Below are 54887 nucleotides of genomic sequence, written 5' to 3'. Positions count from 1 at the left end.
TATTGAATAAAAAGATATTAAAATTTTCGAAAATCATTTTCTTTTCTATCCACACAGTCCATGACAGTTTTATAACAGCACTTTACTAGATAAAAATGAAATAATTGTGAATTTTTTCTATTTTATTTTTCAATTAATTAGATAACAAAAACAAAGTTTTTTATCTATTCAAAACGAGAATAGTCTCTCATTTTATAGAATAAATAGGATGGCTTCATCCTATTTATTGCTGATATTTACTTTTTTAGAATTTAAATTCTAAACCGCTGCCTACAACAGGTTGCTTATCTTTCGCACTCGCCTGCTCAAAGGTTGAATAACCTGCATAACCATAGAGTTTCACTTGCTTATTAAATGAATAATCGGTACCCACCAGTAATTGCTTCGCATCAAAATCTGACTCACCATTTTTAAAGCTGGTTGAATTTTGGCTATACTGAGCTTTCACTGCCCATTTGGATTGATTCGGCAATTTATATTCAGCACCAATCAGCCAGCCTTGTGAATCATCAATATTCATCGCGGCCTGATCATTGCCTTTTTTATCCGCAACTTTAGAGGTCTGGTAAAGCGTTTTCAGAGCTAGTCCTTCAATTGGTGTCAAACGACCAATGACACGGACTGTATTCGCAGCTGCGAAGACCTCCTCCACTTGGGTTTCAGTCTCTGCCGCATTCAACAAACCATGTCCTAAAAAGTCACTTGGAATAGCCTTATCATAGCCTAAACCCACTAAAAATAATGGATGGCTATAACTGAGCGATGCAGACCAAGCATCTCCTAAACCGCGTCCCGCAACATTTACACCGCCACGTTTGTCATCTTCAATCCCTCGACTCTCGCCTGTTGCAAGTAAAACACTGGCTTCGATATTACCGCCATTCAATGCAATTTCAGGTGAGTCATAGACCACGACATTATTGACCCGGTTTTCACCCGTCATAATACCCGTAATATCGGCTTTATTACTGATATAGTTATTAAAACTATCTACAGGGCTGGATAAATCCTTTAATGGTGTATTATGTTTACCAACTTTAATTGCACCAAAACGGTCATCTTTTAATCCAACAAAACGATTTCGTTGCGACCAGTCTGTTTTATCACCATCTGCGTAAAATGCCCATTCTGCTAAATAAATCGCACTTAAATGTTCGGTTAATTTTTCCTCACCCTTGATCCCGAGAAATGAACTATTACTGTTCACTTTCCATACGTCACGATTAGATGAATTTGCATTTATTTCAGGCAAATAATCCAAACTTACATCAATTTCTCCATAGATTTTTGGAGCTGCAAAAGTAGAACTTGCGGCAATACTCATTAGCATTGCAAATACAATTTTCATCTTCATTGTTATTAACCTAACCATCTAAAAAATTAAAAAAACACACCTATTTGGCTATATTTCAAGCAAAAAATTAAAATAAAATAGACTCAAGATAATCTGCTTTCATATTTTCCAGAATATAAAAGCATATGAATAATCCAGCTCAAATATTATAAAATGGAAAAACACCAAATATCAAAGCACTACCCATTAATATACAACAGGTAATAAATGCCCATTTCAGGGTAAACTTTTGATGATCCCCCATTTCAACAGCAGCCAAACCACATAATAAATAAGTTGAAGGAACCAGTGGAGATAATAAGTGAATGGGTTGACCGACAATAGAAGCACGTGCAATTTCAACGGGTGCAATTCCATAATGTGAAGCAGCTTCAGCCAAAATCGGTAATACACCAAAATAAAAGGCATCGTTTGACATAAAGAATGTCAATGGCATACTCAACACCCCTGTAATTGGTGCCAGATACGGTCCTAGACTAGGTGGAATCACAGCTACGAAGCCTTTAGACATCGCTTCAACCATACCTGTACCAGACAGAATTCCAGTAAAAACACCTGCCGCAAAAATAACTCCAACCACGGCCAATACACTGTCTGCATGCATTGCAATACGCTTTTTCTGCATATTGACGCAAGGATAGTTCACCACCAAGGCAATACAGAAGCCCAGCATAAACAAGATCGACATTGGTAAAATCCCTTTTACCAAAGAAGCCATTAAAACGAGCGTTAGAATACCGTTAAACCAACGTAAATGTGGGCGCTGAGCTTCTGGATCTTTGGAAATGGAAATCTCATCCGCATGACTAATATCAACCAGCTCAATTACACCTAAACGTTTGCGCTCATACATGCCATAAAGATAGGCCAAGAAGAATAACCAAGCAGCTGCCACAATCATGGATGGAATCATTGGAATAAAGACTTCACTGGCATCGACCTGTAAAGCACTTGCTGCACGTGCGGTTGGACCGCCCCATGGTGTCAAATTCATGACCCCGCTACAGAGCAACATCAGGCAGGTCATAATCAGAGGGTTCATGCCGACGCGTTTGTATAGAGGCATCATGGCTGCCACACAAATCATATAAGTGGTTGAACCATCCCCATCTAAAGAAACCAATAAAGTTAAAAATACGGTTCCTAAAGTAATTTTTAATGGATCACCTTTTACTTTCTTTAAAATCCATCTAACTGATGGGTCAAATAACCCTGAATCAATCATTAATGCAAAATATAAGATTGCAAAAAGTAGCATTACTCCTGTTGGTGCAAGTTTTTTAATTCCCTCGAGCATCGTATTGCCGAGTTCAGTTAATTGAATATGACTTAGACTGTCAAAATAAAACCCTAAGCCCCAAGCGATAATTGCAAAGATAAATGGAATTAAAATTAATGCAACTAATGCACTGAGACGTTTTGACATGATCAAATACATGAAACACATGATCATGCTGATACCTAAAAAAGTCAGCATTGAAAGCAATCCTTAGCATATTAAGTTTTTTTATTGGGTAAACCGCTACCCTAGTCCAGCACAAATTCTATGCGATTTAAGTTTAGGCAATTCATTTAATTTAATTATATGCTTAATACACTCATTCACATGAAAAATACTTTAAAATAATACAACCATATATTAAATATAAAATTATGATTATTAATGTTTTTTAATTATAAATTATATACTAAACAGTAAAACCAACCAAATAATAAACAATCAAAACAAGATATCTCTAGAATAAAAACGCCACATTATAGTGCATTTTTAGGTTAAAAAATAACTACCCGCGTTAAAACATAATCAAAGCAAATATCATTTATTTATAAAACTTCTATTCAAGTTAACATGAATTGAAGTCGACATAATTTTTAAAGCCTCAAAAACTGACAAACATTATTATAATTGCAAGATATTAAAATAAAATTAAAAAAATCATATTTTGATAAAAACAACCATTATTTAAATTCAAACCCTATTGTTTTATGCACCCTATATTCATTTGGTGAAACCCCCTGCCCAGCGTCGATAAGCTTTTCTAAATTTGAGATATCAGTAAAGCCCAATCTTTCATCAATACTCAAGCTTGAGGCCAAGTAATCCTCAGCACCCCCTCTTCTGGTGCTATCTAAAATTTACTCTTCGGTCTCCGTCAAGTACCGCTACACAGTTCGTTTAGACACATCTAGTTGCTCTGCAATTTCTTGAGCTGTTAGAAAATATCCGATTGCATGACATCTCCATCACACGCTACGAGACAGTGAAATACTTTTTGATATTTTTCAGCATAATTAGATACGGGGAAGGCTGTAATCGTTTTTTCCCTGAAATGAGGGCTTCTAACTCATTCAATCAAACTTTGCATTGAGCCAAACCAAAACTCACCGATCAATCACAGTTGCGCTTGTCTATCAGCGCTTCATATGCAATGCCTGTCCCCTCCTGCTGCAACACCTCAGCTATGGAATCGCCATGTTGCTGTATTTCATTGAATAAGCGGGTTATACCAAACAAAGTTACATTCAGATGCAATCCTGCCTGATTATATTGAGCTTTAATCACCGTATGCTTATCAGCATGTTTACGCATTTTTTCACCTCATCCCCTGAGTGATGATGCATAATGGCACGAAATTACTTTTTGTTGTCTCAATTGAATATCGACTACAAAACGCATTAATCATAAAGTCTCTTCTACTAATAAGCATGAAAGGAACAACAATGACACTTTCAACATCTCAACCATTCGGCGATTCAGCAACTGAACATATGCTTTCGGTTTTTAAACAACAACGCATCGCTTTTGATGCTCACCCCTATCCAGATCTCGATGACCGCCGCAGTAAGCTATTGCACATTAAAAAACAGATCATCCGTTATCAAGATGTCATTGCAAACGCCATTCATACTGACTTTAGTTCCCGCTCAGTTGATGAATCAAAATTACTCGATTTGCTCGGTTCAGTGCTCGCAGCAGAACATGCGATTCGCCATTTGAGACGTTGGATGCGTCCAAGCAAACGTCAGACTGAACTGCTCTTTTTATCCAACCGTTTACGTGTGCAATACCAACCCAAAGGTGTGGTTGGAGTGATTGTGCCTTGGAACTTCCCTGTTTACTTGGCCTTAGGACCCTTAATTGCTGCCATTGCTGCGGGCAATCGTGTCATGATTAAACTGCCTGAAGTGACACCTGCCACCAATGCAGTGGTGAGACGTATGCTAGCTGAGATTTTCAGTGAAGATGAAGTCGCAGTTTTTGGTGAGGAAATTCTCGACCCTGCTCAATTTACCTCCTTGCCATTCAACCATATTGTATTCACAGGTTCACCTGCGATTGGCCGTGTGGTAATGCGCGCAGCGGCTGAAAACCTTACACCTGTAACACTAGAATTAGGCGGCAAATCTCCAGCTTTCGTCAGCCGAAATTATCCTTTGGCCGATGCCGCGAAACGTATATTACATGGTAAAGCAACCAACTGTGGTCAGATCTGTGTTGCACCTGACTATGCACTGGTACCTAAAGAAAAAGTGGATGAGTTCGTCGCAGAATGCCAATCCAATTTCACCCAGATGTATGGCAACAATATTCATCATAATAACAATTACACCTCGATTATCAGTGATCGTCATCTGAAGCGTTTACTTGAGATACTGGATGATGCACAGGCCAAAGGTGCTCAAATCATTGTTTGTGGTGAGTATGATCGAGCGGAAGATGCACGTCGTATGCCTGTACATATCGTGCTGAATTGCACAGCAGACATGCGTATTCTTAAAGAAGAGCTCTTTGGCCCCGTTTTACCTGTACTTGCTTATGACACACTGGATGATGCAATTGACTATATTCAGGCAGGTGAGCGTCCTTTGGCGTTGTACTGTTTCAGCCTTGATGCGCAGGAACGTGAGTACATCTTAAAACAAACCCATTCTGGTGGTGTGACCATCAATGACTGGGGCTGGCATGTGGTCAACCATGATGCGCCCTTTGGTGGGATCGGGAACTCAGGAATGGGGACTTATCATGGTGAAGAAGGCTTCCGTGAGCTTTCACATGCGAAAACCGTATTTGCGCGCCATCGTTTCTTCCCAACGCAACTATTCTATCCGCCTTATGGAACTTGGGTACAAAAGCTTACTTTACGTTTCTTCCTGAAACAGGGTGACCCAACGCTAAAATAAGCCATAAAAATAGAAAAGCCTCATTCAGAGGCTTTTCTATTTGATATCGATGATTAAAAAATCACTTTAGCATACCGTCCTGTTGGTATTTCGGTGAACGTGGTCCATAAAGCAAACCCAAACCAGGATTATGCTGTGTCGGTGTAAATAATTGGGTATTGACGATGCTTGCCAAAGGATAAGCACGATCATTTAGGCTCCTGGCAATTTGTTCCACCAATGCACCGACCAATGAACTGAGTAAATCATTGTTGCCATTATTGCTGGATTGAACCGCTTTCTTTTCACCAGTCCAAAGGACTTCGCTACTCTTCAAATCAACCAGTTTTGCTTCCACGCTCACGGTTGCAACACTTTGAATGACTTGATATTTAGAACCATATTCTTTAATTCGAATATAGAGCGCAGCATCCGCACCAAAAATTTCCTGTAATTTCTGTGGCGAAATGCTTTGCGCATCATGACCATTGGTCACACCGTTCTCTTTAAACATCGAATCAACCACAGAAATTGGAAAAACGTAATAACCTGCTTCAGCAACAGGTGTAACAACAGTTGGCCAATAACTATAAGTTGCTTTTACCTCAGGTGAATCATTGACTGGTGGTAACACCAGAATCGATTTCGGCATATGCTGCTTATATACCGTCATGTCTTTATTCACCGCAGGAGATGATGCGCAGCCTGTAAGTACTAAACCTGCAAGCAGAAGATTAGAAACTAAAAATGCCTTGATCATGGTTTTGCAATTCCTCCATTGGCATTCATTTTCTGCAACAAGCGATTCATCAATACAGTCGATTCAGGATACACTTGTCGTTCCAATTGGAAATACTCAACTGCTTTTTGCGCATTATTCTCTTGCAAAGATAACAAGCCCAGATGTGCATATAGCCCAGGTGGAACAGCGAGATTTTTCCCTTTGGCTTTTTCGATTTCCGCTTCTAGCTTGATGATTTGTGCATTGGGTGTGGCTTTTTCTGGTGCGTTATACATCAAATACGTCTGTTGTGTATAAGAGCCCCAACTATACAGAGGTTGAGGCCCAGTAGCACAACCAACCAGCCCGATGCTGATCAAACTGGCGCAAACAATTTTTTTCATTTTACAGCGGCCTAGTTTATTGTGCAGTCCAACGGTTATTCTGAATATCAGTGACCAAATTGTTGACGGCTTCACGTACCGCTAAGTCCAGTACCTTACCATTTAAGGTCGAGTCATAAGAGGCTGTAGAGCCAAAACCAAGTACTTCACGAGCACTGAGTGCGTATTCACCCGCACCTTGTACTGAATGAACAATTTCCGACGTTTTCACATCGACAATATTCAAATTCACTTTGGCTTAAGCAATCTGTTGCTTACCACGGCCTAAAATACCGAATAATTGCTGATCACCCACTTCTTTACGGCCAAACTCAGATACATCACCTGTAATCACATAACGTGCACCTTTAATCGTTTGAGCCGTATTGCTATACCCCACTTCTTGCTTCAGTTCAGATAGGTTGTCACGATTTAAAACCGAGAAATAGCCCGTTTGCTGTAGATGGGTTTCTAAAATGGTTTTCGCCTGTCCGCCAAGACGATCGACATTGTCAGAGAAGATACCTCGCATATAGCTAGAACGATTATCAAACTTACCAATCGAAACAGGTACTTTAACCCCGTTATATTTAATCTGTTGTACCGCTGCCGTTACTTGTGGACTCTGAATTGATTTTGATGTTTCTGTGGTTGAGCAGGCCATTAAACCTAAAGAACTGAATGCGGTAATCGCTAATAATTTTTTCATTTTGACTCGAATAAGACATTAAAAAGCTTAACCAGTATATACTAAAAAACAGAAAACTGCGCACAACAACCAACAAGCTAAACTCTTATTAATTATAATAAAAATTTATTTTACAGCCTCAAAAATATTGCACATTATCAGCATCTGATTATCACTTAATCCACTGCAACGAGCTTGAATATGCAGCCATTTTTCTTGGTTTAATCCGATAAAATGATCATTAGCGTTTCCAACATATCCTTTTTTTAATTTTTTCTAAAATTTATGCATTCAAATTACCATAACCGTCTTTATGGCGTTGAAGCGAGTCAACAAGCTGAAACGTGTTGAATTATTCAGCCTTTGCATGATTAATATGAATAAAATTCGCTTTCATATTGACCACTATTTTTCTCAATGCTACTTTCATTTTGCTACGCATCAAGTTCTCACTGTACTCGAGGTGTGGTACATCTCTAGAGATATCACTCCTCATGAACTTGTCTTTTAAATATCATTTTATTTCAGTCATTCACCATAAATATTAAGACAGTGAACTTCAGGTTCACAGCAGCATTGACCGCACCAAGTAGTGAAAAGGATAAAAAATGTTTGGAAAAATGATACATCAGGATTTATTGATTAGTAACTTAATAGAGCATGCAGCAAAATATCACGCAGATACGGCCATTTTTTCACGTGAAATCGATGGCCAACTCAGCACTACGAATTGGAAACACATCCAGCAGAATAGTAAACGCTTAGCAAATGCTTTCAAGGCGTTTAATTTAAGCGAGGGTGATCGTATTGCCACAATCGCATGGAATAACCGCCGTCACCTAGAATCATGGTATGCCATTTCTGGATGCGGTTATGTTTGCCATACGATTAACCCTCGATTATTTCCAGAGCAGTTGACCTTTATTATTCATGATGCTCAAGATAAAGTTATTTTCTTCGACAGTACATTTTTACCATTAATCAGTGCGCTTGAGGATAAAATTCCTTCGGTTGAAAAATTGATCTGTTTAAGCGCCTATGATGAAAGCGTCGCTAACGCACTTCCAAACGTTATTTTTTATGATGAGTTAATTCAAGATCAATCCGTAGAATTTGATTGGCCGCAATTCAAGGAAGAAACACCGAGCTCCTTATGTTATACCTCGGGCACCACGGGGAATCCCAAAGGAGTCTTATATAGCCATCGTTCGACCTTACTGCATACAATGGCCATTGCACTCCCCGACTCTTTAAATATTTCTGCTCGAGATATTGTCATGCCTGTGGTTCCCATGTTCCATGTCAATGCATGGGGTATTCCCTATGCAGCAGCAATGGTCGGGAGTTCGCTCATTCTGCCTGGTCCAAATTTAGATGGGGATAGCCTCGTTCGTTTAATTGATGATTATAAAGTAACAGTGGCCTTGGGGGTTCCTACCATTTGGCAAGGCCTATTGCTTGCTGCCCAAAAAACAGGCAGCCGCTTGCAAAGTCTGCAGCGCAATGTTGTTGGTGGCGCAACCTGCCCACCGTCTATCATCCGTGAATTTAGAGACACTTATCATTGTGACACGATTCATGCATGGGGGATGTCAGAAATAAGTCCACTGGGCACAGCCAATCAACCCAAGGCAAAACATGAGACATTAAATACGGAGCAACTTGAGAAATTACGCCAAAGCCAAGGTCGTCCACCTTTTGGTATAGAATTACGTATTGTTGATGAAAAAACTATGACACCGCTCGCAAATGATGGGCAGACACAAGGAAATTTACAGGTTCGTGGCCCATGGGTGGTTGACCACTATTTCAATCAAGCAAAAAGCTCTCTGACTTCAGATGGTTGGTTTGATACAGGGGATATCGCAACCATTGATTCTGATGGTTACATGACCATCCGCGATCGCGCTAAAGATTTAATCAAATCAGGCGGTGAATGGATTTCATCTGTTGAAATAGAGAATATTGCCGTAGGCCATCCTGAAATTCGTATGGCTGCCGCAATTGCTGCACGCCACCCCAAATGGGATGAACGTCCAATTTTAATTGCGGTAAAACAAGAACATTCATCATTAACCGAACAAGACCTGCTGACCTATTTTGCCGATAAAATTGCCTCTTGGCAGATTCCAGATGCCGTCATTTTTGTTGATGCGCTCCCGATCAACGGTACCGGGAAAATTGTTAAGACAGAGCTACGCGCAGCATATGCTGATTTTTTACTAAACTCATAATGGCTCATTACAACGACAACATAGACTCATTATTCACCAAAGCGTAATCCAACTCCCGCAATGGTGAAAATATACTTGGGCGTCACTGCGGAATCCCCTATTTTAGTTCTGAGTTTTTTGACCAAGATTCTAAGATAGTGGGTATCCTCTTCATGGCTAATGCCCCATAACTCGGTCATGATTTGTTTTTGCGTCACAATCTTGCCTTGATGACGAATCAACAGGGCCAACAACTGAAATTCTTTTTTGGTTAAGGTAATGTCTTCACCAGCCAGTTTGGCCGCATGTTCAGCCACATCCACCCAAAGTTGTCCATCATTAAACACCAGATTGTGCTCAGACGGTTGTGGCTTATTGCGAAACATGACCCGAATTCGGGCACAGAGCTCCTGAATACTAAAAGGCTTGGTTACATAATCATTGGCACCCGCATCCAAGAGCTGAATTTTCTGATTCTCATCTGGACGTGCTGAAAGCACAATCACAGGAATATCACTCCATTGCCGCAATTCAATCAGCACCTCCTGCCCATCCATATCAGGCAGCCCTAAATCCAGAATCAATAAATCAGCACCGCGTGATGCCAGAATTTCCAAGCCCTTCATTCCATTTTCAGCCACCTGTACCTGATAGCCTTGCGCACGTAGGGCAATGTCCAGAAATTTCCGAATTTGCGGCTCATCATCAATAATAAGAATCGATGCATGTGGATTCATTGTCTGTGGCATGAATATACTTTTAATCCTGATGAAGTGGTAATCGTATTCGAATTAAAGAGCCTTGACCATATGGCCCCACCAAAGCTTCAATACTGCCCATATGCGCCCCAATAATCGCTTTTACAATTGCAAGACCTAATCCCGTTCCCGTTTTACCTCGATCTCCACGCTGCATGGTATAAAACATGTCAAAGATCTGTTCACGTTCTTGTTCTGGAATACCCACACCCTGATCCACAATGTCGATTTGTAAGACATTTTCTACCTGCTGAATGTCGACCTCAATAGGCTTATCATCAGGTGAAAACTTTGCGGCATTTTCCAAGACATTGAAAATCGCTTGTTCAATCAAGGCAGGATGTACATACAACTGCGGGATGTTCTCTTGAATAGAGACATCAATGTTCAACTGAGGCTGATAGCGCTTTAACCGCTGTGTTGCCGATCCAATTAATTCATCCACACCAATCCAAGCACGACTCAAGGTTAAGCCCTGGTGTCCCAAACGGGTCATATCCAATAAATTTTGAATATAACGATCCAGACGCTCGCCCTCAACATGAATGGTATCCAGTAATTCATTCCGATCCGTTTCAGACATCTGTTCACCATAGTATTTCAGACTATCTGCTGAACCAATCATTGCTGCCAGTGGTGAACGCAGATCGTGGGATACAGAAGAGAGTAAGGCTGAACGCAATTTTTCTGTTTCAGCAACCACTCTGGAATTCTCCAGCTGTAAAGATAACTGCACCCGTGAGACCGTTTGTGCAATATCTTCAATCATCAATTCAGCCAAACGTTGTTGTTCAAAGTTTATGGGCATTGTATCTGGCTGAAATCGAATCGCAATCACACCATGCTCGCCCTCTAGGTTTAAGGGGTTAAACCACCATTCAGACTGAGTCAATGTATTGGTAAAACGTCCACAGGGTTTACCATTTTTTTGAGTCCAATCAGCAGCAATCTGATCTTTTTCATTTAAGCGCACATGATCATCCAGCATTTGCGTGCCAACCCTTAGCCAAACTGTTGCCTTCAAAGCACTTTCTACATGTTGTTTGGCAACATTTAAAACCTGTTCAATATCCACACAAACTGAAAGCTTTCGTTCCAACTCCTGTAGTTGCAATGAAACTGAATTTGCAGCACGCAAGCTCAGCACCTGAGCACGTAACTGATTAGCCAACCGTCCGACCAACAAAGCAGAGACAATGAAAATAATAATGGTCATGACCCCACGTTCAGCACTGATTCGAAAGGTAAAGCGGGGTTCAATAAATAGATAGTTATACAGCAGGAAACAGATGAACACGCTAATGATAGTAATCAGCATCCTTGCACGCATCGCCACCACCAGCACAGTAACCACAAAAATTAAGGCCAGTTCACTATAACCAATGAAATGATCACTGACCGTCGCGGCGATTAGGCCCAACAACACTATCACGATACTTTCAACGAGCTCACGCGGATTAAAGGCCAGGCCCTGCTCTAACCAAGCACGATAAGAATGATCTACGTTGGGTACAGTGCTTTGATTTTTACTTTTTAATGGTTGCACAAAAGTAATCTCAAAAGGATGCTGTTTCTCTAATAACTGATCGGCAATATGATCTGAAAATAAGCGCTGCCATACTGATTTTTTAGCACTTTTCCCCAATAAAATATTGGATGCCCCATAGTCATAAGCCGCTTGTAAAATCGTAGAAGCAATATGATTGCTATATAGTAAATACGTATCGGCACCAAGTTTACGTGCCAAATTAAACGCTTTAGTCACGGCGAAAGTTTGCTTGTTTTCAATCTTGCTTTTTTGAATCGAGATGACACTCCATATCGCATTACGTCTTTCAGCAATACGGTGTGCACGTCGTACCAAATCTTCTGAAAACTCAGACCCATCAATCGCTAACATCACATGATTTTGAATGGGAATGATTTGTCCCTGTGCGACAAATTTTTCCCGATAATCCATTTCAACTTGCCCTGCCACCGTTTGAATCGCGAGATCACGCAAAGCAGTTAAATGTGCGGGTTTGAAAAATCCCTGTAAGGCATGCGGTGCAACATCCGCTAAATAAATCTTGCCGTGATTCATACGCTCTAACAGCTCAGGCACAGGCAGATCAACCAAGCGAATATCTTTCAAACGTTTGAGCAATGCATCCGGAACTGTTTCGCTAACGCGAATCCCTGTAATTTGATAGACCACATCATTGAGACTTTCCAGATGCTGAATATTTAAGGTGCTATAGACATCAATCCCTGCATCCAACAGTTCATTGACATCTTGCCAACGGTATTCATGCCGACTATTTGGCACATTACGATGTGCGAGTTCATCCACCAACACAATTTCAGGCTTTAATTTAAGGATCTGATCAAGATCCATCTCTTCCAGAGTACGACCCTGATAGTCCACGGCCTTTCTTGGAATCACATTCAGGCCTTGAATCAAACGCTCGGTATCAGATCGACCATGCGTTTCCACCACACCCACCACCACATGAGAACCTTGCTGCATCAACTCATGTGCCCGTGTCAGCATGGCATAGGTTTTTCCCACACCTGGTGCCGCACCCAAGAAAATGGTTAAACGACCAGATTGCTCCCGTTGACTATGCGCCAACCATGCATCTGCTTTATTGTTTCGGTCGATCTGCATATCCTGTGCTCTATCAACGTTGGGTCGATGACAATTGATCTAATGCCAGATTCAATTTCAGCACATTAATCCGTGCTTGCCCATACAAACCTAATTGAACAGGTTGAATCTGTTGTTGTACTAAATTATGTAGCTGCTGCTCAGACAAATGACGCTGCTGTGCTACACGTTTTACCTGCAATAACGCACTTGCTGCTGAAATATCTGGATCAATACCACTGCCTGATGCAGTAATCATTTCAAGTGGAACCTGCTGCCCAGAAATATGATTATTCTGAGCAAACTGCATTGTTCTTTCCTTAATCTGTTTTTGCAGTACTGGGTTTGAAATAGCCAGATTACTCCCAGCCATTGTATCCAATTGATAGTTGGATGCACTTGGACGCGCATGAAAATATTGCTCACTGACAAAGCTTTGTCCAGCTAAGCTTGAACCGATAATCTTGCCATTAAGCTCAATTAAACTGCCATTGGCCTGTTTGGGAAAGAATAACTGTCCCAGCGCGACACCAGCACCACTATACAGCGCACCAGCAATTAAAAAGCCGACCAAAATCAGCCCTAAAGCAGGACGTAATAACGCGTGTGTATCTACAGACAATGGAAGATTTTCTAATGTATTCATTTTTCACTCCTAAATCCACAATGACACAACAAGGTCAATCAACTTGATCGCAATAAACGGAAAGATCACCCCACCCACACCATAAATCAGCATATTACGGCGTAATAATTGCAGAGCACTGGCAGGCTTAAACTGAACTCCTCTTAAGGCAAGTGGAATCAGCATTGGAATAATTAACGCATTAAAGATCAGCGCGGAAATCACAGCGCTGCTTGGACTACTTAAGCGCAAGATATTCAGTACATCCAGCTGAGGAATTGCCACAGCAAATAACGCAGGCAAAATCACAAAGTACTTGGAAACATCGTTAGCGAGAGAAAAAGTGGTTAATGCCCCACGCGTAATTAGCTGTTGTTTCCCGATTTCAACCACATCCAGTAATTTGGTTGGATCCGAATCCAAATCCACCATATTGCCCGCCTCTTTAGCTGCCTGAGTCCCAGAATTCATGGCGAGGCCAATATCCGCTTGGGCTAAAGCAGGCGCATCATTGGTACCATCCCCCACCATCGCCACCAGCTTACCTGCTGCTTGTTCTTGACGAATACAGGCCAGTTTATCTTCGGGTTTGGCTTCGGCAATATAGTCATCTACTCCAGCTTCAGCCGCAATTGCTGCAGCGGTTAACGGGTTATCGCCTGTAACCATGATGGTTTTAATCCCCATTTCACGCAACAGCGCAAAACGTTCTTTAATGCCCTGCTTGATGACATCGGAGAGTTCAATCACACCGAGAATATTATGATTTGAGGCTACCACCAAAGGTGTTGCACCTTTAGAAGCCACTTGTTCGACGCGAGTCTTGAGTTCAAAGTTGTCCTGAATATTTTGCTCGGTAAATTTAAGAATGGCATCAACAGCACCTTTACGAATGCGTTGCCCAGTGGCCAAATCGACGCCAGACAGCCGTGTCGATGCACTAAACTGAATAAATTCTGCATCTTTCGGCTCTTGAATATGTTCCCCCAATTCTTTGCCTAGACTGACCACAGATTTCCCCTCAGGGGTTGGATCTGCAAAAGAGGTCAGCATAGCAGCTTGGCGCAACTCATTTGGACTCACACCTGCCAGTGGATAAAAGGCTGTGGCTTGGCGGTCACCATAGGTGATCGTTCCCGTTTTATCCAGCAGCAATACATCGATATCACCCGCAACCTCAACAGCCTTACCAGATTTAGCCAGAACATTGGCTTTTAAAGCACGGTTCATCCCTGCAATTCCAATTGCAGGTAACAAACCGCCAATTGTGGTTGGAATCAAGCACACCAACAGCGCAATTAATAAGACCAAGCTGATTTTGACACCGACCATTGCCCCAATAAATGGCAGGGTTGCCACCACCACAATAAAGGTGAGGGTCATGATATTCAGCAAAACACCCAGTGCAATTTCATTCGGTGTTTTTTGACGGTTAGCGCCTTCAACCAAAGCAATCATGCGATCTAAAAAGCTATGACCAGCTTCGTTACTAACACAAACTGTAATTTGATCGGATAACACTTTGGTTCCACCAATCACCCCTGAACGATCCGTATTGGCTTCACGCAATACCGGTGCAGACTCCCCTGTGACCGCTGACTCATTGATGGTGGCAAAACCTTGAATGATTTCACCATCTGCAGGCACAATTTCCCCTGCTTTAACGATGACCAAATCACCTTTTTTTAATAGATTTGCAGAAACAACTTCCGGGAGTGCATCCAAATCAGCAACGCGGTTTGCAGTTAAATTCTCGCGCGCTTGACGCAATGAAGCCGCTTGTCCACGCCCTTTAGCTTCCGCAACAGCCTCTGCATAATTGGCAAATAATACGGTCACCAACAAGATACTGCTTAACACCAAGCCAAAAACCAGACTTGCATTCCCTATTATGGTTGCGATGAGGCTTAGGACAGTTCCGATCCAGACGCAGGCCATCACTGGATTTTTAAATGCATGTTGAGGTAACAGTTTATAAAAAGTCTGCTGGATAACTTCTTTATTCAAAATATCCAGCTGTTGTGTCGCATTTGAGTGTTTCATTGTATTTGCTCCACACTTAAACTTTTATTGATAAATAATCGGCAATTGGGCCAATCACCAACACTGGCATGAATTGCAATAAGGTCAGAATCAGTACGATGCCGATCAAAGTCAGTGCAAAGGTAGGAGATTCAATATGTAAAGAGCCTTTACTTTCAGTGGCTTGTGGTTTAGTTGCTAAACTGACGGCAATCAAAACAGGAATAATCAATACGCTATAACGCCCAGCTAATAACGCAATGCTCGTACTCAAATTCCACCAGAGTGTGTTATTACCCAACCCTGCAAAACCAGAACCGTTGTTGGCATAGGCTGAGACATACTCATAGAACACTTGGCTAATACCGTGAAAAGCTGGATTTGAGTTGGCTGTCAGGGATGGGAAAGCAATCGCGATTGCGGTCAATCCAAGAATCACCACGGGCTGTAATAAAATCACCAGCGCCAACAACTTAATTTCGGTAACTTCAATTTTTCGGCCGAACAGTTCAGGAGTACGTCCAGTCATCAAACCTGCAATGAAGACCGCTAAAAACAGATAAATAAAGAACTGTAATAGACCACAACCAATGCCTCCCCAAATGGCATTAATCAGCATATTGCAGAGTTCAACCAGTCCTGTCAGTGGAGATTCTGAGTCATGCATCATATTGACTGAGCCGTTATTCACTTGGGTGGTTAAGCTCCCCCAAAGTGCAGAAGCCTCCACACCAAACCGGAACTCCTTGCCCTCCATCACAGCCAGATTTGGAGTTAAAGATGATTTTTCAGCCCATAGGGTCAATACAGTCGAAGCCAATGACATCAACAACATGGTGCCAAAAATCATCCACATTAATTTTTTACGCTGGATAAAACGTCCCACCATAAATACGACTGACAGTGGGATCAGTAAAATCGCAATCATCTCCATCACATTAGATAAAGGCGTTGGATTTTCCAAAGGCACACTGCTATTTGGGCCATACCACCCTCCACCATTACTGCCAAGCTGTTTAATCGCTACCATGGGTGCAACTGGACCAAGCGGAATATGTTGTGTTTTAACTTCTGTGGTCTGATCTAGAACTTGTGCTGTTGGCCCTGCAGACAATGTTGCAGGAACACCTTGAAAGGTCAAAAATACAGACAGGACAAGACCTAAAGGAATAAAGAATCGAAATAAAGGCCGAATGATATCCATCCAGTAATTACCCAGATTGATCTGGTTCCAACGCTTTTTATCGTTACTTTGCGCATGATTAGATTGTAAAAACATGGCTCTTAGCATTGCAGCCAATAATGCCAGTCCCATAATCGGAGACAGATACTGTAAACCGACAATCACTGTCATTTGCGATAGATAGGACAACTGAGCCTGTCCAGAATAATGTTGCTGATTGGTATTGGTCAAAAATGAAATGGTGGTATGTAAAGCCAAGTCCCAATTCATATTGGGAATATGATCTGGATTCAGTGGTAACCATGCCTGAGTCATTAAAATGATGACGCTTGCTCCAAGCAATAACAGGTTGCTGAGTAGAAATGCAGTGAGATATTGTCGCCAATTCATTCCGACCTGCTTTACATTGAGAAATGCGTAGATTGGCTGCTCAATCCATTTAAACAAACAGTCACTTTTCATTGGTTTGGCTTGCATCACATCGGCAAGATAAATGCCAAGTGGATAAGCCAATAGCAATGAAACAATAAAGACAGAAATAAATTCCCACATAGCAAATGCCATTTAAAAAATAGGTCAGCTTTAGTATGGAAATGAGGGACGTAAATTCTCTATATTGAAAAAAGCGCGAGGCGTAAATTTTGCGTAAAATTATTCTAGACTGATCTGATCCGCTTAAAATTTTGCCTAAAAGGCATATGTGGAGAAATAAATCTCATTTTTTACAAAAAATCTTTGACCAAATAAAAAACATTATTTTGAAAAATGCAAAAAATAACGATTATTATTTGAGAAGAATAATTTATATTTATCATTATTTTACAAATAAAAACACATATGTATATAAATTTTTTAAGATTTATTTTTATCCAATTTCAACAAAACCAGCATACTGCATAGTTCATTTAGAACATTTACTCTTATTCTAATTATGGTATTTTTGTTACATGAAGTTATAGCCAATCACGATAGATAACTTTTTTGTTGTCAGATCATAGCTTCTTAACACTTAAGAATCTTGAAGTTCAAGGAAAGATTTACAATGAAATTAAAACATCTTAGCACTGCCATGATTTTAGCAACGCTGCCTGCAACTGGAGTTTTTGCAGCTGCGTTAGACCGTTCAGGTCAATCTATGTCTGCTTTTTTTCAGCCGGGTAACTATTTTGAAGCGGGTATTTCGGTTCTAGACCCAACAGTGAAAGGCCAAGAAGCTGGCACATCATCAACAACACGAAAAATTGGGGATATGGCGGATGACTATTATTTCCCTAGCGCAGCATTAAAATTACAACTGACTGACAACGTTTCTTTCGGTTTATTATACGACCAACCTTATGGTGCAAATGCTCAATATTCTGGAAACAACGTTTTTGTATCGAACCCTGGCTCTGATACTGTTCTACCTGTTGAAAAAACAAATGCTTTAGTACAAAAGAAAGTAACTGATTATTTAAGCTCTCCAACAGGCCAACAGCAAATTGCTGGACTTGTGCAAGGTGGTATGACCCCTGCTCAGGCTCAAGCAGCAGTCACTCAAGGCTTCTTAAATAGTGCACCAGTAAAAGCATTACAAAAAGGTCTTGCTGATGCAAATGCAGCTTTAGGCGAAGGTAATACTTCAGTAAAAGTAGATACGCAAAATATTTCTCTTGTTTTTGGCTATCAACCAGTTAAAAACATCAACCTGTATGCTGGTGGTGTTTACCAAACAGTTAAAGGTAATGTAAACCTACGTGGTACAGCTTATAGTATCTACAATGGCTATGATGCGAATATCAAAGAAACTGGCGGTGCTGGTTGGTTAGTCGGTGCAGCTTATCAAATTCCTGAGATTGCACTTAAAGCATCTTTGACATATCGTTCAGAAATCGATCACAAAGTAAATATTAATGAAAATTTCTCTGTAACCTCTGCGTTGGTTAACAACCCAGCCGTGTTAGCAGGTTTACTGGGCATTACTCCTGCTCAAGCATTAGCTCAAGCACAAGCACTTGAAGAAGGCAGTGCGGGTAAAAAGACCAAAATTACAACGCCACAGTCTGTTAACTTAGATTTCCAAACAGGTATCATGGCGAATACAGTTGCGTTTGCAAACGTTCGCTGGGTCAACTGGAAAGACTTTGCAATCCAACCATACAAGTTCGGTTTATTGTCTCAACAAATCGGTGGTTTAGTTGGTCGTCCAAACGGTTTCAACTTAGTTGAATATTCTGATGATCAATGGTCTGTTAACGCAGGTGTTGGCCGTAAACTAAGCGAACAATGGGCTGGTAACGTTTCTGTAGGTTGGGACTCTGGTGCAGGTAACCCTGTAACAACACTTGGTCCTACAGAAGGTTATTGGAACGTGGGTGTCGGTCTTCAATTTAGCCCGACGCCAGCAACCTTTATTGCTGCTGGCGTGAAATATTTCTGGTTAGGCGATGCTAAAGCACAAACTGGTGCTCAAGCAGGTGGAAATGAATATGTTGCAGAGTTTAAAGACAACAATGCAATCGCCTATGGCTTAAAAATGGGCTATCGCTTCTAATCCACAGTTTTCAATAAAAGGTCATCTTGGGATGGCCTTTTTTTATACAACTTTAATAAATAAAATCAAAATCATAACTAAATAAATCAGCAGTGATACAAAGTTTAAAACCATCAATAAAAACCGTGAATGCTCAAGTATTTTCAGTGACTTTACCGTACATTTATTGACATTTGTAAATTATTTAAGCGAATAAAAACTATGTTACTTTTCGCGCCATTCTGTTACAAAGTGATTTGAGAGAACATATTAATGAAGCTGAATGCTATTCAAACGGCTCTTCTACTTAGCTTAGTTCCAACAACAACATTCGCCGCAGCACTGGATCGCTCAGGTCAATCAATTGCCGCTTTTTTACAGCCAAATAACTATTTTGAAGCAGGTATCACCGTTCTAGATCCGAGTGTTTCGGGTAAAGACACATCTAAAAATAATACAGGTGATATGGCCAATCACTATTACGCGCCCAATGCAGCCTTAAAAATTCAAGCCACAGAAAAACTTTCGATTGGTTTGATTTATGATCAGCCCTATGGCGCAGATGCAGAATACACGGGCAAAAGTAACTTTATCGAAAGCCGCCCTGTTCCATTTAAAGGCGGCACATCAGTTACAGTTGATACTGAAAACTTAAATCTGCTACTCGGTTATCAACCGAATCAAAACTGGAATATTTATGCGGGTGCGGTCTATCAAACCCTAGATAGTACCGTACTGTTACGTGGCAAAAGTTATAATGCCTACAGTGGTTATGACTTCAAAACAGGCAAAGATGAAGGCGTTGGCTGGTTAGCGGGTGTTGCTTATCAAATTCCTGAAATTGCACTCAAAGCTTCTTTGACTTACCGTGCAAAAATCAAGCATGAAATGAATGCTTATGAAAATCATGGTATTGCAGGCATGACTGGCAGTGCAGGTTTGGATGCAGTTCTAAATAAAATTAATCATTCAGAAGGTACAACTGAAATCACCACCCCACAATCGATCAACCTCGATTTCCAAACTGGAATTATGGAAAACACCGTTGCATTTGCCAATTTACGCTGGGTGAACTGGAAAGACTTCGCCATCCGTCCCTATAAATTTGGTGCGGCTTCAACCTTACCACCAATCGTTGCGGCAACAGGTAAAAAAGAGGGTTTTGATCTGGTTGCCTATACCGATGATCAATATTCAATTACAACAGGTATTGGTCGTAAATTTAACGACCAATGGGCAGGTAATCTATCCGTTGGTTGGGACTCTGGCGCAGGTAACCCAGTCACCACACTTGGGCCAACTGAAGGCTACTGGAATGTAGGGGTTGGTGTTCAATACAGCCCTGCTCCAAATTATTTTATCGCAGGTGGTGTGAAATACTTCTGGCTGGGCGATGCAAAAGCACAATCCGGTTCACAATTTAATACGCCTGGCTATGTCGCAGAGTTTGAAAATAACAATGCCATCGCCTATGGTCTAAAGATTGGTTATAAATTCTAAAAAATCTCTACCAGCCCCTCTTTAATCAAGAGGGGCAGTTCCCTCCTTTAGTAAAGGAGGGTTAGAGAGGACGAGTTATTCTGGAATATCACGTTGCGATACCGAACGAATCGCCTGTTTAAGTGCTTCATAACCATGCAATGGCGGGAATTGAGGGAATTCTGCAATCACATTTGCTGGCGCATCGAACAGGAAACCATGATCTGCTTCACCCAGCATGGTAGTATCATTATAAGAATCCCCTGCTGCAATCACGCGGAAATTCAAACCATGTAATGCTTTTACCGCCTGACGCTTTTGATCAGGTTGACGTAACTTATAAGCTGTGATCATGCCATTTTCATCGGTTTCAAGTTTATGACAGAAAATGGTTGGCCATCCCAATTGCTTCATCAATGGATGAGCAAACTCATAAAAAGTATCTGATAAAATAATCAGTTGGAAATGGGTACGTACCCACTCAACAAACTCTTTGGCTCCTTCAAAAGGGCCCATATCTGCAATCACTGCCTGGATATCATTTAAGCCCAAACCATGCTGTTTTAAGATATTCAGACGTTGTGTCATCAACACATCGTAATCAGGAATATCACGTGTGGTGGCTTCTAGTTCTTTAATCCCTGTTTTTTTTGCAAAGTTGATCCAGATTTCTGGAACTAAAACCCCTTCAAGATCTAGGCATACGATTTCCATGAATGCTTCCAATGTTGGTTAAAAATTGCTGTATCATAGCACTAAGATTATTCAATTTTTGTGCTGTTGTGGAATAAAATCACATTATTCTGCAAGATTAAAATCTGACATAAGCAAACTGCTTTGCTTCGAATGATTTACAATTGTGCCCAAGCCTATCGCCAGGAACATCCATGACTGTTATTCCGACTATTGACCTTGTAGATGCGTTCGCTGCTGAATACGCAGATAAATCGCCACGAGAAATTTTAGAACTTGCATTAAGCCAGCAAGGTGAAATCGCAATTTCATTTTCTGGTGCAGAAGATGTTGTTCTAATTGATATTGCCTCGCGTCTAGGTAAGCCCTTCCGTGTGTTTAGTCTGGATACGGGACGTTTACATGCAGAGACTTACCAGTTCATTGAAACAGTTCGTAAGCATTATAAGATCGATATTGAAATTTGCTTCCCGGAGTCTACTGCTGTTCAGCAATTCGTCACTGAAAAAGGCCTGTTTAGCTTTTTTGAAGATGGACATCAGGAATGTTGTGGAATCCGTAAGGTACAACCTCTACGTAAGAAACTGGCAACCTTGGATGGCTGGATTACGGGCCAGCGCAAGGATCAAAGTCCGACCCGTAGCGAAGTGCCTGTGATTCAAGCGGATGTCGGTTTTTCTGGTGAGGGCAAGCAGTTGATTAAATATAATCCACTGGCGAACTGGAGCAGTGCTGATGTATGGAGTTATATCCGAATGATGGAAATTCCATATAACCCATTGCATGAACGTGGTTTTATTTCAATTGGTTGTGAGCCATGTACACGCGCGGTGTTGCCAAATCAACATGAACGCGAAGGTCGCTGGTGGTGGGAAGAGGCCACGCATAAAGAATGCGGCCTACATGCCGGCAACCTCAAAAAATAATCAATTAAAGATTTGGTATATTAAAACCACTGATTCGTCAGTGGTTTTATTTTCGCTGACTCGGTTGTCTAAAGTCATATTTTAACCAGAACAAACAGTATATACTGCGCAGAACGGTTCCAATAATTCTAATAAGAGCTCCAAGAGAGTATCTTAGAAAAAATGCGATGAGAGGCTAGATCTGCTATGCGCCCACTACACCCCATTGATTTTATCTTTCTCTCGCTAGAGAAAAGACAACAACCTATGCATGTAGGTGGGTTGTTTTTGTTTGAGCTTCCAGAGAATGCTTCACCCACATTTGTTCATGATCTCGTCAATGAAATTCGACAATCTAAGAGCATTCCCGTTCCCCCATTCAACAACCAACTGAATGGTTTATTCTGGGGTGAGGACAGCGAATTTGATCTCGACCACCATTTCCGCCATATTGCCTTACCCAATCCGGGACGTATTCGTGAACTTCTGGTTTACATCTCGCAACAGCACAGTTCTTTAATTGATCGTGCCAAGCCACTTTGGACCTGTGACATTATTGAAGGCATTGAGGGCAACCGCTTCGCCATGTATTTCAAAATCCATCATGCCATGGTCGATGGCGTAGCCGGTATGCGTCTGATTGAAAAATCACTTTCGCAAGACCCGAATGAAAAACATGTGGTGCCACTCTGGTGTGTAGAAGGAAAACGCACCAAACGTCTTAAAGCCCCGAAACCACCAACGGTCAGTAAAATTAAAGGTGTAATGGAAGGGATCAAATCGCAACTGGAAGTTGCGCCGAAAGTTATGCAAGAACTTTCCCAGACTATTTTTAAAGAAATGGGCAAAAATCCAGATTATGTCTCGACCTTTCAGGCCCCCCCTTCAATATTAAATCAACGTGTAAGCTCTTCACGTCGCTTTGCAGCACAATCTTTTGAGCTCGAACGTTTCCGCCGTATTGCCAAATCATTGGGCGTGACCTTGAACGATGTCATTTTAGCCGTATGCTCAGGTGCTTTACGGGAATATTTGCTTAGTCATAACAGTTTACCAAAGAAACCGCTCATTGCGATGGTACCTGCTTCAGTTCGTACTGATGATTCAGATGTCAGTAACCGTATCACCATGATTCTGGCCAATCTTGCCACGCATATTGAAGATCCGATTGAGCGTCTGGAAATTATTCGCCGTAGCGTACAAAACTCTAAACAGCGTTTTAGTCGTATGACCGCCAATGAGATCTTGAACTATAGTGCGGTTGTATATGGTCCGGCAGGTTTAAATATTGCGTCAGGTATGCTCCCGAAACGCCAAGCTTTCAATCTGGTCATTTCTAATGTACCTGGTCCACGCGAGCCTTTATATTGGAATGGTGCGAAGTTAGATGCGCTCTACCCTGCATCAATTGTAATGGATGGTCAGGCGCTCAATATCACCATGACAAGTTATTTGGATAAATTGGAAGTGGGTTTGATTGCGTGCCGTAATGCTTTGCCTAAGATGCAGAACTTACTCACTCACTTAGAAGATGAAATTCAACGCTTTGAACAAGCCATTCAGGATTTACCGCAGAAAGTGGCAAATTAATTGCCCAGAGAAAAATTAAGGGGCTTTCAATGGCCCCTTATTTTTTAATTGTGCGACAACGCTGCAACAGCTGGTGGCAAGCCAAACGAATCATTGCCGTGGTAATCTGAACTTCTTTACCTTGACTGTCTACCATATAACATGTGTTTACAGGATTACTGTCCAAAACATGCTTAAAACCGTGGTTCACTAAACTTTCACTCACATTCATGATCTATACCTCATATTATTTGCTAAGGCACCTAAAAGTACCTATGGCTCATTTTATGGTTCTAGTATTTAAAATTCGTGATAGAAAGTAAAATTTCAGTTGTAACAAGGCTTAAGCGAAATCTTGTTACAACTTTAGGTTAAAATGATATCGTATTGCTCTTGCGTATACAGATTTTCAACCTGGAATTTAATCACACGATTAATAAAATGTTCTAAATCCGCGACAGCTGGGGCTTCTGCTGTTAGTAAGCGGTCAATCACTGCTGGATGTGCAACGACAGTAAAGCCACCCTTGGAATCAAATGCACGGGCATAACGCAAGATCTCGCGAAATATCTCGTAACATACTGTCTCTGCTGTTTTCACATAACCGCGCCCCTGACAGGTTGGGCATGACTCACACAACAAATGTTCTAAAGATTCACGGGTACGCTTACGGGTCATTTCGACCAGACCCAACTCAGAAACCTGCGTAATTTTAGTTTTGGCGTGATCACGTTCCAACATACGCTCAAACTGACGCATCACCTCTTCGCGATGCTCGGCTTCTTGCATGTCAATAAAATCAATAATGATAATACCGCCCAAATTACGTAGACGAAGTTGCCTTGCAATTACCTGAGTGGCTTCCATATTGGTTTTAAATACGGTGTCTTCCAAGCTGCGACCACCGACATAAGAACCGGTATTCACATCAATGGTGGTCATGGCCTCGGTCTGGTCAATCATCAGATAACCACCTGACTTCAATGCCACGCGAGTTTGTAAGGCTTTTTGAATATCCTCTTCGACATTGTATAAATCGAATAACGGCTTTTCGCCCGGATAATGGATTAAACGGTTTTGAATGGTCGGCACAAACTCACTCACAAACTCGCTCAGCTTGCCATGAATCTCACGAGAGTCGACATAAATCTTCGCAGTTTCATCACTGGCCAAGTCACGCACAATCCGTTGCGGTAAAGGTAATTCTTCAAAAATCAGTTCAGCAGTTGCAGCTTCTTTTTGTTTACGCTGAATAAATTCCCACAGCTTGCTCAGATAGCACATGTCCTGCGCAATCGCAGCATCATCGACCCCTTCAGCAGCCGTACGCACAATCACACTGCCTGGTAAATTATGTTCAGCCTGAATGCCTTCAATAATGCCACGCAAACGATCACGTTCTTCTTCAGACTCGATCCGTTGTGACACACCAATATGGTTGCCATAAGGCATCAACACCAGATAACGAGAAGGAATGGAAAGATCGGTACTGAGACGTGCGCCTTTAGTGCCAAGCATGTCTTTCATGACTTGAACAGTCAGCATTTGACCAGGGTGTAACAGCTCAAAAACGTTGGGGGTTGGCTGCGAACGCGACCACACCATATCGTTAATATGCAAAAAAGCGGTTCGAGACAAACCGATATCCACAAAAGCAGCCTGCATCCCTGGGAGTACACGGACTACTTTGCCTTTGTAGATATTCCCTACTAAGCCACGTTTTACAGTTCGTTCAACAAATAGTTCATTGACCGTACCATTTTCAATCAAGGCCACACGACATTCCATCGGCGTGACGTTAATCAGCAACTCTTCTGCCATAACAAACTCAAAACTTTATAAAAATTCTTATACCCGAAAGTGTCAGCGTAGTGCTTTAACCCTTTCTAATAACTGTGCTGTCTCATGCAAAGGCAAACCAACCACATTACTATAGCTGCCACGGATTTGCGGAATATATTGCGCTGCAATTCCCTGTATTGCATACGCACCCGCTTTGCCTATCGGCTCGCCTGTTGCCCAATATTTTTCCATGTCTGCATGACTGAGTTGTTGTAACTCAACTTGCGTTGCCACCACGGTACTCAACATCTGAGTCGTGCTTGCCACACAAACACCAGAGTAGACATCGTGCCATTGCCCAGAAAGTGCAGACCAGATAGCAAAAGCATGCTGCTTCGACTCTGGTTTGCCAATAATCTGCCCAGCGAAACTTAAACTGGTATCTGCTGCAATCACGATGGCATCTGGATATTTATTTAAAACAATCTGTGCCTTATCTCGCGCCAAGCGCTCGACATAATGCGCAACCGTTTCCCCATCCCGCACCGTCTCATCGACATCTGGACGATAGGTATCGAAATCCAGTCCTAGTTGCTGTAACAGCTCCTGCCGACGAGGCGAGCTTGATGCGAGAATTATATGCGCCATTTATGTAAACAATAATAAACCAACGGCCATGCCAGCACACTGCTCACCAAGGGTTGCCAGTGTCGTGCAATCGAAAAGTGCGCGCCTGCGATGGTCTGGCTAATCCACAAAAATGTCAGATGTGCAACCACTGCAATCAGCGCAATTGCCCATGAATTGCCAAAAGTCAGAATACGGCGTTCCCGAATAAAATAACGTATTCCAAAAGTGATAATGACAAAACTCAGCGCATTTAAGCCAAATGGTGCGTCCAGCAACAGATCAGCAAAAAGTCCCATGCCAAATGCAAACCAGACCCCACACCACACGGGCTGATAGAGAATCCAGAACAGCATGATCATCAGCATGACACATGGACGCCATCCAGAGGCCTCATAGGCCATTGGATAGACCATGAGTACTGAACCCACTACAATAGACAGGATAATCATCCAGAGTGGATCTTTGCGCTTCTCATAATTCAACTTAGCGATCGGCATAAGGTTGCTCCTGCGCTAAGGATTCAGAGAATAGCACCACCACATGATGACCACTGGCAAGTTGAGCTGCCGGCGTGACATCAATTTCAGCAAACTCACCCGACGTATGTCGACTGACTTTAGATACAGTACCCACTAAATAACCTGCTGGAAAATGTTCACCCAAACCGGAACTAAACACTTTGTCTCCAACCTGAATATTGGCACTGGTTGGTACATATTCCATTTTGAGTTGACCCAAATCACCTGTACCTGAAATGATTGCACGCATGCCTGTCCGTTCTAAACGTACTGACAACGAGTGTTCTTTATCAGAAAGCAGCATGATACGCGCGCTATGAGGATAGACATTAATAATCTGTCCCATAATCCCTTTATCATCCAACACCGTCTGCCCGACTCTTAAATGATCGACGGAACCACGGTTAACAATAATAATATGGCGCAATGGGTCTGCATCCGTTCCAATCACTTCCGCAATCTGCATACGCCCATCAATAATCAATGGGGTATCCAAAAGCCCTCTTAAACGGTTATTTTCCGCAGAAAGTTCTGAAAGTTTTTGTAGACGGACTTGAGCTTGAAGAAGTTCTGCTTGCATCGCGGTATTTTCACGGCGCAATTGAGCTTCAGATTTGGTTTGTTGATTAAGCCATTCTCGCGACAGTACAGGATAGCTTGCCAGCGCATAAATCGGGTTATACGCGGCATACAAGACATCCCTTGCTGGCTGAATTACATAGGGCATGCGCCAATCAAAGAAAAGCACCACCAAACATGTAATGACCGCAATGACAAATGAGCGAAAAGATGGCGGTTGTCTTGAAAAAAGATTCGGTTGCACCGCCTAGTCCTTATGATTTAACCAACGAAAAGCATGTCATGGTTTGGATTGTCAAAGAACTCTAATACTTTACCACCACCACGAGTGACACAAGTTAAAGGATCATCTGCAACAATCACAGGTAAACCTGTTTCCTGAGCAAGCAATTTATCGAGGTTACGCAACAATGCACCGCCACCTGTCAACACGATACCACGCTCTGCAATATCCGAAGACAGCTCAGGTGGTGTTTGCTCAAGCGCAGATTTCACTGCACTCACGATGCTTTGTAAAGGATCGGCAATGGCTTGTGTGATTTCATCAGAAGTCACCGTAATCGCGCGAGGTACACCCTCAGCTAGGTTACGGCCACGAACTTCGATTTCGAGGGTTTTGCCGTCAGTCACAGCCATACCCACTTCTTTCTTGATCACTTCAGCTGTGGTTTCCCCGATCACACAACCGTGCGCTTTACGAACGTAGTTGATGATCTGTTCATCAAACACATCACCGCCGATGCGTAATGAGTCTGCGTAAACACAGCCTTGTAATGAAATGATCGCGATTTCAGTCGTTCCACCACCCACATCAACCACCATCGAACCACATGCTTGCTCAACTGGCATACCTGCACCAATTGCTGCAGCCATCGGTTCTTCGATTAAGCGAACATCACGTGCACCTGCATTGAATACAGCCTCACGAATTGCACGACGCTCAACCAAGGTTGATTTACATGGTACACACACCACGACACGTGGTGCTGGTGGGAATAAACGCTTTTCATGCACTTTGCCAATAAACTGATTCAACATGGTCTCAGTCACTTCAAAGTCAGCAATCACACCGTCTTTCATAGGACGAATCGCTGAAATATTCGCTGGTGTACGACCTAACATTTGTTTAGCATCGAGACCTACAGCGGCAACAATTTTTTGTGAACCACTATGGCGAATTGCCACAACAGTTGGTTCATTTAATATAATGCCACGGCCTGGTGCATAAATAAGTGTATTTGCAGTACCTAAATCAATGGCTAAATCCGGCGAAAACAAGCCAATTAGTCGTTTTAGAATCACGGGGGCGTTCTCAATTAAACTTTGTGTGAATACAAGGTGGCAACTTTAACTAAATGTGATGATTTGAACAAGTCAATCGCTTATTATAACGCACGATATTTTGAAATTTTTTAATACTGAATTAGGTAAAGTTATGTCTACATCATCAGATGCTCAGCAGACAACAGACTTAAATGCGCAAACGGTATCGCAAATTGCACACCTTGCCCGTTTATCTCTCAATGACACGCAATCTGCTGAATATGCTCAAAGTTTAAATAAAATCCTTGGCATGATGGAAAGCTTGAAAGGCATTAATACCGATGATGTTGAGCCTTTAAAGAGCCCATTTGACAACCCGCAACCCCTACGCGCTGACGTTGTGACTGAAAGCAACCATCGTGATGAATATCAAGCGGTCGCGCCTGCTACAGAAGCAGGTTTGTACCTCGTACCTCGCGTAATTGAATAAGATTTATTCGATTAGTCAATATTTTATATTTAGAATGTAAAGAAATTTTTCATATGACAGATTTACATCGCTTATCAATCCGTGAACTCTCTGAAGGCTTAAAAACAGCCCAATTTTCATCACGCGAATTGACTGAACATTATTTGAAGCGTATTGCCCAAATTGACCCAAAAGTAAAAAGTTATGTAACAGTGACTACAGAACAGGCGCTTGCGGAAGCAAATGCGGCTGATGCGGCACTGAAAGCAGGCAATGCCCATGCGCTGGCAGGTATTCCGCTTGCGCACAAAGATATTTTTTGTACCCAAGGCATTAAAACCACTGCTGGTTCAAAAATGCTGGATAACTTCATTTCACCATACGATGCAACGGTGGTTGCAAAAGCGAAAGCTGCGGGTCTCGTGACTTTAGGTAAGGTGAACATGGACGAATTCGCCATGGGTTCAACCTCTGAAAACTCTTATGTCGGTGCAACCTCGAATCCTTGGGCACTGGATCATGTTCCGGGTGGTTCATCAGGTGGTTCTGCAGCAGCTGTGGCTGCTGATCTTGCGCCGATCGCAACAGGAACCGATACGGGTGGCTCCATTCGTCAACCTGCTTCATTCTGCGGCTTAACTGGCTTAAAACCGACCTATGGTCGTGTATCTCGCTTCGGTATGATTGCGTATGCATCATCACTGGATCAGGGCGGCCCAATGGCGCGTTCGGCAGAAGACTGTGCGTATTTGATGAATGTGATTGCAGGTCATGATGCCAAAGACTCGACTTCAATCAACAAAGAAGTGGACGATTACGTTGCTAACCTAAACGGCACAGCGGTGAAAGGCCTACGCATTGGTATTCCAAAACAATACTTCAATGTGGCAGGTTTAGACGCTGATGTGAAAGCACGCGTTGAAGAATCGTTGAAAAAGCTTGAAGACATGGGCGCGACCTTGGTTGAGATTGATCTCAACATGACTGAAGCCTATGTACCAACCTACTACTTGATCGCACCTGCGGAAGCCTCTTCGAACCTGTCACGTTTTGACGGCGTACGTTACGGCTACCGTTGTGAAAATCCGGTGGACTTGATGGACTTGTACAAACGTTCACGTTCAGAAGGTTTTGGTGCCGAAGTACAACGTCGTATCCTGATCGGGACTTATGCCCTTTCTGCGGGTTATTACGATGCTTACTATGTGAAAGCACAAAAAGTACGTCGCTTGATTCAGCAAGACTTCCTTAAAGCATTTGAAAATGTCGACGTGATTGCTGCACCATCTGCACCAACCACTGCTTACAAAATCGGTGCGAATCTCAGCCCGACTGAAATGTATTTAGGCGATATCTATACCCTTGCTGTGAACTTGGCAGGTCTACCTGCCATCAACGCACCTGTTGGTTTCGATAAAGACAGCTTGCCTGTGGGCTTACAGTTGATTGGTAACTACTGGTCAGAATCACAATTGTTGTCGATTGTGCATCAATATCAACAAAACACAGACTGGCATACCAAACGTGCGGCAATTGCTGAGGAGAATGCATAATGACTGAAGCTCAAAAGTTAAAGTTAATTGACGGTTGGGAAGTCGTTATCGGGATCGAGATCCACACGCAGTTGGCGACCAAGTCTAAAATCTTCTCTGGTTCATCGACTGAATTTGGTCAAGACCCAAATACGCAAGCCAGCCTTGTTGATTTAGCCATGCCGGGCGTATTGCCTGTATTGAATGCGGAAGTGGTTGATCTTGCGATTCGCTTCGGTTTGGGGATTGATGCCTATATCGACCAAGCCTCGGTATTTGCGCGTAAGAACTATTTCTACCCAGATTCGCCAAAAGGCTACCAGATCAGCCAGATGGACAATCCGATTGTTGGCTTGGGTCATATCGACATCCAGCTTGAAGATGGCACTGTGAAGCGTATAGGCGTGACTCGTGCCCATCTTGAAGAAGATGCGGGTAAATCGATCCATGACCAGTTCGAAGGCATGTCGGGTATCGACTTAAACCGTGCGGGTACACCATTGCTTGAAATCGTATCTGAGCCAGATATGCGTTCAGTTGAAGAAGCGGTTGCCTATATCAAGTCGATTCACACGCTCGTGCGTTGGTTAGGAATTTCTGACGGTAACATGGCAGAAGGTTCATTCCGTGCTGACTGTAACGTATCACTCCGTCGTCCGGGTCAACCTTTTGGTACGCGTTGCGAGTTGAAAAACCTCAACTCATTCCGTTTCATTGAGCAAGCGATCAATGTTGAAATTGAACGCCAGATGGAAATCTTGGAATACGGCGGCGAGATTGATCAGGAAACCCGTTTGTTCGATCCGAACAAGATGGAAACCCGTTCAATGCGCTCAAAAGAAGAAGCGAACGACTATCGCTACTTCCCAGATCCAGACTTGTTGCCAGTGATCATTGCCGACGAGCAGATCGAAGCGGCACGTGCTGCCCTTCCAGAGCTGCCTAAAGCGCGCCGTGCACGCTTTATCGCTGACTTTGCTGTGACTGAGTACGATGCGCATGTATTGACGCTGTCACGCGAAATGGCGGACTTCTACGAAGCGGTTGTGGCTGCTGCGGGTGGTGCGAAGCAAGGTAAACTCTCTGCAAACTGGGTGATGGGTGAATTCTCAGGTGCTTTAAACAAAGCTGGCTTAGAATTGGCGGACTCTCCTGTTTCTGCTGAGCAGTTGGGCGGCATGATCGCGCGTATTGTCGACAATACCATCAACGGTAAAATCGCGAAGCAAGTGTTTGGCTTTATGTGGGAAGCAGAGGGTAAATCTGCGGATAACATCATTGCTGAGAAAGGCTTGAAACAAGAAACCGATACAGGTGCGATTGAAGCAATCATTAAAGAAGTGCTTGCAGCCAATGAAAAAATGGTTGAAGAGTACAAGTCTGGTAAAGAAAAAGCCTTTAATGGTCTTGTTGGTCAAGTTATGAAAGCGGCAAAAGGTAAAGCTAACCCAGCTCAAGTCAATGAATTAATGAAGAAATTGATTGGTTAAACTGATCTGATTTCAAAAGAAAACCCGCTTTAGAGCGGGTTTTTTATATTTTTAATTTATTACGTTCATCATCAATATATGACATCGTAATATCAATTAAGCAATCAATTAATTCTTCAAAAGTAAAACCCGTATTTTGAGATGAAAAGAAATTCATGGTCAGTGCAACACTGGAATTAATCAAAACATAAACCATCAATTTTAGATTTTTTATTCTAAGCACTTCAGGATGTTTAACTGCATATTCAATCGCTAAAGTATTGATTGCCTTCACTGCTTTTACATGACTGGCTTCGGTACTATATTTGTTCGAAACACTGAGCCAATAGAAGTATTTATTCTCATCTTTTGCTAAAAATTCGCCAATGTGCAAAAAAATGGATCTGATCGCTTCAGGAATTTCCATTTCTTGAATCGTGGGGATGACTTCGTAAATCACTTTAGCCAGCTCAGCAATAAAGTGTTGTTGCATCTCGACAAACAAGGCTTCTTTGTTTTTAAAATATTCATAAAAACTCCCAGAACCAACGCCTGCAATCTCACATACTTTCAATACTGTTGTGTGATCCAACCCATTATTTTTTACTGATATAAATCCTGCATCAACTATAAAACTATAAGTATTTTTTGACCTACTTTGCTTTGGTTTTCTTATAGTTACCATTATAAAAATCTCCTTATTAAATCCGTCTTTTTTCCGTACAAATTCATTGATAGATTCTATATACAAACTCAAGATTGTTCAAATTACCACCTACCTATAAGGGAAAAGAAAATGAATATAGCAGCACAATCTCTACAAAGAATCGTTCGTCGTAATGTGGTTATTCCTTTTGATAAGAACAAAAAGTTTTCTTTTTACTATGAAGATAACCTCGTTGTTACCTCATTATTTGTGGTTCTTTCAGCCATGTTTCCACCCGGTGAAATGTTTTTCATTGAGAGTGTAAGAAATGTCCGTGATCAAATTAAAGATGAAAAACTACTAGAAGACATCCGCAATTTTATTGCGCAAGAAGCCTTTCATAGTCGTGAACATCAGTCTCTCAATGAGCATCTTATCCAATCGGATTATCCTGAAGTTGTAGAGATAGAAGCTAAAACCAAAGCAAAACTAGATGAATTTCGTAAACTACCCAAATTTGAACAATTGGCTGCAACCGTGGTGATGGAACACTATACGGCAACCCTTGCACGATTATTATTAACTGATCCGTTAATTAAACAGAGAACGACGCAAGAAAGTAGAAACCTGTGGGAATGGCATGCACTAGAAGAGCTAGAACATAAATCTGTTGCATTTGATGTATTGGATGCCATAGGTGGTAATACAGCTAAAAACAGAAGGATGGCTCTAACTCGAGTTACTAAACTTCTTTCCCCAGTACTTTTTCATTACTGGATCAAAATATTAAAACGCAGTGATATTAAATTTTCTATTCGGGAGCTCAAAGACGGTGTATATCTGGGCTTTGGAGGAATCAATCGTATAGGAATTATCACAAAAGCAATGATTGAGATGTTGGATGTACGAGATAGAGATTTCAATCCCCTACACATGCAAACGGATCAACTCGAAGCAGAATATCGAGAAAAATTATTTGGTGAAAATGGCATTTTAAAAGCTGTACTTAAAAGCTAATTACTTTTGAGAAATAGAAAAAGCTTTTAACAATCTTATAGGTCAAATGATGAAAGCATCTAAGAGTAAAGCCCCCCTACACAAATAAATGAATTGATCAGTTAAACTTATCTGATTGCAAAAAGAAAACCCACTTTAAAGCGGGTTTTCTAATTTTTATAGGATAAAATAGCTGCACAATAATTTTTAAACTAAAACAGACATGATCATTCAACTTATGAAAAATAGATTACTTTTGAGTACCTGTTTACTTTTAATCAGCAATTCTAATTTTGCACAATCACCTCAAGTCCCTAAAGCTGATACTGATGCTATTTTCAAAGCGGCAGGTTTTACAAAAAGTAAAAAAGGCTGGAAAAGTGATTGTTCAGTCGGTGAAATTACCGCTTATGCCGATTTAAATGGTGATGGGCTGAAAGATGCAATCGTTTCAGATTACGGCACCATGTGTTATGGCAATACAGGCGTTGGTTATTATGTTGTAGCGCAACAAAAAAATGGTCAATGGAAAACCATTTTAAAAGAAGCAGGTATGCCTGAGTTTTTAAAAACAAAAGGAACAGATGGTTGGCCTGATATTGAGAATGGTGGGCCCGGTTTCTGTTTTGAAGTTTTACGCTGGAACGGTCAAGCCTACAAGGTTAATCGCTACGAATATCAAGGTAAGGCTTGTGAGTTATAACGAATAAAATATCAAATCAATAAGTTAAGAAAATTTAATTGAACTAATCTCATTTCAAAAGAAAACCCGCTTTAGAGCGGGTTTTTAAAATCAAATTCGGCAATATGAAACCCATCACTGCCCTCTTAACACACCCAACTTATTCCAGATATCAGGCGTTAAAAAAGTCGTCACTAATTTATTTAAATCAATATAACGCAAGGTGCCTTGCAACTGCTGTCTGACCGCTGGGTCTTTAACAATATCCTGACCTGCACTCTGACCTAACTGCTGAAAAGCCTGTCCAACGGCTTGAATTCCTTCAGCCTGAATCACGGCTTTGGTCTGTGTCGAACACTGCTCCACAATCACACGCTGTAACACCTGTGCCAGCTTCTGATCCAACTGGGTTTTCTGCTCAGGTGTCACATTACTGAAAGACTTTAAATCAGGATGCGCTGCCAAAGCAGTAAAAGTCCATTGCAAAACCGTGGTCTTATCCGCAGCGGTAGTCGCCTTCACCAAACAATCACTCAATTGATCGACCGTCGGCCCAGCCATCGCCACTTGGGTTGTGCCCAACACAGCCGCAGCCATCAACACAGAACAACTCAAATGAGAAAATTTACGGCGGGCAGAAGTATAAACACGAGACATAAGCACAGTTCCAAATTGCAATCTTTCCCTTTGTACCATGCTCTGACAAGATCATCTGTTATGACGCTGTAAATTGCGTAAGCCCACGCGCTCAAAGCTTTGACAAAATGTAAAAACCATGAAGATGGTAAATCACTCAACCTGCACCTTCATAATCCCACTCTGCTGGAATATTCGGTTGCTCAGGTGCTTTATTTAAATCGATATTCAGGTTATGACTGCCCTTAAATGATTTCTCTCTCGAATCTGACGCAGGTGACACATCCAGACTGTAGCGATAACGGAATTGCCAAAGCATCGGCTTAATCGGACGGATATCTAGGCTCAAACCATCTTCATCATGGCACTTGCCCTTAGAGTTTTCATAATCCTGTTCCGAGAAACAGGCCCGAATCATACGGCTAAAATTAAAAGGATAGTTTTCAATAAAGCGATGTGTCTTGCCTGAATCCTTTAACTCATAAAAGCTGGCACGTTCAACACTCGCACCGCCACCTGAATATGATTCTGTAAAAGTATCAATCAGCGCAACCGCATAACGGTTTTGATCCATTGGAAATAGTTTAGGGAAAATAAACTGTTTTGATCGCGCCATTTCCTCAGCAGGCGCTAATGGAATCTGCCATTGCTTCAATAATTTAAAGCCAGAATTCGAATGACTAAACTGGGCTATATTACCCTCAGACAATAACCATAAACTTTGATCAGGTGTTTTTAAACTCAGCCATTGTGGTTTCCTCTGACACAGCTCTTTCACTTGTTCACAGAGTTGCGTCTGTTCCGTTGCACTTAGCTGCCCCTTTTTAAATTCCAGAATTTGTAAGGGCGCAGCCAAAACAGATGCAATCAAACAGGTGGATGCGCCCAGCAAAATCATTGCACCTAAAATCATCTTATTTGTGAGCATGCTATCCCCTTAGGCTATTTTTATCTTCACTGTATTACTTAACCACGGCTTCAATCTGATCAAGATCCCAAATCCCACCTGCCGCAAGGCTTCGGCACATCCCTGTCCATCGATCTTTGGTATGGACAAACTGCTGACCATCCCAGACCCATTCATCACTTGACCAACAATCCCCGAAGCCACGCCCTTTCTGAGCGCTACTGAGAATCCCTGCATGAAAATCAGTGGAATGCTCTGTCACAAAAGTGGCTTGATTTGCAAGTGACTCATCCAACACCCATGCACCATAGCCTTCGTTATAAGCACCCTGCCAGCATAAGGTCGCTGCCAATACTTTTTTATTGGTCAATTTATACAGATCAATCGCTTGAGGTGCTGTTTGCTTGCCATTATAAGCCCCTCTACAAAATTCTTCTTTTTTAGGCACTGGCTGATTCTCCATCAGATTTTGATAGAGTGCGGCATAGCGTTTATCACTTGGACGCAAGGTCAGATAAGGTTTACTCGACGTTTTGATGTGTTTTACGATGAGTTTGGGTTGAGCTGCCAATACATTCGATTCATCAGCTTTACCCTTTTGGATCAAAGCGCCCACTGTACCGATACGCTTTTGAAAATCATCCATTTTTAGCAATACGGCAGCCATTCCTGTATCTGAGATTTGCCATTGCAGATTGGTATTTTTAAAAACAATTTTGGTTGTTTTCTTGGGTTGTTGTGATAAGGCCTTCGCTTGGTTTGCAGAAAGTTTTCCCATCACTGGAAAATCGGTGCCCTCCTCTAAAACCACCTGCCCCAAGTCCTTGCCATTGACATAGAAATGAATATTTTTAAGTTTTTCTGCTGGCATGGAAACTTCTTGAAAACGTGACAATGCAAATTCGACCTGTACAGGTTGCCGCGCACCAGCCTGACGGGTCAATAACAGCGAAGCGGGTTCATCATCACTATATACCTGATAATAACCTGCTGCTCGGCAAGTGCCTGTATTGCTACAGTATATTTCCCAATCTTCATGATAAAATGCAAGACCTTTGATGTCTTGAGCAAAGGCACTAGAACTCAGGACAGCAAGGTAACAGGCTAAAAGCATTTTTTGCATCGGATTTTTTGCTCTTTCTGATTTATTTATTCTTCATTAAAAATATTCTAAATCTTTTAAATTAATCACGTTGTAGGTTCTTGTATTCAAGAATATGCTAATTTGAACTCACACCAAAATGCACACTAAAAATGAAAACATTCATCACTATTTCCGCTGTTTTATTCACATTATCAACCACTTCAACTCATGCAGAGGTTAGTAGCTTTCAGCCTATTTTTCCTAAATTTTCAAACACTTCTCAAGAGCGAAAGTCCGAAAACCAAATTTATGCCTTGGGCGAAGTGTCCTTTGTCAACAATGTCCGTGTTCCCTTTTATGGGGTCACAGCACTGAATCCTGCCGATGAAGGCTTATTAAAAGACTTTAAAAGCTGTACCGCAAAAAGTTGCCATTTTGACTTTAAGCTAGATACACATCAGGCCAAGCAACTCAAATTAGTGGCACTACCTGAAATTGGTGTCGTACTTGTACCTAAAGATTGGTACGATGTGGAGGCACATGCGGGCGCAAATGGTACGGGTTCGGCCTTGCTGATGAGTCCAAATCAAAAACAGGCCATAGAATTATACGATTCATCCTTTTGTGTCGGTTGCGGTATGCCCAATGCCACGCTTTACTTTCCCAATCTGTTAAAAGAAAGTATTGAAAATGAGTTTGGCGGCTATAAAGACCCAAAAAAATTGGTCACTGTGGTTCATCCCTCTAAAAATGTGGCTTTCTTTAGTTATCAGATTCCGAACTTCAACAATAAAACCCATGGTGTGGCGAAATACCATGACGAGGACACCTTTAATTTTAGAGAAATCACCGTCACTCTGGATCAATCACAACAGCACTTGCTTGGGCCAATTTTAAATTTTTATCACTTTAGCCACTAGTAACCTAAAACTTTCAAGTCGTTTGACTGGCTTTGAGTAGATTTAAAAAATGCTCCACCCGAACACTATTGCCTTTGGCACGACAAATCGCATAAATCGGGGCGATACACGGCTTTTTCGCTTCTAGCGCTTTATACACAATCTGTTTATTCCAGAAATCCTGAATCGATGCGGGGACAATTGATAATCCAATCCCCGCCGCAATCAGATTAAGGCTCGAAGTTAGACGTGGTGCTTCCTGCACAATATTCGGGTTAAACCCGGCCTGATAGCAATTTGCCAAAATATTATCAAACAGGTCCTGCCCCGCAATACGGCGATACAACACAAACTCATACGGCTCTAAATCGAGTAGGCGGATTGATCCCTCTTGCTCAACCAAAGGATGATTACTCGGTAAGGCCACAATCAAGGGCTCATCCAGTACATGAATGCTTTGAACTGCGGCATGAATCGGCGCGGGTTTGCGCAGAAAAACGATATCCAGTTTTTCATTGATCACTGCATCGGTTAAGGCGGTACTGCTGTCTTCTTCCAGATGAATGGCGACGGCAGGAAACTGTTCCCTGAATTGACGTAATAAGGCAGGCAAAAAAGGATGCAAACCTGCCGAGTTGGTAAAGCCAATATTGATCTGACCTTCCAAACCTTGGGCAATGTTTTTCACCCGTTTGGGAATCGACTGGGCATGCGCCAAAATGGTGATGGCTTCCTGATATAAAGCCTTACCCGCTTCAGTGACTTCCACACCGCGAGGCAGACGTTTGAGCAAAGCGGTATCCAGCTCTTCTTCCAGACTTTTAATCAATCGGGTCAACGGTGGCTGTTGCATATGCAGTCTAACTGCAGCTTTGGAAATATTGCTTTCTTCTACCACAGCAACGAATGCATTGAGCTTATGAATATCAATCATACATACCTTAAAAGTATAGATAGCGGCAAAAATAGCATTTGTGAATATACCACAAATCTTCCATGCTATAGCTCACAAGGTTGAACAGAAAGGTAATCCAATGAAAGCCCAAGCCCTATCAATAGCGAGTGAACCACTAACGACTGCTCCTGATTGTAAGGCACTTTTTACGGGATTTATGAAATTGGGATTGATGGGTTTTGGTGGTGTTTTGCCACTGGCGCATCGCATTATCGTTGAAGAACATAAATGGATTGATGCTGGCAAATTTACCGACTTACTGGGTATCTGCCAGTTATTACCGGGCGGCAACATCATCAATATGGCCGTTGCCATTGGAATGGAATTCCAAGGCGTGAAAGGTGCGATCAGTTCAGTGCTCGGTTTAATCTCCGCCCCAACAGCAATTGTGCTGATCATCTATCAGGTCTATGAGCATTTTCAGTATCTCCCTGCCGTTAAACACATGATTCAAGGTTTGGCAGCGGCTGCCGCAGGCTTGCTGTTTGCAACAGGATTTAAGATGCTCAAGCCAATTTTAAAAAGCTATCTGACTCTTTTTACAATTGGCCTGACTTTCGTGTTTATGATCTGGATCAAGCTGCCCTTAGCCCTGACTTTAGCAATTTTACTGGCCATTAATATGCTGGTTTTAGGAGTGAAAAAATCATGATTTTGCTTACACTTGCACTTGTATTCACTCAACTTTCACTACTGGCTTTTGGTGGTGGTAATGCCATCCTGCCTGAAATGCAACACCAAGTGGTGACCGTGCATCAATGGATGAGCGCAGAACAGTTTAGTTCACTGTTTGCCATGGCACAGGCTGCCCCCGGCCCGAATATGATGATTGTGCCTTTGGTCGGCTGGCATGTGGCAGGGCCAGCCGGTTTGTTAGTCACTTCATTGGCGAAGTTTGGCCCATCTTCCATCATTACCATTTATGCGCTGAAATTCTGGGAACGCTTTAAAGCCAATCCATTACGGGCACGCTTTGAAAAAGCGCTGAAACCGATTACCGTGGGTTTGGTTCTGGTCAGTGCGTGGTTGATTGCCGATGCATCTGCACAAAACCTGCTTTTGGTCGTCATCGTGATTGTAACCGCGATTCTCGGCATGTTTAAAAAGATTCATCCCCTCTGGGTCATGGCCGCAGGCGCAGGACTTGGAATCGCCTTCCTTTAAAATGACAATAAAAAACCTGCTTGATACAGGTTTTTTATTGCATCTCGAACTACCAGATACTGACCCGTTTTTCAGGCGCTAAATACATTTTATCTCCCGCTTTGATCTTGAAAGCATCGTAGAACGGCGCTTGATTGACTAAAGCTCCGTTGGCACGCACTTTATCGGGTGCATGCGGATCAGTTTTTAAATACACTATCGCTTGCGCTTCACGGGTTTTGGCACGCCAGACTTGCGCCCAGCCCATATAGAAGCGCTGCTCACCGGTACGCCCCTCGATCATAGGCGCAGGCTTCCCTGCTAACGAAATTTGATACGCTTTATAAGCAATCGATAGACCTGAGTTATCGGCAATATTTTCACCCAAAGTCAGTTCACCGTTGACGTGATAGCCCGCAATGGGTTCATAGGCATTGTATTGGGCAATCAAGGCCTGTGTTTTGGCTTTAAATTTCTGATGATCTTGCTTGGTCCACCAGTTGCGCATATTACCCAACTCATCAAACTGGCTGCCTTGATCATCAAAACCATGACTGATTTCATGCCCGATCACACTGCCAATCCCACCATAATTCACTGCATCATCGGCATCGATATTAAAAAATGGCGGTTGCAGAATTGCAGCAGGAAAAACGATTTCATTTGATGACGGGTTGTAATAGGCATTCACGGTTTGCGGTGACATAAACCATTCATCACGATCAACAGGCTTACCCAATTTATCCAAACTGTCTTGATGTTCAAACTCTCTGGCACGAATCACGTTGCCAATCAAGTCGCCATCTTTGATCTCTAGCGCAGTATAATCACGCCATTTGTTTGGATAGCCGACTTTAATCGACAAACTGGCTAATTTCTTCTTGGCCTGTAGTTTGGTCGCAGGACTCATCCAGTCCAGTTGGCTAATGCTTTGATCATAGGCTTGAATCAAATTCTGTACCAAGGCATCCATACGCTGTTTTTTATCCGCAGAAAAATGTTTTTCTACATAAATCTTGCCCAGACCATCACCCAGTACCCCATTCACAGTTTGCACACCACGCTTCCAACGCACTTCCTGCTCGGCAACATCGCGTAAAGTCTTGCCATAGAAGGCAAAGCTTTCATCAACCAAGGCTTTGTTCAAGAATGGCGAAAAATTACTGATCAGGTTCCATTTAAAATACGCCTTCCATACATTGAGAGGTGTTTGATTGAGGACAGGATCAAGCGCTTTAAAATAGCTGATTTGATGCACTTGAATGGTCTGGATTTTGTCCTTGACCCCGACGGTATTGAGATAAGCATCCCAATCAAAACTCTGGCTTAACTTGTTTAAATCTTTCAGTCGGTAAATATTGTAACGTTTAGATAAATCACGGTTCTGGACATTACTCCACTGAATCTTGGCCAAGTCGGTTTCAAGCTTCAAAATTTCTTTTGCGTGCTGTGCCGCTTGCTGATCGCCTGCCAGTTGTAGCATGCGTTCAATATGCTTGAGATATTTGGTACGTGTTTCCACAAACTTCTGATCATCTTTTAAATAATAATCACGGTCAGGCAAACCGAGTCTGCGCTGTGCCAGTCCCGCAATCATCACATCAGAATGCTTCATGTCTTGATCAATACTGATATCAAACGGCGTTCTGACCCCGATGCGAGAGAAATGCCCCATTAACGTAGCAAGCTCTTTTTTATTTGCAATTGCATCGACTCGTGCCAACTCTTGCTTTAACGGTGTGATGCCCTGTGCCTCAATTTCTTTTTCATCCATGAAACTGGCATACAGGCTGGCAACTTTCTGCTCAACAGTCCCAGTTGTCCATTTTTGTGCGCTCAGTGCTTCAACAATAGTGTGCAATTGATTGGTCGATAACTCCTGCAACTCATTGAATGCACCCCAGCGTGATTTATCAGCAGGAATCTCAGTGTCTTTCAGCCATGTGCCATTCACATAGTTATAAAAGTCCTGATTGGCAGACACACTGTGATCAATATATTGCTGGTCAATACCTGAGATTTTTTGCGGTGTGGAAGATTGAATTGCTGAGTCTGCCCATACAGGTGCAGTAAAAGCCGTCAGTGCAAGCGCCAATGCACTTTTAAGCAATACAGGTTTCATGATTTATCCTATTTATTTAGGTTCTAAGTTATACAAAAGAAAAATGAGAGATCATTAATTTTATCAAGCGACTATAGTGAAGTAGTTTCATCAAATAAAGTCATTTTCGTTGCAATATATATTCACTTTTCACATAAAAACCACAAACTGGCTAAAATCGTTGGCAATAAAAAAGCCCTAGCATCAAGCTAAGGCTTTCTGAAACGAAACTGTTCAAACTAATCTAATATTTTTTCAAAGGCTTTCAGACGTTTATGAATCGACAATAACTCGATAATGGTTTTCCATGAACTGATCAGATATTGGAAGGATTCACGAACCTTACCAAAAACCCCACCAATCTGGTTAATTAAGCCAAGGGTTAACTTACCTGCTGCAATCGCAGGGAATAACACAAATAAGTTGTAAATCACATCCAACTGCCCATACCACGTCGCAGTTAAGTTAAAGTAGGTGTAGTGAAAATATAAACGGAAATAGTTTTTACGCACCCGACCGAATAACTCTTTCAAAGTCGCAGGTTGCGCTCGATCCGCATGGTCTTCACCATAAACCAACTCCTTACGAAATGCCGCCTCGACTTTCTGGTTATTAAACTGAAGACCAGGCAGTTTTATCCCCACCACCATCAGTAGAACCGTACCAAAGATTGCCCAAACCACCGCAGCCCAAACCAGAGAATATTGCAATTCGCCCACAATCGGAATTTCGGGTACATGTTTTGAAAGCTGAAACAATAAAGGTAAAAATGCGATCAATGTCATGATTGCCTTGACTAGTTCAACGCCTAAGTCTTCCACAATCGTGGCAAAACGCATAGTATCCTCTTGCACACGTTGTGCTGCACCCTCTACATGACGTAATTTCGACCAATGTTCGGTATAATATTCATTCATTGCTGTACGCCAACGGAATACGTAATGACTGGTAAAAAAAGCATTGATAACCGCAAGGGTCACGCCCACCATGGCAATATATAGAAACACCATCGTTTCTTTATACAAGTCGGAGATATTTCCTCCACCATTGGTGAGCATGTTTTGAATCATATCCCAGAAGGGTACATACCATGCATTGACGGCAAGGCTCACCTGTACGCCAAACCAGATATTAAACAGGATAAATGCAGATCCCCAAATCGACCAGCGCTGCCATTTATTGTCTGAGAAAATCCGCCAAAATCCAGCAAATAATGCAGTTGCAGCGATAAACCAGAGATAAAACCAAAGTGAAGAAGGTTCCCAGAATCGGCTAATCCCAACAGATAACTCTGCCTCCGCATAGCCTTTAGGAAAACCCAGATATTCCGCCCAGCTATGCCCCCCTGTGTACCAGAGCAACATATTGAGTGCTAACCAGACGATAACTGAAATAAAAAACGGACGCGGATTCGGAAAGAAAGACTTAAACATGGTGTTTAACAATCCTTGTTATGTAGCGATTCATTTGACTAGGTCATCCTATGGCCTAAAACTTAAAATGATCTGATAAAAAGTTTGATGATTTGTAGTTATTTACCTGTTTTTTCAACTTTTTGATAGCTTTTTGTAGATGATTTACAATTTGTTTTTATCGACAAGCGATTTTAGTAAATGGACTCAAACACTTAAGTCCATTATGGCAATCATGACAGAATAATTTAACGTGGTACGGAGGTACTCATTTTCAAGGCAATATCCTGCTGTTCATTTTGTGCTGGATAGCTTTTACTTTGAATCGCCCATTGAATTTCAGCTAACTTTTCATTGGCAGCATCAACACCTGCTTGCATGGTCATCTCACGGCCTTTGACATCAAAAATATGTGCTTTCTCACGCAAGTCAGGCTGAATCACGATATCCGCTTCTTTCAGTTCTTCTTCGGCCAGACGCCCTTGCATGATATTGATATTTTGATTGAATAGCCCCCAGACATTACTGGTTTCGGTATGAATCGGTTGTGCAAGGATATCCACAGCAATCACCACATCTGCCCCCAGCTCACGTGCAACATGCACAGGTACAGGACTGACCAAGCCACCATCGACATATTCAACATCATGAATTTTAGTTGGGATAAACATACTTGGAATGGATGCTGAAGCCCGCACAGCCTGTCCAGTATTGCCATAATTAAATACGGTTCGGGTGCCATCTTTTAATTCAGTTGCCACCACATACATTGGGATTTTCATTTTTTCTAATGGCAGGTTATGCACTTGCTCGTTGATATAGTCTTCTACTTTTTTACCATCAAAAAAGCCCTTGAGGCTCACATTGACTTCGCGAACGTCATTGGCTTTGAGTTTTAATGCAATATCACGCAACTCGGCAGCACTTTTGCCACTGGCATAGATCGATCCTACAATACTGCCCGCACTGGTACCCACAATAAAATCAGGGCGAATCCCTTGCCGCTCCAGAACCTCAATAACACCAATATGGGCATAGCCGCGCGCGCCGCCGCTCCCCAGAACCAATGCAATCACGGGGCGTTTTTGCTGCTGTTTAATGGCAGTAAAGGGTTGGTTCACAGCTTGAGCTTGGGCATCCTCAATCACGGGTTTTAAATGTGATGTTGTTTGGCACCCTGCCAACACAGTCATGGAAAGACCCAACACCCATAATTTAAGCTGTTTCATAAGCCACAATTGCCATATCTACGATATCTACTGCTCAAATTTTAGCGTTTACTCATCCAAAAACTGTATCAATTTTTTGTATTTTTCATAAAAAGTTCATAAAAAAAGCTCCTCGAAAGGAGCTTTTAGATTTGATCAATCTTGGCAGAATTCAATTACCAGATATCTGAATCGACTTTTTTCTTCAATTCTGGATACTTATCAATTTTAAACTCAGGCTCTTTAATCCCTTGCTTCAACTGTGAGGTATAGTCTTTCAATAATGTACGCGCCATTGGCGTTAACAGTAAGATTGCGACCAAGTTAATGGTTGCCATAATCCCCATGAATAAGTCAGCCATTGACCAAACCAATGGAACACTACCAATTGCACCGAAGTACACCATGACCAATACAAAGATTCGGAAGATGAACATCACTTTCGGATTGTTATTGATAAACTGTACATTACTTTCCGCATAAGCATAGTTACCTAATACGGCTGAATAACAGAATAAGAACAACAGAATCGCAAGGAAATCGCCACCCCAGCTTCCTACTTGAGACTCTAAAGCACGTTGTGTCAGTTCAACTCCGACAAAGCCCGCATCATGGTAAACACCAGAAACCAAGATAATGATCGCTGTACTGGTACACACAATAAAGGTATCAACGAAAACACCAAGCATCTGTACCAAACCTTGGTTGACTGGATGTTTTACATCAGATGCTGCAGCTGCGTTCGGCGCCGAACCCATACCCGCTTCGTTGGAGAACAAACCACGTTTGATCCCTTGCATCATTGCCATCGAAATCATGGCACCAAAGAAGCCACCCGCTGCGGCATTAAACTGGAAAGCCTCGCTAAAGATCAACTTGAAGATTCCAGGAAGGAGCTCATAGTTGCTTAATGCGATATACAACGCAACTGAAAGATAAAGACCAGCTTTTAATGGTACAAACATTTCAGCAAACTTTGCGATACGCTTAATACCACCAAAAATGGCTAATGCAACCAAGACAACAAGTGCAAGACCAACCCATGAAATAACCAGATCAACACCACCTAGGTGTGCAACCAGATTGGCTTTGTCCCAGCCCCATGCATGCGAAGAAGCGTTTGCAATCGCATTGATTTGAACTGAGTTAAATACGAAACCATACGTAAAGATCAATGCCAGAGCAAAGATCACCCCAAAGGTCTTGCTACGTAAACCCTGAGTAATATAGTACGCTGGCCCACCCCGGAACTGCTTGCTATTACTATCTCTCACTTTAAACAGCTGCGCGAGCGATGATTCAATAAATGCAGAACTCATGCCTAGTAATGCTGTAAACCACATCCAGAACACCGCACCAGGTCCACCAATCGCAATCGCGATTGCTACACCAGCAATGTTACCTACACCAACACGGCTTGCTAGCCCCGTTACAAACGCCTGAAACGGTGTAAGTCCATGTGAATCTTTTTCTTCAGCTTTACTACGGCTGCCCTTCATCACCTTAATACTGTGGAAGAACATTCGAATCTGTACTGCTTTCGTTGCAATAGTATAGAAAATACCGACTGCAAGCAGGAAAACAACGAGAAAGTCCCATAAAGGATCATTGAAAAAACTTACCCAAGCCATCAGGGTGTCATTTAATTTTTCATTCATCACTTATTCGCTTTTAAATATTTTATGTACATCCGTACATATACGATAACAATGGATGAATCAAAAAAGCCCCGCTTGGGGCTTTTGATCCGACTTAGGCAAAGAATTTCAAAATTAATTGAATTACTGTTGCGTTAATTAAATCAACGAAGAACGCACCACAAAGCGGAACAATCAAGAAGGCTTTATGAGATGGTCCATACATATTGGTAATCGCTTGCATGTTTGCAACTGCGGTTGGTGTTGCACCCATACCAAAACCACAATGACCTGCTGCCAATACCGCTGCATCATAGTTTTTACCCATGACACGGAAGGTAATGAATGCTGCATACAATGCCATGGTAATGGTTTGCGCCCCTAAGATCACAACAAGTGGACCAGCTAAATCGGCCAATTGCCATAATTTCAATGAAAGCAATGCCATTGCGAGATAAAGTGATAATGACGCATTACCAAACACATCAATCGCACGGTCAAAGATATCTACTTTTAATACGCTTTCTAAGATATTACGTAAAATCACACCACCGCCAAGTGCCCAAACGAAAGTTGGTAACTCGAACCATGTACCCTTACTAAAGCCAGTCATGAATTCTGCAAATGCTAAACATGCAGCAAACATCCCCAAGGTCGTAATCGCATTATCCGCAGTAATTAAACGGACTTGGTGGGGATTTTCAAATGGTGCAAGCTCATCAGGATGCTGATCCAGATGCGTATCACGATTTTTGATCTCTGCAGGCGTTTGCGCTTGAGCAAGACTATAGCGGTTGATCAATAGTTTCGCCAATGGCCCACCGATAATACCACCGATAATCAGACCAAAGGTTGCACTCGCCATACCTAACGCTAAAGCACCTTGAATCCCATGTTGGGTTTCAAGAATTTCGCCCCATGCACCTGCGGTACCATGACCACCCGTCAATGTGATTGAACCTGCAATCAAACCGACCAAAGGATCAATACCCAGCATCGTTGCAAGGCTCATACCAACTGCATTCTGTACCACAATAAATGATGCGACACAGATCAGGAAAATCACTAAACCAATACCACCTTCTTTCAACTTCATGAAATTAGCACTTAAGCCAATCGAAGCAAAGAAGATCAGCATAAAACTGGTTTGTAACTCACTACTAAAGACGATACTGTAGCCCCAAAGTGAGTGTACAAGCAGTGAAAGTACTGCTGCAACCAAACCACCCGCAACAGGCTCAGGAATGTTATAGCGCTTTAAGAAGTCAATTTTATTAACGAGTAAACGCCCTAATAACAAGACGATCACCGCCGAAATTAGGGTGTAGAAACCATTAAAAGTAAATTCCATATCTTCTTCCGTTTATTTTAATTGTTCTTCCGATGGTTTTTTCGCCACGTTGGAACGCATAAAATAGTAACTCTCAAAATGAGTGAAAACTCAATCAACTTAATAAAAAGCATACAGTTCTAAGCAAGAACTTTGCCTGTATTCAGCAATTCAGTTTTCACGGATGATTTACACCTACAGGATAGATGGCTTAGAAGTTATAGCGAGCCATTGCTCCTACACGATTATCCTTACCTTTTTGTCCATCAAAAGTTTTACGTTCGCCATAAATATACTCAAGACCAAACGTAATCGGTGTGACAGGTGAATACATAATATTCCACCAACCTTGTTGCAAGGTTTTATTCTGCGCAGTGTCTTTAGCGACAACAGCCTGCTTAGCAAAATCATTGCTATCATCAGCAAACATCGCGCCATAAGCCAAGGTACTACGCAGTTTTGGTGTAATTTGATAGGTTGTGCCCACAGTCAGGGCATCAAACTCATTTAGGTTTAAAGCAAAATTATTTGGGTTTACGTTGTAAGCATTGTTGGTATACAACAAGAATTTACTGTCACCTTTAACATGCGAATAATCGATCATCGCCTGTAATTCATCAGTGAACTTATATTTTGCACCAACCGCAACGCCCCAGCCTAACTCAGAATCATTGGCACTCAGTTGCTTATCATTATTATAAGCCGCTCTACTACGTGCTTCGGTAATCAATGCACGTGCAGATGTCGTGCCCTTGGCTTCTGCAAAATCATATTTCAATTTTGAAGTCAAAGCAGGCGCGCGATTGTCATCATTGCCTTTTTCCAAGGCCACAAAATAATGTGTATCTGGATTCAGTGCGCCACTATAACGAACCATTGGTGTACGGTAAGTCCCAATACCCAGCGGTGAGTTGAAATCCAGCATTTCTGGCTGCAAGTCGGTTGCCAGGAAAGTCGAGGTGGTTTGACCAAATAACCAGTCATTTAGGGTCATATATGCATGACGGATACGAATGGTGTCATTACTGCTACCACCGCGGAAATCTACTTCTAATTTACCGCCGACCTTCGCCCCTTCAACAGGCGCTTTAAAATCAAGTCCTAAACGCGTCACTGTGGCCGTGCTATAGAAACGATCACTGTTCTTTTCAGCGCCTTCCAAATCGACTTTATTGATACGGTTAAAGATCCCATCGCCACCTTTGGCCTGATAAGAAGCATCACCGCGTAAGAAACCATGTAATTTAACTTCCGCACCAGAGGCGGTATTAAAGACCAGTTGTGATTTTTGAGGTACTACAGGAGCAACTGCTACATTTGCAGGATGATCCGGATGTGTTTCCTTTAAATTAGAATGCTCCTGTCCTGGAACAAGCACACTTTGTTGTTTTGCTTGGGGAACATATTGCTGAAGCAACGCTCTTAATTCTTTCACTTCATCACGAAGTTGCTGAATCTGTTCTTGCTCGCTGGCAGCATGGGTGTTGTTCATCATCAAGGCTGCAACAGTGATTGCCAAACCTTGTACTACGAACGGCTTACGGATGAGAGATAAACTCATGAGAAGCTCCTTGTATCTGGTGTATATTTCAACATTTTCCATAAGCATATAGCCGGATAAACTTAATATGCCCGAAATAGAAAATCCCCCTCACCCTATCAGTAAGGAAAGCCTAATCAATTTTTTAAAAAGGGCGTATTATGCATAAATTTCGGATATTGTGTGTACTTTTTATTTAAGGAGTTTTGCTCATTTTGACAGCAATGAAAAAATAGTTTTTCGATTTCATTATGTTACTAATAGTTTTCTTTTTCACACAAACTAAACAAAATATCAAAAATGCGTAACAGGCCGCATTAATTCTTTTATTTTCTCGGCTATTTTCTATACTCGGTTAAATTTTGCCGTGAAAATTATCACGAAAGTTGATTTATTGATTTATAGTCTGCAGATACCACAAGACCAACATGATAAGGAGTTTTTATGAACACGGAACAAGTCCGCTATGTGGATGATGCCATCACCTCTCGCCATTCGGTACGTGCATTTTTAGATACTCCTGTTGACACCCAAACCATCAAAGATATTTTAGCTGTGGCCAGTCGTGCGCCTTCAGGGACCAATGTGCAGCCGTGGAAAGTGTATGTGGTGACCGGGCAAAAACGTAACGAAATGATTGACCGTGTTTGTCGCGCGCAAATTGAACTCCTGCAAAAACCCGAACTGGCAGCCCAATATCAAGAAACCTTCGCCTACTATCCTGCAACCTGGATCTCACCCTTCATTGACCGTCGTCGTGCCAATGGTTGGGGACTATATGGCTTATTGGGTATCCAGAAAGGCGAGAAAGAAAAAATGGCGGCGCAGCAATTACGTAATTTCCAATTGTTCGATGCCCCTGTTGCCCTGTATTTCACCGTCAACAAGATTATGGGCATCGGTTCAAAAATGGATATTGCCATGATGATCCAAAATGTCATGGTCGCCGCTAAAGCCCGTGGCTTAGACACCTGTCCACAAGCAGCATGGAATCATTTTCATCCTATCGTACTCGATATTCTGGGTGCACCTGAAGATGAGGAACTGGTCTGTGCTGTAGCTTTAGGCCATGCTGATCCTGAACATATCGTCAACACATTTATTACCCCTCGCGAACCGGTAGAAAACTTCACGGTCTTTTTAGACTAAGTCTGGAGGTCAAGCAGTGTCTCTAAGTAGAGAGACTGCTTTGTTGCTGTTGTCCAACTTTTAAAATCGCGAAAAAGCCAGCGCTGGTAAACAGCAGCATCATGATGCCCATATTTAAAGATGCTTTCCATACCAAGAAGTTCAACATCAATCCTGCCAACAAACCACAGGCAAATTGCATACTGCCCATAATGGCACTGGCTGTGCCTGCACGCGCACCTTGCTGAGACATGGCCAAAGCCATGGCATTTGGCCCCGTCAAACCAATTCCAGACACCACCAAGAATAGACCAGACATTAACAATACCAAGGGTGCATCTGCCATTAAACCTGCACTCAGTACAATCAAGGCACCAAAACACTGGATTAAACCGCCTAAGCGCAAACGCTGGAAAATCCCCATTCGGCTATTCAGATGTTTATTAAAAGATGACATCAACATAATCCCTGCGGCATTTAACGCAAAGGCATAAGAGAAATGCTGTTGGGATAAGCCATATTGCCCCATAAATACTTCAGAAGCCGAGCTGATATAACAGAATAAGGCTGCTCCCGTTAAACAACCCGCAAACATCGGCACACGGAAGCTTTCGTCTTTGAAAATTGCGGCATAAAGCGTCGTGACCTGATAAGCCGAAAGTTTTAAACGGCGTTCGACAGGCAGAGATTCTTTAAAGAAGAAATGCACACATAGCCAACACAGCACCCCAATCATCGACAAGGTGATAAAAATCGCCTGCCATGGGAAGAAATTCAAAATCCATGCGCCAAAAATAGGCGCCAGAATCGGTGCCAGCCCCATCACAATCATCATGCTGGAAAACGCTTGTGCAGAACCTTGCATGTCCAAACGATCACGGATGGTCGCCCGTGCCATGACCACGCCCACACAGCCACCCACGGCCTGAAAGATACGTGCGGCAATCAAGGCCCATTCATTGGTGGCGAACACACAAGCCAGACTGGCGATTGCATACAGTGCCAAACCAAAATATAGGGGTTTTTTACGGCCAATGCGGTCACTGACAGGTCCATAGATCAATTGTCCAATCGCCAACCCTAAAAAATAAGCTGGTAAGGTATTGGCCACCATTTGTGTACTGACCCCAAACTCATCTGCCATTTGTGGCAAAGCGGGTAAGTACATATCAATTGATAAGGGCCCTAATGCGGTTAACAAGGCAAGCAACAAAATCCATGCTGTTGAATATTGACGCTGATGGGGTTGCTCTGCCTGCATAATGCTCTACTTTTCATCTATTACTTAGATTCTAAGCTTAGCATCCCCAACATATTTGTGCATAATAAGAATCAGAAAATCGATTGCAGAATACAAAAAGGACAAGCTTTGAATCCTTGGTTCGGACGTTTAAGACAAGCAACTTATAACACCACGTTTATGTATAACGTGCGCATGTTAATCGCCTTTACGGGTACAGCTTTTGTTCCCTATCTTTTAAATGATCAATTGGCCACCATTCCATTGACTTTGGGTGTAGTTGCCGCCGCGATTAGTGATATTGATGATCGCTTTTCAGTGCGCATCCAAAATCTGCTCTATACCTATATTGGTTTCTTTATTACCGCCGCTTCGGTACAACTGTTATTCCCCTATCCTGTCGCTTTTGCCATTGGCTTAATCGCCTCATGTATCGGCTGGATTTTATTGGGTTCTTTGGGCCGTCGTTATGCCACCATTGCCTATGGCTGTCTGGTGATTTCGGTCTATGCCATGCTGGGTGTGCACTTATTTGAACAATGGTATATGCAACCTGCCTTATTGGTCGCGGGTGCTGCATGGTATGGTTTGCTTTCTACCATTAGCTTCCTGCTTTTTCCAGTCCGAAAAGTTCAAGATCAGCTTGCTGCATCCTACACGGCTCTGGGGAGTTTCCTGTTTGCCAAGTCAAACTTATTTGATGTGGACATGACCCCTTCCAGCTATCAGCAAAGTATGATTGATATCGCCATGGAAAACGGTAAGTTAGTCGCAATCTTTAATGATCTTCGCATGTCATTATTAACACGTCTCAAAGGTGACCGAGGGCAAAAAGACACTCGACGTAGTCTGCAATATTATTTCGTAGCACAAGACATCCATGAACGCGCTGACTCAGCCCATATTGATTATCAAAAGCTGGCAAAGGTATTTCAACATAGCGATATTTTATTTCGTTTTCAGCGGATTTTGTCCATCCAAGGCAAAGCCTGTCAGGACTTGGCGCAATCGATTTTAAGTCGTACCCGTTATACGCATAACAAACGCTTTAAACATAGTTTTGAGAACTTGCGTCTATCGCTGGAAAAACTGCGGGAAGAGGGTCAATATGATCAAGTCCGGATCAATGCCCTGTTTGCACTGTATCAAAATCTCAAATCAATTGATGCTCAATTACAAAACTTGGAGACCGAGCGTAATCTGCAAAAGATTAATGCAGAGCATACTGAGAACCAGCTTAAAGATGATGATCTCAAGGGCTGGAATGACATCATGGTACGGGTAAAACAACATCTCACGCCTGAATCGGTATTATTCCGTCATGCCGTGCGTTTATCCATCGTCCTCTTTATTGGCTATCTGTTTATTCAGCTCACCAATATTGCTTACGGCTACTGGATTTTACTCACCGCCTTGTTTGTCTGCCAACCCAACTTCAATGCCACCAAACGCCGCTTATACCTTCGTATCATCGGCACACTGGTCGGGATTATTGTCGGTCTGGCGATTATCTATTTTATTCCTTCGATCGAAGGACAGTTGGTAATGCTGATTCTGAGCGGTGTACTGTTCCTTGAATTGCGCAGTAAACAATATGCCCAAGCGACCGCTTTTATTACGATCCTTGCCCTTATCAACTTTAATTTAGATGGTTCTGCTTTTGCTGCAGGTTTTCCGCGTTTGATTGATACCGTGATTGGTTGTGCCTTGGCATGGTTTGGGGTCAGCTTTATCTGGCCAGACTGGAAATTCCGCAGACTACCCCGCTCGATTCAACGTTCTTTACAGGCACAATGTAAATACCTTGCGGAAGTGGTTGAACAATATCATCAAGGTCGTAACAATGCTTTGAATTATCGAGTGGTACGCCGCACCGCACATAATACCGATGCAGAAGTCGCATCACTGATCTCAACCATTGCGACAGAACCGAATATCGATATCAATAAAAAAAGTCAGGCGTTTGAGTTTTTATGTCTCAGTCATACTTTTTTAAGCTATATCGCCGCATTGGGGGCGCATCGAGAGCAAATTCAAGATCAGGAGGTCTTAGCCTTACTTGATCAGGCTCTGGATGATATCCAAGGGGCACTACTGAGAGATGAAGTTCCTGATCTATCTGCGCAAAACCTGATGCAAACCATCCGTGAGCGCCTGAGTGACAATAATGATAATGATCCAAAATCGCTCATCATTTTACAGCAACTTTCACTGATGCTCAGCGTATTAACGCGTCTCAGTATGCTAAAACAGAGCCTAAGCCATGAACCGAATGAAGAGGGTACCGAATTTGCTTCACTTTAACAGCCGTTGAGATTGCAACCGCTCCCATGATTCGCCATTGGCATAATATCTTTGCATGCCAATAGATGTTAAACTAAACCCAGTTATATACTCATTTTTTATACTATGACCGCCAAAACGCTATACGCTTATACGCTACAACCTGTTCCTTATGAAGTTTCTGAAGCTGAACAACGTCAAGCTCAACTGATGATTTGGCGTAGTACCAACAAATTCAGCCGCAAAGCATGGATGATTATGATTGCACTGGTTGTGCTTTCATTGGTTGCTGAAGGACTTATTAAATATTATTCAACCTACTCAACCGTGATTTGCTGGGTCGTGATTATCAGTGTGGTACTGTTCTATCTGATCAAACGTTTTGGTCTGGAATGGTACGTTAAACGTAAAATGACTGAATTCCCAGTACAGGAAATCAAAGGTTTACGTTTAGGGGTACAACCACATGGTATCGTAATGCGCCAAAAAATGGGCCTACAAGAAGGTACTGCAACTATTGGCTGGAAAGACATTTACGAATGGTATAGTTCTCCTGATTTTATTTTGGTGAACTTCAAAGTAAAAACGCCAAAAGGTGAAGAACAACAAGGCGCTTATATTTTGCCAAAACGCATGGATTCAAAGAATTTCTCTTTCAATACCGTACGCAAGCATTTAAACGAAACCGTTGGTGCTGCCAAATCAATCTAAGCTTTAAAGATTGATTCCAAAACCTCCCTTGCTGGGAGGTTTTTTTAATGGATGAATAAAAGAAAAATTAAGGATAATGTCATCATTTTTTTAAAGCAGATTAGATGCGTTATTCCAGTCTATGCGCCGATCTAAAAACGCATATTGAGCTGTTAGTTTGGGTTCTGCCTGTAATTTTTCAAAATAATCCAGCACTTCACTCTCTGGAATAT

46 protein-coding genes and 1 pseudogene are annotated in these 54887 nt (G+C 42.2%); 17 read left to right on the top strand and 30 right to left on the bottom strand.

The features are described from left to right. Positions 1–244 precede the first annotated feature (244 nt). The 3 genes from Aba26S_RS13515 to Aba26S_RS21430 all read right to left on the bottom strand — a co-directional run bounded on the left by Aba26S_RS13515 (position 245) and on the right by Aba26S_RS21430 (position 3944). The gene (locus Aba26S_RS13515; RefSeq protein ID WP_043972679.1) at positions 245–1354 is read right to left on the bottom strand and encodes a porin; all 1110 of its coding nucleotides are present in this window, start codon (positions 1352–1354) and stop codon (positions 245–247) included. 139 nt (positions 1355–1493) lie between these two features. Next, a complete protein-coding gene (locus tag Aba26S_RS13510) occupies positions 1494–2831 on the bottom strand; it encodes a CitMHS family transporter (RefSeq protein ID WP_043972675.1) in 1338 nt (445 codons plus the stop codon). Between the two features lie 912 nt (positions 2832–3743). Beyond that, a complete protein-coding gene (locus Aba26S_RS21430; RefSeq protein ID WP_043972672.1) occupies positions 3744–3944 on the bottom strand; it encodes a hypothetical protein in 201 nt (66 codons plus the stop codon). A 131-nt stretch (positions 3945–4075) separates the two neighbouring features. Here Aba26S_RS21430 and Aba26S_RS13500 point away from each other — a divergent pair, with 131 nt between their 5' ends. Then, complete coding sequence (locus Aba26S_RS13500; RefSeq protein ID WP_043972669.1) at positions 4076–5536, top strand: coniferyl aldehyde dehydrogenase; 1461 nt, start codon at positions 4076–4078, stop codon at positions 5534–5536. A 61-nt stretch (positions 5537–5597) separates the two neighbouring features. Here Aba26S_RS13500 and Aba26S_RS13495 read toward each other — a convergent pair whose 3' ends face one another. The 3 genes and pseudogenes from Aba26S_RS13495 to Aba26S_RS13485 all read right to left on the bottom strand — a co-directional run bounded on the left by Aba26S_RS13495 (position 5598) and on the right by Aba26S_RS13485 (position 7328). Next, positions 5598–6275, bottom strand: a complete 678-nt coding sequence (locus Aba26S_RS13495) for a GNA1162 family protein (RefSeq protein ID WP_043972666.1) — start codon at positions 6273–6275, stop codon at positions 5598–5600. Beyond that, complete coding sequence (locus Aba26S_RS13490) at positions 6272–6640, bottom strand: DUF4810 domain-containing protein (RefSeq protein WP_043972662.1); 369 nt, start codon at positions 6638–6640, stop codon at positions 6272–6274. Before Aba26S_RS13490 ends, Aba26S_RS13495 begins: the two co-directional genes overlap by 4 nt. A gap of 16 nt (positions 6641–6656) precedes the next feature. After that, positions 6657–7328 (bottom strand): annotated as a pseudogene (locus Aba26S_RS13485) (CsgG/HfaB family protein). A gap of 587 nt (positions 7329–7915) precedes the next feature. Between Aba26S_RS13485 and Aba26S_RS13480 the strand changes: the two are divergent. Further along, positions 7916–9541, top strand: coding sequence for a long-chain fatty acid--CoA ligase (locus Aba26S_RS13480; protein ID WP_005243948.1), 1626 nt, complete (start codon positions 7916–7918; stop codon positions 9539–9541). A 29-nt stretch (positions 9542–9570) separates the two neighbouring features. On the opposite strand, the gene Aba26S_RS13475 is transcribed toward Aba26S_RS13480, so the two are convergent. From Aba26S_RS13475 to kdpA, 5 genes are read right to left on the bottom strand one after another with little or no spacing between them, the layout of a single operon-like run. Further along, the gene (locus Aba26S_RS13475) at positions 9571–10269 is read right to left on the bottom strand and encodes a response regulator (RefSeq protein ID WP_005243950.1); all 699 of its coding nucleotides are present in this window, start codon (positions 10267–10269) and stop codon (positions 9571–9573) included. Between the two features lie 10 nt (positions 10270–10279). Continuing rightward, a complete protein-coding gene (locus tag Aba26S_RS13470) occupies positions 10280–12928 on the bottom strand; it encodes a sensor histidine kinase KdpD (protein WP_005243952.1) in 2649 nt (882 codons plus the stop codon). A gap of 13 nt (positions 12929–12941) precedes the next feature. After that, positions 12942–13553, bottom strand: a complete 612-nt coding sequence (gene kdpC / locus Aba26S_RS13465; protein ID WP_043972659.1) for a potassium-transporting ATPase subunit KdpC — start codon at positions 13551–13553, stop codon at positions 12942–12944. Between the two features lie 9 nt (positions 13554–13562). Then, the gene (gene kdpB, locus Aba26S_RS13460; protein WP_043972657.1) at positions 13563–15575 is read right to left on the bottom strand and encodes a potassium-transporting ATPase subunit KdpB; all 2013 of its coding nucleotides are present in this window, start codon (positions 15573–15575) and stop codon (positions 13563–13565) included. Between the two features lie 16 nt (positions 15576–15591). Then, positions 15592–17289: a potassium-transporting ATPase subunit KdpA gene (gene kdpA, locus Aba26S_RS13455; RefSeq protein WP_043972652.1), complete on the bottom strand. Its 1698-nt coding sequence runs from the start codon at positions 17287–17289 to the stop codon at positions 15592–15594. A 490-nt stretch (positions 17290–17779) separates the two neighbouring features. Here kdpA and Aba26S_RS13450 point away from each other — a divergent pair, with 490 nt between their 5' ends. Further along, on the top strand, positions 17780–19270 hold the full coding sequence (locus tag Aba26S_RS13450; RefSeq protein ID WP_005243962.1) for a long-chain fatty acid transporter: 1491 nt from the start codon (positions 17780–17782) through the stop codon (positions 19268–19270). 252 nt (positions 19271–19522) lie between these two features. Then, complete coding sequence (locus Aba26S_RS13445; protein WP_043972649.1) at positions 19523–20749, top strand: OmpP1/FadL family transporter; 1227 nt, start codon at positions 19523–19525, stop codon at positions 20747–20749. Positions 20750–20824: 75 nt separating this feature from the next. Here the strand turns inward: Aba26S_RS13445 and thrH are convergent, their stop codons facing one another. Then, positions 20825–21442: a bifunctional phosphoserine phosphatase/homoserine phosphotransferase ThrH gene (thrH, locus tag Aba26S_RS13440; RefSeq protein ID WP_004652299.1), complete on the bottom strand. Its 618-nt coding sequence runs from the start codon at positions 21440–21442 to the stop codon at positions 20825–20827. Positions 21443–21615: 173 nt separating this feature from the next. Between thrH and Aba26S_RS13435 the strand changes: the two genes are divergently transcribed. Continuing rightward, positions 21616–22347, top strand: coding sequence for a phosphoadenylyl-sulfate reductase (locus Aba26S_RS13435; protein ID WP_005243966.1), 732 nt, complete (start codon positions 21616–21618; stop codon positions 22345–22347). 186 nt (positions 22348–22533) lie between these two features. Further along, a complete protein-coding gene (locus Aba26S_RS13430) occupies positions 22534–23916 on the top strand; it encodes a wax ester/triacylglycerol synthase family O-acyltransferase (RefSeq protein WP_005243968.1) in 1383 nt (460 codons plus the stop codon). Between the two features lie 37 nt (positions 23917–23953). On the opposite strand, the gene Aba26S_RS13425 is transcribed toward Aba26S_RS13430, so the two are convergent. From Aba26S_RS13425 to Aba26S_RS13400, 6 genes are all read right to left on the bottom strand, one after another. Continuing rightward, positions 23954–24127 (bottom strand): PA1571 family protein, encoded by a 174-nt coding sequence (locus Aba26S_RS13425; RefSeq protein WP_005243969.1) that lies wholly within the window; start codon positions 24125–24127, stop codon positions 23954–23956. 134 nt (positions 24128–24261) lie between these two features. Beyond that, entirely contained in the window at positions 24262–25716 is a 1455-nt protein-coding gene (rng, locus tag Aba26S_RS13420; RefSeq protein WP_043972646.1) for a ribonuclease G, read from the bottom strand. Positions 25717–25758: 42 nt separating this feature from the next. Beyond that, positions 25759–26325 (bottom strand): Maf-like protein, encoded by a 567-nt coding sequence (locus Aba26S_RS13415; RefSeq protein WP_005243979.1) that lies wholly within the window; start codon positions 26323–26325, stop codon positions 25759–25761. Beyond that, the gene (gene mreD / locus Aba26S_RS13410; protein ID WP_043972643.1) at positions 26313–26804 is read right to left on the bottom strand and encodes a rod shape-determining protein MreD; all 492 of its coding nucleotides are present in this window, start codon (positions 26802–26804) and stop codon (positions 26313–26315) included. The genes Aba26S_RS13415 and mreD overlap by 13 nt, the downstream gene beginning before the upstream one ends. After that, complete coding sequence (gene mreC, locus Aba26S_RS13405) at positions 26791–27648, bottom strand: rod shape-determining protein MreC (protein WP_005243984.1); 858 nt, start codon at positions 27646–27648, stop codon at positions 26791–26793. The genes mreD and mreC overlap by 14 nt, the downstream gene beginning before the upstream one ends. Positions 27649–27665: 17 nt before the next feature. Further along, positions 27666–28706, bottom strand: coding sequence for a rod shape-determining protein (locus Aba26S_RS13400; protein ID WP_005226999.1), 1041 nt, complete (start codon positions 28704–28706; stop codon positions 27666–27668). 133 nt (positions 28707–28839) lie between these two features. On the opposite strand from Aba26S_RS13400, the gene gatC reads away from it, so the two are divergent. From gatC to gatB, 3 genes are read left to right on the top strand one after another with little or no spacing between them, the layout of a single operon-like run. Next, on the top strand, positions 28840–29157 hold the full coding sequence (gatC, locus tag Aba26S_RS13395; RefSeq protein ID WP_004652310.1) for an Asp-tRNA(Asn)/Glu-tRNA(Gln) amidotransferase subunit GatC: 318 nt from the start codon (positions 28840–28842) through the stop codon (positions 29155–29157). Positions 29158–29210: 53 nt separating this feature from the next. Then, the gene (gatA, locus tag Aba26S_RS13390; protein WP_005243988.1) at positions 29211–30689 is read left to right on the top strand and encodes an Asp-tRNA(Asn)/Glu-tRNA(Gln) amidotransferase subunit GatA; all 1479 of its coding nucleotides are present in this window, start codon (positions 29211–29213) and stop codon (positions 30687–30689) included. Then, positions 30689–32158, top strand: coding sequence for an Asp-tRNA(Asn)/Glu-tRNA(Gln) amidotransferase subunit GatB (gatB, locus tag Aba26S_RS13385; RefSeq protein WP_043972636.1), 1470 nt, complete (start codon positions 30689–30691; stop codon positions 32156–32158). Before gatA ends, gatB begins: the two co-directional genes overlap by 1 nt. A gap of 43 nt (positions 32159–32201) precedes the next feature. Here gatB and Aba26S_RS13380 read toward each other — a convergent pair whose 3' ends face one another. Beyond that, a complete protein-coding gene (locus tag Aba26S_RS13380) occupies positions 32202–32822 on the bottom strand; it encodes a TetR/AcrR family transcriptional regulator (protein WP_043972633.1) in 621 nt (206 codons plus the stop codon). Positions 32823–32933: 111 nt separating this feature from the next. Here Aba26S_RS13380 and Aba26S_RS13375 point away from each other — a divergent pair, with 111 nt between their 5' ends. Both Aba26S_RS13375 and Aba26S_RS13370 read left to right on the top strand, forming a co-directional pair. Continuing rightward, the gene (locus Aba26S_RS13375) at positions 32934–33800 is read left to right on the top strand and encodes a metal-dependent hydrolase (protein ID WP_005243993.1); all 867 of its coding nucleotides are present in this window, start codon (positions 32934–32936) and stop codon (positions 33798–33800) included. 202 nt (positions 33801–34002) lie between these two features. Further along, positions 34003–34482 carry a hypothetical protein gene (locus tag Aba26S_RS13370; protein WP_043972629.1) on the top strand — a complete coding sequence of 160 codons (480 nt, stop codon included), beginning with the start codon at positions 34003–34005 and terminating at the stop codon, positions 34480–34482. A 114-nt stretch (positions 34483–34596) separates the two neighbouring features. Here Aba26S_RS13370 and Aba26S_RS13365 read toward each other — a convergent pair whose 3' ends face one another. The 3 genes from Aba26S_RS13365 to Aba26S_RS13355 all read right to left on the bottom strand — a co-directional run bounded on the left by Aba26S_RS13365 (position 34597) and on the right by Aba26S_RS13355 (position 37127). Next, positions 34597–35118: a hypothetical protein gene (locus Aba26S_RS13365; RefSeq protein ID WP_005243997.1), complete on the bottom strand. Its 522-nt coding sequence runs from the start codon at positions 35116–35118 to the stop codon at positions 34597–34599. A 136-nt stretch (positions 35119–35254) separates the two neighbouring features. After that, a complete protein-coding gene (locus Aba26S_RS13360) occupies positions 35255–36025 on the bottom strand; it encodes a hypothetical protein (RefSeq protein ID WP_043972627.1) in 771 nt (256 codons plus the stop codon). Positions 36026–36059: 34 nt separating this feature from the next. Beyond that, positions 36060–37127 carry a DUF1176 domain-containing protein gene (locus Aba26S_RS13355; RefSeq protein WP_043972624.1) on the bottom strand — a complete coding sequence of 356 codons (1068 nt, stop codon included), beginning with the start codon at positions 37125–37127 and terminating at the stop codon, positions 36060–36062. Positions 37128–37258: 131 nt separating this feature from the next. Here Aba26S_RS13355 and Aba26S_RS13350 point away from each other — a divergent pair, with 131 nt between their 5' ends. Then, positions 37259–38008 (top strand): DUF4850 domain-containing protein, encoded by a 750-nt coding sequence (locus Aba26S_RS13350; protein ID WP_043972619.1) that lies wholly within the window; start codon positions 37259–37261, stop codon positions 38006–38008. Positions 38009–38021: 13 nt separating this feature from the next. Here the strand turns inward: Aba26S_RS13350 and Aba26S_RS13345 are convergent, their stop codons facing one another. Beyond that, positions 38022–38921, bottom strand: coding sequence for a LysR family transcriptional regulator (locus tag Aba26S_RS13345; RefSeq protein ID WP_005244004.1), 900 nt, complete (start codon positions 38919–38921; stop codon positions 38022–38024). A gap of 100 nt (positions 38922–39021) precedes the next feature. Between Aba26S_RS13345 and Aba26S_RS13340 the strand changes: the two genes are divergently transcribed. Together Aba26S_RS13340 and Aba26S_RS13335 are read left to right on the top strand one after the other, a co-directional pair. Then, on the top strand, positions 39022–39594 hold the full coding sequence (locus tag Aba26S_RS13340) for a chromate transporter (protein ID WP_005244006.1): 573 nt from the start codon (positions 39022–39024) through the stop codon (positions 39592–39594). Further along, on the top strand, positions 39591–40106 hold the full coding sequence (locus Aba26S_RS13335) for a chromate transporter (RefSeq protein ID WP_043972617.1): 516 nt from the start codon (positions 39591–39593) through the stop codon (positions 40104–40106). Before Aba26S_RS13340 ends, Aba26S_RS13335 begins: the two co-directional genes overlap by 4 nt. Positions 40107–40155: 49 nt before the next feature. Here Aba26S_RS13335 and Aba26S_RS13330 read toward each other — a convergent pair whose 3' ends face one another. The 6 genes from Aba26S_RS13330 to Aba26S_RS13305 all read right to left on the bottom strand — a co-directional run bounded on the left by Aba26S_RS13330 (position 40156) and on the right by Aba26S_RS13305 (position 49334). After that, positions 40156–42207, bottom strand: a complete 2052-nt coding sequence (locus tag Aba26S_RS13330) for a M13 family metallopeptidase (protein ID WP_043972614.1) — start codon at positions 42205–42207, stop codon at positions 40156–40158. Positions 42208–42425: 218 nt separating this feature from the next. Next, a complete protein-coding gene (sbmA, locus tag Aba26S_RS13325) occupies positions 42426–43619 on the bottom strand; it encodes a peptide antibiotic transporter SbmA (protein WP_043972613.1) in 1194 nt (397 codons plus the stop codon). 227 nt (positions 43620–43846) lie between these two features. Continuing rightward, complete coding sequence (locus Aba26S_RS13320) at positions 43847–44827, bottom strand: patatin-like phospholipase family protein (RefSeq protein WP_005244015.1); 981 nt, start codon at positions 44825–44827, stop codon at positions 43847–43849. A gap of 155 nt (positions 44828–44982) precedes the next feature. After that, on the bottom strand, positions 44983–46464 hold the full coding sequence (locus tag Aba26S_RS13315; protein ID WP_005244017.1) for a sodium:alanine symporter family protein: 1482 nt from the start codon (positions 46462–46464) through the stop codon (positions 44983–44985). 94 nt (positions 46465–46558) lie between these two features. Continuing rightward, entirely contained in the window at positions 46559–47794 is a 1236-nt protein-coding gene (gene gltS, locus Aba26S_RS13310) for a sodium/glutamate symporter (RefSeq protein WP_005244019.1), read from the bottom strand. Positions 47795–47984: 190 nt separating this feature from the next. Continuing rightward, positions 47985–49334 (bottom strand): DcaP family trimeric outer membrane transporter, encoded by a 1350-nt coding sequence (locus Aba26S_RS13305; RefSeq protein ID WP_043972610.1) that lies wholly within the window; start codon positions 49332–49334, stop codon positions 47985–47987. A gap of 423 nt (positions 49335–49757) precedes the next feature. Between Aba26S_RS13305 and Aba26S_RS13300 the strand changes: the two genes are divergently transcribed. After that, positions 49758–50462 (top strand): nitroreductase, encoded by a 705-nt coding sequence (locus Aba26S_RS13300; protein ID WP_005244024.1) that lies wholly within the window; start codon positions 49758–49760, stop codon positions 50460–50462. A 22-nt stretch (positions 50463–50484) separates the two neighbouring features. On the opposite strand, the gene Aba26S_RS13295 is transcribed toward Aba26S_RS13300, so the two are convergent. Beyond that, on the bottom strand, positions 50485–51702 hold the full coding sequence (locus Aba26S_RS13295) for a multidrug effflux MFS transporter (protein ID WP_043972609.1): 1218 nt from the start codon (positions 51700–51702) through the stop codon (positions 50485–50487). Between the two features lie 108 nt (positions 51703–51810). Between Aba26S_RS13295 and yccS the strand changes: the two genes are divergently transcribed. Continuing rightward, positions 51811–53985, top strand: a complete 2175-nt coding sequence (yccS, locus tag Aba26S_RS13290; protein ID WP_043972608.1) for a YccS family putative transporter — start codon at positions 51811–51813, stop codon at positions 53983–53985. 105 nt (positions 53986–54090) lie between these two features. Then, positions 54091–54675, top strand: coding sequence for a YcxB family protein (locus tag Aba26S_RS13285; RefSeq protein WP_043972606.1), 585 nt, complete (start codon positions 54091–54093; stop codon positions 54673–54675). The last annotated feature ends 212 nt before the right edge of the window (positions 54676–54887 follow it).

This window comes from Acinetobacter sp. NBRC 110496 (assembly GCF_000876115.1).
Lineage (GTDB): Bacteria > Pseudomonadota > Gammaproteobacteria > Pseudomonadales > Moraxellaceae > Acinetobacter.
This window is presented reverse-complemented; position numbering and strand designations above follow the sequence as displayed.

Coding starts and splice junctions, on each gene's coding strand:
- Aba26S_RS13515 (WP_043972679.1), bottom strand. CDS start 1,354: ATGAAGATGAAAATTGTATTTGCAATGCTAATGAGTATTGCCGCAAGT.
- Aba26S_RS13510 (WP_043972675.1), bottom strand. CDS start 2,831: ATGCTGACTTTTTTAGGTATCAGCATGATCATGTGTTTCATGTATTTG.
- Aba26S_RS21430 (WP_043972672.1), bottom strand. CDS start 3,944: ATGCGTAAACATGCTGATAAGCATACGGTGATTAAAGCTCAATATAAT.
- Aba26S_RS13500 (WP_043972669.1), top strand. CDS start 4,076: ATGACACTTTCAACATCTCAACCATTCGGCGATTCAGCAACTGAACAT.
- Aba26S_RS13495 (WP_043972666.1), bottom strand. CDS start 6,275: ATGATCAAGGCATTTTTAGTTTCTAATCTTCTGCTTGCAGGTTTAGTA.
- Aba26S_RS13490 (WP_043972662.1), bottom strand. CDS start 6,640: ATGAAAAAAATTGTTTGCGCCAGTTTGATCAGCATCGGGCTGGTTGGT.
- Aba26S_RS13480 (WP_005243948.1), top strand. CDS start 7,916: ATGTTTGGAAAAATGATACATCAGGATTTATTGATTAGTAACTTAATA.
- Aba26S_RS13475 (WP_005243950.1), bottom strand. CDS start 10,269: ATGCCACAGACAATGAATCCACATGCATCGATTCTTATTATTGATGAT.
- Aba26S_RS13470 (WP_005243952.1), bottom strand. CDS start 12,928: ATGCAGATCGACCGAAACAATAAAGCAGATGCATGGTTGGCGCATAGT.
- kdpC (WP_043972659.1), bottom strand. CDS start 13,553: ATGAATACATTAGAAAATCTTCCATTGTCTGTAGATACACACGCGTTA.
- kdpB (WP_043972657.1), bottom strand. CDS start 15,575: ATGAAACACTCAAATGCGACACAACAGCTGGATATTTTGAATAAAGAA.
- kdpA (WP_043972652.1), bottom strand. CDS start 17,289: ATGTGGGAATTTATTTCTGTCTTTATTGTTTCATTGCTATTGGCTTAT.
- Aba26S_RS13450 (WP_005243962.1), top strand. CDS start 17,780: ATGAAATTAAAACATCTTAGCACTGCCATGATTTTAGCAACGCTGCCT.
- Aba26S_RS13445 (WP_043972649.1), top strand. CDS start 19,523: ATGAAGCTGAATGCTATTCAAACGGCTCTTCTACTTAGCTTAGTTCCA.
- thrH (WP_004652299.1), bottom strand. CDS start 21,442: ATGGAAATCGTATGCCTAGATCTTGAAGGGGTTTTAGTTCCAGAAATC.
- Aba26S_RS13435 (WP_005243966.1), top strand. CDS start 21,616: ATGACTGTTATTCCGACTATTGACCTTGTAGATGCGTTCGCTGCTGAA.
- Aba26S_RS13430 (WP_005243968.1), top strand. CDS start 22,534: ATGCGCCCACTACACCCCATTGATTTTATCTTTCTCTCGCTAGAGAAA.
- Aba26S_RS13425 (WP_005243969.1), bottom strand. CDS start 24,127: ATGAATGTGAGTGAAAGTTTAGTGAACCACGGTTTTAAGCATGTTTTG.
- rng (WP_043972646.1), bottom strand. CDS start 25,716: ATGGCAGAAGAGTTGCTGATTAACGTCACGCCGATGGAATGTCGTGTG.
- Aba26S_RS13415 (WP_005243979.1), bottom strand. CDS start 26,325: ATGGCGCATATAATTCTCGCATCAAGCTCGCCTCGTCGGCAGGAGCTG.
- mreD (WP_043972643.1), bottom strand. CDS start 26,804: ATGCCGATCGCTAAGTTGAATTATGAGAAGCGCAAAGATCCACTCTGG.
- gatC (WP_004652310.1), top strand. CDS start 28,840: ATGTCTACATCATCAGATGCTCAGCAGACAACAGACTTAAATGCGCAA.
- gatA (WP_005243988.1), top strand. CDS start 29,211: ATGACAGATTTACATCGCTTATCAATCCGTGAACTCTCTGAAGGCTTA.
- gatB (WP_043972636.1), top strand. CDS start 30,689: ATGACTGAAGCTCAAAAGTTAAAGTTAATTGACGGTTGGGAAGTCGTT.
- Aba26S_RS13380 (WP_043972633.1), bottom strand. CDS start 32,822: ATGGTAACTATAAGAAAACCAAAGCAAAGTAGGTCAAAAAATACTTAT.
- Aba26S_RS13375 (WP_005243993.1), top strand. CDS start 32,934: ATGAATATAGCAGCACAATCTCTACAAAGAATCGTTCGTCGTAATGTG.
- Aba26S_RS13370 (WP_043972629.1), top strand. CDS start 34,003: ATGATCATTCAACTTATGAAAAATAGATTACTTTTGAGTACCTGTTTA.
- Aba26S_RS13365 (WP_005243997.1), bottom strand. CDS start 35,118: ATGTCTCGTGTTTATACTTCTGCCCGCCGTAAATTTTCTCATTTGAGT.
- Aba26S_RS13360 (WP_043972627.1), bottom strand. CDS start 36,025: ATGCTCACAAATAAGATGATTTTAGGTGCAATGATTTTGCTGGGCGCA.
- Aba26S_RS13355 (WP_043972624.1), bottom strand. CDS start 37,127: ATGCAAAAAATGCTTTTAGCCTGTTACCTTGCTGTCCTGAGTTCTAGT.
- Aba26S_RS13350 (WP_043972619.1), top strand. CDS start 37,259: ATGAAAACATTCATCACTATTTCCGCTGTTTTATTCACATTATCAACC.
- Aba26S_RS13345 (WP_005244004.1), bottom strand. CDS start 38,921: ATGATTGATATTCATAAGCTCAATGCATTCGTTGCTGTGGTAGAAGAA.
- Aba26S_RS13340 (WP_005244006.1), top strand. CDS start 39,022: ATGAAAGCCCAAGCCCTATCAATAGCGAGTGAACCACTAACGACTGCT.
- Aba26S_RS13335 (WP_043972617.1), top strand. CDS start 39,591: ATGATTTTGCTTACACTTGCACTTGTATTCACTCAACTTTCACTACTG.
- Aba26S_RS13330 (WP_043972614.1), bottom strand. CDS start 42,207: ATGAAACCTGTATTGCTTAAAAGTGCATTGGCGCTTGCACTGACGGCT.
- sbmA (WP_043972613.1), bottom strand. CDS start 43,619: ATGTTTAAGTCTTTCTTTCCGAATCCGCGTCCGTTTTTTATTTCAGTT.
- Aba26S_RS13320 (WP_005244015.1), bottom strand. CDS start 44,827: ATGAAACAGCTTAAATTATGGGTGTTGGGTCTTTCCATGACTGTGTTG.
- Aba26S_RS13315 (WP_005244017.1), bottom strand. CDS start 46,464: ATGAATGAAAAATTAAATGACACCCTGATGGCTTGGGTAAGTTTTTTC.
- gltS (WP_005244019.1), bottom strand. CDS start 47,794: ATGGAATTTACTTTTAATGGTTTCTACACCCTAATTTCGGCGGTGATC.
- Aba26S_RS13305 (WP_043972610.1), bottom strand. CDS start 49,334: ATGAGTTTATCTCTCATCCGTAAGCCGTTCGTAGTACAAGGTTTGGCA.
- Aba26S_RS13300 (WP_005244024.1), top strand. CDS start 49,758: ATGAACACGGAACAAGTCCGCTATGTGGATGATGCCATCACCTCTCGC.
- Aba26S_RS13295 (WP_043972609.1), bottom strand. CDS start 51,702: ATGCAGGCAGAGCAACCCCATCAGCGTCAATATTCAACAGCATGGATT.
- Aba26S_RS13285 (WP_043972606.1), top strand. CDS start 54,091: ATGACCGCCAAAACGCTATACGCTTATACGCTACAACCTGTTCCTTAT.